We start from the raw sequence: 53,654 nt of genomic DNA, 5'->3' as shown, positions 1-53,654 counted from the left end.
TTAATTGTTTTTATTTAAAAGCAATAGTTACCATCTATAAACAGGAAAATTCAATATTAGCAGCTTGTGTTAGCCTATTATTCATTAAATCATAATTTGATTCATCTTGATTTTCTGATGGAATTGCGGATCTAGGAAAGGTTATTGTAAAAGTAGACCCCTCTCCAACTTTACTTTCAACAGTAATGTCACCATCTAGCTTATTAACTAATAGTTTAACAAGGCATAGTCCTATACCTGTTCCTTCAGAGCCCCTTGTCATACTATTATTAACTTGTCCAAAACGATCAAAGATTAATGATAGCTTTTCATTTGGAATACCTACTCCAGTATCACTAACTTTTATGTAGATATGGTCTTCTTTATGAGATATACTTACGCTAATTGATTTACCATTAGGTGTAAATTTAATAGCATTAGATAAAAGATTTAATAATATACGTTCATATTTTTCATCATCAATTGCTGTTATTATAGAGGAACTTGCTGCTGAAAATTCAATTTTTATATTTTTTTCAGATGCGTATAAGGATATAGATTCTATAATAGATTTGCTCAAATATATTATGTCTAAGTTTCTTTTATAAATATTTAAATATCCGGATTCAGCCTTTGTTATATCTAATAGATTGTTAACCAGTCTTAACTGTTGAAGAGAACTTTGACGTATCTTCTCAATATATTTTCCAGCTGTCTCTGAAAGTTCGCTACCACATATTAACTCTAATGCTTGTATGGCAGATAAAGAGATTGTTAATGGTGTCCTAAATTCATGGGAAATAAAAGAAAAAAATTCCTTTTGAATTTTCAATACTTTTTCAACAGCCTGTTTTTGGTTAACTTCAGCAGTTACATCAATAGCTATTATAAGTACTTCTGAAATATTTCTTTCAAAATCTAGAATGGGATGAAAGATTAGATTAAAGTATAAGAATCTATCATGAAAGAAAACCTTAAAGTTGTTTCTATAAACTACATTTTTGGTTTTTCTCATTGACTCGATGCATTCAAGATTTTCATCATCTTTAAAGTATGGAAATACCTCTAATATACTTTGCTTTGAATTAATTTTTTCAAAAAGTTCTGCATCATTTGATTTTATACTCATTATATACTCTTTAGTTTTTTCATTAAACTCGATAAAGCTTAGTTCAGGGTAGGATAGTCTAACTACAGGAATTGCTAGTGAATTTACTATATTATAAAGTATATCGCGGTGATTTTTTATATCTTGAGCGTAATTGGATATCTTGGAAATATCGCGGCTGCATATTATGCCTATTAAAAAATCACCATTATCATCAAAGATAGGTGTACCGCTAATACCAAGATAGGTTATTTTGTCATCCTTCTTCACATACAAGGTTCTCTGAGTTATTTTTTCACCTAGTAGCACACGAGAAGTGGTCATATCTTCAAAGGGAATTTCATCTCCTTCAATATCATATAGAGTGCAGGATTTTCGTAGGTCATTAATGCTTTTTAAAGGGCCAAAATAGTCTCTTGCAGCCTTATTCAAACCTAAGTAATTGCCATATTTATCAATAATCAAAATAGCATCAGATATATTTTCTATAATATATTCTAATTCTTTGTTTTGGTTTTTTAAGGGTAAAGAAAGGTAGTCTGAGCTGATCATAATAATCCTCCAGTAAGAATAAAAAATTAAAAAAATAAAATGTATAAACATCGGAGTTTTTACAAATTTTAATAATTGTATTAGCATAATATTATCATATAATTCTAGTAATTTCCATAAAATTCTTGTAGTTAATGCTAAATTATGATATTTTTGTATGATAAAATAGAGTTTGTAGATACTACTAAATAAATACATAGCAACTAAAGTAGAGTAATGATTGAGTAATTGATTATTGAGTTTATAAATTATTATTACACTTTCGGTATAATTATGTAATCTTTAATAAATCTTAAAAACTACAAGTCTTGATTTTTATTTCAGTTTGTGGTGAAATATAAACAGGCAAATGTGCTACAATTTGGTTTTACTGTATATGTAAACGAATTAATCAAATAGAAAGGATGATATACATGACAAATAATGTATTAAACAATCTAAATCCTACAGAGGTATTTAAATATTTTGAGGAGCTTTCTCAAATTCCAAGAGGATCAGGAAATGAAAAGGAAGTAAGTGATTATTTAGTAAACTTTGCTAAGGAACGTAATTTAGATGTTATCCAAGATGCTGCTTTAAATGTTATAATAAAAAAGAAGGCAACTGCAGGATATGAAAACAGACCAGCTGTTATTATACAAGGACATATGGATATGGTTTGTGAAAAAAATGTAGATACAGTACATGATTTTACAAAAGATCCAATAAAATTAAGAGTTGTAGAAGATATGGTTTATGCAACAGGAACTACTCTTGGAGCAGACAATGGAATTGCAGTTGCAATGGGACTTGCAATTTTAGATTCTAAAAATATTGAGCATCCAGCTTTAGAGCTACTTGTTACAAGTGCAGAAGAAACTGGAATGGACGGTGCAGCAGCATTAGATCCTAAAAATGTAGATGGAAGAATTCTTATCAACATAGATTCAGAAGAGGAAGGCACTCTTCTTGTAAGTTGTGCTGGAGGACTTACAACTAAGGTAACTGTTCCAGCAGTTTGGGAAGAAGCTGATAAAAACCTAGAGGCTTGTGTAATTAGAATTAGAGGCCTAAAGGGCGGTCACTCTGGTATGGAAATTAATAAAGGAAGAGGAAACTCAAATAAATTAATGGGACGTATCCTTAGAGACTTAACTGATAACTTAGAGTTAAGAATTAGTGAAGTTAACGGTGGTTCAAAACACAATGCAATTCCACGTGAAGCTGATGCAGTTATATTAGTTAAACCAGAAGAAAAATCAATGATCCAAACAAAGGTTGCTCAGTGGGAAAGCACATTAAAGGATGAGCTTAGAACACCAGACCCAGATTTAAGAGTAGAGTTTGAAGCTTTAGCTACTGCACCTACAAAAGTGTTATCAAAAACTAGTGCAGAAAGCCTAGTTAACTACTTATACTTAGTTCCAGACGGAATTAACTCAATGAGCATGGATATAGAAGGTCTAGTAGAAAGCTCTATAAACCTTGGAGTAATAACAACTTCACAAGAGGGAATAGAATTCATAAGTGCTATGAGAAGTTCTGTAAAAAGCTTAAAAATGGAGCTATTTACAAGAGTATCAACTATAGCAAAACTTGTTGGTGCAAAAGTTGCTGCAGAATCTGACTACCCAGAGTGGGCATATAATCCAGATTCAAAGATTAGAAATGTATTTATAGAAGTTTATGAAAAGATGAATGGAAAGAAACCACATATAACAGCTATTCACGCAGGACTTGAGTGTGGATTGTTAGGAGAAAAGTTTAGTGGTTTAGATATGATCTCCTTTGGACCAAATCTTTATGATGTTCATACTCCAGATGAACACATGAGTATATCATCCGTTCAAAGAATGTGGGATTACTTATTAGAAGTTTTAAAGAATGTAAAATAGAATATTTATTCTAGAAGAAGTAAAAATAGGATCAAAGATATTAGTTAGGTATATACTATATTTTAACTAATAATCTTTGGTCCTATTTTTGCATATGCTCTAATCATGCCAAAGTGGAAAACCAGTTAGAAATATGTATGTTTAGGTTTTACTCAATAATTAAGAATTGCAAGCAGCTTCCTTGAGAATAATAGATAATATAAAGTTAACTATTTTAAGGAGGCATTATAAGATGAGAACTATAGAGAATGTTTTAGAAGTTATAAAAGAAATAGATTGTAAAGATGACGAGTTATACAACAAAATAAGATCAGCCTATGAGGGATACGAATACGATGGAAAAACAGAGGTAGTTATCGAAAGAAAGGAAAAGTACGATGAATCAGATCTTAAAGCCTATAGTGCCCACATAGATACAAAAGATGCACCGGAAATTATAGCTGTTATTAGAGAAGGTGCTGATGGATATGTAGCTACAGTGATGAATGCTTATATACACTAAAACAGTAAAATGCCCAGTATAAATTAAATTCTTATACTGGGCATTTTAGTACAGATGAAAAACCTACAGCTTCTTACAACAGATATGTATTTTGAAAATCCCTGTAAATCACGAAAAGGTTCTAAAAAGTTGCTAAATACACTTAATTTGAAAAGTTCGGAATAATAGTATATTATGTATATATAAGGAATTGTTAAAGTTTTATTTATTAACTAGGGGGAACAAAATGATTTTTATTAAGAATGACAATACCAACCCAGCAATTAATCATGCTGTTGAAGAATATGTGCTAGATAAATTTGATGATGATTGCTTTATGCTTTGGAGAAACGAACCTAGTATCTTAGTTGGTAAAAATCAAAATACTTTGTCAGAAATAAACCTTGATTATGTTAGAGAAAAAAATATACCAGTAATTAGAAGAATGTCTGGTGGAGGGACTATTTTTTGTGATTTCGGAATTATACAATTCACTTTTATTTCTTGTAATAGAGCAAATAAGTTTGCAGACTTTGGAAAGTTTACCTCTCCTGTAATTAATGCCTTAAAAAAACTTGAAATTGAAGCAGAGTTATCTGGAAGAAACGATTTAACTATAGAGGGAAGAAAGTTTTCAGGAAATGCTCAGTATAGTAATAAAAATAAGACATTACACCATGGAAGTATATTATTTTCACCGAATATGAATAAATTAGTACAAGCATTGAAGGTAAAACCAATAAAATTTGAGGGGAAGGCAGTTAAGTCTGTTGCCAGTAGAGTTACAAATATAAGTGAACATCTTAAGACGGCTATGACTGTAATAGAATTTAAGAATTTTTTGCTTGATTCTGTTATGAGTGAATATGAGAACTCAAATTTATATGAATTTAGTGATGAAGAATGGGAAAAAATTAGAAAAATATCTAGTGAAAAATATGAAACTTGGGAATGGAACTATGGACATTCCCCTAAGTTTAATTACTTTAATGAAAAGAAGTTTTTAGGAGGAATTGTACAAGCTAATACATATGTATATAAGGGAATTATAAAAGATATTAAGCTTTTTGGTGACTTTTTTAGTGAAGGGGAAGTAAAAGAGTTAGAGGAATGCTTAACTGGTATAAAGTATGTAAAAGAGGATATCTACAAAGTTTTAGATAATATAGATATTGAAAGATACATGAGTAATATAAGTAAAGAAAATTTACTATCTTTAATTATGGGATCAGATGTAGTTTTATAAGTTACATAATGATTTTATCAAACAGAGGGGGAGAGATTAATGGCACAAAGGAAACCAGAGTGGTTGAGGGTAAAAATTAGAGGGGGAGAAAATACAGGAACAGTCCAAGAGATACTAAGAAAGCATTCTTTAAATACAGTTTGCAGGGAGGCAAACTGTCCAAATAGAGCTGAATGTTTTAGTAAGAGAACAGCTACTTTTATGATACTGGGAAGAAATTGTACTCGAAATTGTACATTTTGTAACGTAACAAAGGAAAAACCGGAAGTTATAGATAAAAATGAGCCTTTTAATGTTGCTCAAGCGGTAGATAAGTTAAATTTAAAGCATACAGTAATAACTTCTGTTACTAGAGACGATATTGAAGACGGTGGAGCAGGACATTTTGCAGAGGTTGTGGAACAAATAAAGAAGCTAGGTAAGGATATAACCATTGAAGTGTTGATACCTGATTTTAAAGGTGATGAAGCAGCACTAAAGAAAGTAGTTAGCTCAAAACCAGACATTATAAACCATAATATAGAAACAGCTGCTTCCTTATATAGTAATGTAAGGCCTATGGCGGTTTATCAACGATCACTTGATCTTTTAAATAATGTAAAAAAAATGGACAATTCTATTTTGACTAAGTCTGGTTTTATGGTTGGACTTGGTGAAACAGAGGAAGACGTAATAAACATACTCAAAGATTTAAGAAAGGTGAATTGTGATATTGTAACTATAGGACAATATTTAGCACCTTCATCAAAGCATCATCCTGTGATAGAATATATACATCCAGATATATTTAAAAAATATGAAGAAATAGCTTTAGACATGGGATTTGAGTTTGTTTTTTCAGCTCCCTTAGTTAGAAGTTCCTATAATGCGGAAAGAGTTTTTACTAAAAAACATAATAAAGATTTGAATATAATCTAATATTATAAATTAAGTTTCATAATGAAACTAAAAAAACAATTTTCTCAAAATGGTACTATTTTTGTATCCTTTTGAGAATTTTTTATGTTAAAGCCTTATATAGCTTATAATATTATATGGCATGAGAGTTGCTTATATAAATATGTAGAAAGTTATTATTTTATATAAATGATATATAAGTTTAGGGGGTTTTTACAAATGCATATTCCAGATAACTATTTAAGTCCATCTACCTGTGCTGCTGTAGGAGTGGTAATGTTACCAGTGTGGAGCAGGGCTGTTAAAAAAGTAAAAGAAGAAGTAAGTAGAAAAAAGATGCCTATACTAGGGGTTTGTGCAGCTTTCTCGTTTTTAATAATGATGTTTAATGTACCAGTTCCAGGAGGTACAACAGCTCATGCTACCGGTGCAGTTTTAATTGCCATACTTTTGGGGCCTTACGCAGCAACTATTTCTGTAACCATAGCACTACTAATTCAGGCACTATTCTTTGGTGATGGAGGAATACTAGCTTTTGCTGCAAATTGTTTTAATATAGCCTTTGCAATGCCGTTTACAGGGTATTTTGTTTATAAATTGGTAAAGAAAAAAATGAAAAGCAATAATGGAGAATATATAGCAGCGTTTCTAGGTGGATATGCAGGAATACTTGTGGCAGCTTTTTTTACAGCTCTAATGTTTGGAATACAGCCTATTCTCTTTAAGGATTCAACAGGTGCACCAATATATTGTCCTTATGGTTTAAACGTAGCTATACCAGCTATGATATTACCACATTTACTTATAGGTCTATTGGAAGGTGCTATTACCGCTGGAGTGTACGGTTATCTTAAGAAGATGTCCCCAGGGGTTATATATGAAGACAGAAGTACAAATAATAAGTCTTTATATGGATTATTAATAGGAATGATAGTATTATGTCCTCTAGGACTTTTAGCAACGGGAACTGCTTGGGGAGAGTGGGGAGCTGATGAAATAAAAGAGGTTATAGGATATGCTCCTAAAGGAATTGAAAATGGATTTAGCTTTAATTCAATAATGCCTGACTACAGTGTAAATGGTAGTAATGAAGTAATTGGATATATTGTTTCTGCTATTGCAGGAGTTGCCATTATCCTGATATTGTTCAAGATAATGGGTTCCGCTAGAAAGCGTAAAGTCTCTGCTAATAGTGACGCTAAAGATGTTTCATAGTTAAAAGAAAAACTTTTGACATTCAGCTTAGGCTGGATATCAAAAGTTTTTTTAAATTATATAGACCTAATTTTACTAAGAATTATTGTATATAAATTACAGTTTGAATTTACTAACTAGTGAGTTAAGAGTCTCTATGGTTCTGGACTGAGTCTCAGCCATTAAGGCAACCTGTTGAACGTGCTTTAAGGTTTCACCTACATTTACAGCTATTTCAGAGGAACTTGCAGAGTTTTCTTCAGCAGTGGCAGATACAGTTTGAATTGTATAGTTAACAGTATTTATTGTTGAAGATATTTCATCTACATTGGATGCTAAGTCTTGAGTAAGTTCATTTAATAATTCAGCATCTTTTTCATATTGAATTCCTATATCTACAAAGGCATCATAGTCTTTACTTACAGTATTTTCAATATAGTTTAAAATATCTGAGGCATTTAAAGCTAGGCTAGTAAAGGAGTTTTCAACTTGCAATACTACTTGCTGAATGGTGGCTGCTGATTCGCTAGATTGCTCAGCTAACTTACGTACTTCATCAGCTACAACGGAAAAGCCTCTTCCCTGTTCACCAGCACGAGCAGCCTCAATTGCTGCATTTAGTGCCAGAAGGTTAGTTTGCCCTGCAATATTTGAAATAGCATCTGCCATGCTTTTTATTTCTGAAACCACCTTTCCCTCTTCTATAGACTTTAATATATTTTTTTCTTTTTCTCTATAAAGATTGCCGGATAGCTTAGAGCGTTCAGAAGCTTTACTACGGATATGAACAGCTCTTTCTTTTATTTCTTTTGAATGATTGCTTCCTATGTCAGCTTTTTTAGCAAGTTCTTTTGTAGTAGCTTCAATTTCTTCAGTGAAAGCACTTATTTCTTCAGTAGAAGCACTGGTTTCCTCAGAGGTCTTAGCAATTTCTTTAGTAGAATTGTCTATAATACTCATTCTATTAGAAATTTCCCCTACCGAGTTTATAAACTTTGTATTAGACATGTTAACATCCTTGGAGGCAGTAACGACCTGTTCTATAACATTTCTAGAATTTCTAATAGCAACATTTAAAGCTTTAATAAGAACACCTATTTCATCATGAACTTTAACGGAGGCTTGGCCGGTAAGATCTCCAGCTTCAAGTTGTTTAGCCAGTTTCATCCCTTTATTTAACTCATTAGATATAGAGTTAGATAAACTTATTCCTATAATAATTGATATTAGAAAGGCTAATATAGTTATCCCTATCATAACATTTGATGAAGCTCTAGATGTACTTAGATTTTTATCATTAGTATTACTAGCAATAGTTTTATTTATCTCTATTAATTCTTTAATATTTTTCTCTACTTTGCTTTGTGCCTCATTCATCGTTGGCATATATGCAAGTAACTGATCATAATTATTTTCCTCTGCTAACTTAAGAGATTTATTACGTAAGTTTCTGTAAGTAAGTAAGCCTTGGGTAAATTCGTCCATTTTAGTCTTCTCATGAGAAGATATATCGGTGAATTGATACTTTGTTAACAAATGATCATCTTCTTCTGATAACCTATTTATAATATCTATTCTTTCCTTTACTTTAGAACTATCTTTTTCATATGCAATTAGTAAGAAGTTACTACGAATGGTTAATAGGTTTTTCTCAATAGTAGATAAATAATCAATAACCACTAGATTATTTCTATACATATCTTGTCCACTAAGGGCTAAGCTTTTCATACTATTTGTTGCAATAGTTCCTGAAAGGGCAATTAATAGTGACACTATCATAAATGCAGCAATTAATTTTGTTTTTATCTTTAGGTTTAAAAAAAATCTCATGGCTTTACTCCTCTCTTATGAAATGTTTTAAGTTATAAAATATTACAAAATTTATTATATTATATCATATGTGGATAATTATTCATACAATAACTAGAAAGACTGTCTTGTAATACACATTTATGCATTATAAGGCAGCCTTAGCTTGGTTATAAATCTTCAAATGTAACTTTTAGACTTTCAGAAAAGAGAACTTTTTTTGAATCTATAATTACCTTTCTAGTATCCATTGCTTTAAATCTAAAGGATACTAGAATATCTATATCATCCTTATGTAGTTCAGAAAATCCCAAAGGAAGATCTTCATCATTTAATCCCATTCTAACTGAAGGGAGGTACTGAGTTTTTGTACCATGACCACTTCAACAAGCATTTCCTCCTATTAAAGTCATGTCCAATATTATGGTGCTGCATTTTTTCTTTCTTAAATAATTTTGTGCTTTTTCTGTGATTATAATATCCAAAATAAACACCTCCTATAGTAGATTATAAAGCAAAAATAAAAATAATAAAATAAGCTTATCAAGTATAAAGATAATACTATAAAAGTAATTGAATCTGTGTAAAGCATGAATTAAAATATAAGTATACAGTCAATTCTGAAAAAAATATAAATTCTTTGATTATATTTTAGAAATGGGGATATTATATGAGATTTGAGTTAGTTAGAAACTTAAAGGGGAATGAAATATTAGCCAAAAGTTTATTTGATGGTTATGGTAGGGTTTTGCTTCCTTCAGGGACAAAACTAAATATATCTTACATAAATAGAATAAGGCAAAGTGGTTTTTATTACATCTATATAGAGGACAAGGATTTAGAAGATATAAAGTATGATAGAAATATAGAAAATCTAAAGCAAACTACTCTTAAAAGGCTTCCCAATATGTTTCATAGTATAATTGATGGGAATAGAACTAAAATAGAAGAATCTTTAAGGGTTATAGAGGAATTGACTAGCTATATTATAGAAGAAGGGGATATAAATACAAATTTATATGAAGTAATAAAATATGATAACTATACCTATGTGCATTCTATTGATACAGGAATAATGTCCATATTTTTAGCGAAGATGCTGAATCTGAAAATTTCATCCATAAAGGAAATTGGAATTAGTTCTATATTGCATGATATAGGGAAAATAGTAGTTCCATCAGAAATCATAAATAAAAAGGGAAGGTTTACGAAAGAAGAGTTTGAAGAGGTGAAAAAACATCCTGTCTATGGTTATAGAATTCTAAAAAATGCAGGTATAAAAAACAACAATATTCTAGCAGGCGTAATAGAGCATCATGAAAGAGTTGACGGAACAGGGTACCCCTTTGGAGTAAAGGGAGGGAATATAAATCAACATGCTAAAATAATTAGTTTGTGCGATGTTTTTACAGCAATAAGTGCTGATAGATGCTATAGGAGTAGATTTAAGCCTAATGAAGCTTATGAATATATATTATGTAATGTTAACACTATGTTTGATAGAGATATAGTTACTAAGTTTAAGGAGAATTTTTATATTTATCCTTTAGGTGTATGTGTAAGACTTTCTAATGGTGTGGAAGGATATGTAGTGAGACAAAATAAGTCACTACCAGATAGACCGGTGGTAAGGGTAAATTATAATTCGGCAACAGGAGAGAGAATACCTTACCATGATATAAATTTACTAAGTGCAATAAATGTAACTATAGACTCTATTGTTGGAGAGGGTTAGATGAGTATAAGTTGAATATCATGGGAAAAAGAATGGATAGCCACTAAAATAAAAATATTTTCTGGAATTATAAAGGAAATGTTATAAAAATATGTTTAAAGTATCCTTCAAATATGATATTATTCTTCTGTAAACGATGCGATGTTGGTAAGACTATTTATATTATTTTAAACTTATATGAGAATCATTAATATGAATAGTATGAAAGGAAAAATGAAGGAGGAGTAGAAATGGCTACAGTATTAGTTGTTGATGATGCAGCTTTTATGAGAATGATGCTTAAAAATATGCTTATTAAAAATGGCTTTGAAGTGGTTGCAGAGGCTGAAAATGGGGAAAAAGCAGTGGAGATGTACAAGCAGTACAAACCTGATTTAGTGACAATGGATATTACAATGCCAGATATGGATGGTATAGAAGCTGTTGAACAGATAAAGCTAGTGGATTCAGGTGCAAAAATTGTTATGTGCAGTGCTATGGGACAACAAGCTATGGTATTAAATGCAATTAAGGCAGGGGCGAAGGATTTTATAATAAAACCCTTTGAAGAGGAGAGAGTTGTTGCATCTTTAAAACAGATTTTAGAATAAATTTTTAATAAGGCAGCTTTTATTTGATAGTTTAATGAATTGGTATTAAATTGTTAAATAGAAGCTATTTTTATTTATTATAAAATTCTAGTTGTAGGGGTACTTTGTACACAACTTATGGAAAATGTATGGTAAATATGTAGTGAATTATGTTATGCTATATATAAGGTGTTTTATTTACATTAAATTCATTTTATTCAAATAATATCTACATTTATAAGCATGTTTTAATATATGACTTAAATATAGGGGAGAGGTATATGGTGTCATTACTGAAAAATTATAATCATTTAAAAAATGAATATGAGAATTACCAGAAGCTTGCAGAAGAAACCATTCAAAAACAAAGTATGAAAATTACTGAGTTAGATAAGAAGTTAGACATGTTATCTCTTATAGTAGAAATTAGTGAATATATAAATAAAAGTTTAGGTAATAGCGAAATAGCAGCTATGATAAATGACATAATGATAGGAATTTTAGGAGTTACTTATTCAAGTGTTTATTTAGTGGAAAATAGAAAGCTTAGGTTGAAGGCATCAAACTTGAGTAATACGAAGCACCATCAGATTGTAGAAGTATTTAATTGCAAAAATGTAGCTAATCTTAATACTAGTTTGTTAAACTCTGTTTCAAGTATTAGTACTGATAGTAATGTAAAAATTCACTCTTCTATTACAATGCCTATATATATGAAAGGTGACATTTTAGGACTAATCATCGTAGAGCATAATATCTATAACTATTTAAGTCAGGATCATGTTAGACTATTAACAGCACTTACTAATCAAATTGCCATATGCCTGGAAAATAACAGATTATACAATCAGATTAAACAAAATTCTCAGAAGGATTGCTTAACCGGGTTATTTAATAGAAAATATTTTTTTAGCATAATACAGAAAAAGATAGCTAACAACGAAAAAGATTTTGCAATTGTTATGTTGGATATAGATAACTTTAAAAAGTGTAATGATACATACGGCCATCTTTATGGTGACGTAGTTATAAGAAGAATTAGCCAAATTGTAAAATCAAACATTAGAAAAGAAGACATAGTTGCTAGGTATGGAGGGGAAGAACTAATAATTTATATGTATGATGTTAAGAATGTCATAGATGTTTATAATAGAATGGAACAAGTAAGAGAAGTTATAGAGAGAACGGTGATTCAATATAAGGATGTAAATGATGGAGTAACTGTTTCTGTAGGTATTGCTCTTAAAGAAAAGGAAGAAGATTTAGAGCAAATAATAAGAAAAGCTGATAAAAATTTATACACAGCAAAGCATTTAGGAAAAAATAAGGTTGTTTATTAAAAAATTATAAGTAAAATCAGGTGATAAATATGGGTACAAAATGGACAAATGAGCAAAAAGAAGCTATTTTTACAAAGAATTGCAATCTATTAGTAGCTGCTGGTGCCGGCGCTGGTAAAACAGCAGTGCTTGTAGAAAGAATAATACAGAGAATAACCGATGAAAAAGAAAATATTGATATAGATAATCTGCTAGTTGTGACCTTTACTAATGCTGCAGCTGCAGAAATGCGAGAAAGAATAGGAAATGCAATAGCTAAGGAGCTGGAAATAAGACCTGAGTCAAAAAAACTCCAGAGACAGCTTACTTTATTAAATCAAGCAAACATAATGACTATACATTCTTTCTGTCTTCAGGTTATAAAGAATAATTTTCATATCATAGACTTGGATCCTAGTTTCAGAGTTTCTGATAACACAGAAGCTATACTTTTAAAACAAGAGGCAATAGAGGAACTTTTTGAAGAAATGTATGATAACACTGATAACAAAGAATTCTTAAGGTTGGTAGATTCATACAGTGGAAAAAATGATGTAAAGATTCAAGGCATGGTACTGGAATTATATGAATTTGCTAAAAGTACTCCTTGGCCAGAAAAATGGCTTGTTGAAATGGCAGAAAGTTTTAACGTAAAAGAAAACTTTGATTTTGGAAGCTCAAAGTGGGCTAAGGTAATTATGGATTTTTTAAAGCTAGAATTAGAAGCACATAAAGACAGTATGGAAAAGGCAGTGAATATAGTAGAAAATGCGGAGGGAATAGACTATTATTTAGAGCCTTTTAAAATAGAGCTTAATAATATCTATTCCTTAATTAATTGCAGATCTTGGGAGGAACTACAAGAGGGTTTTGCTTTATTAAGTTTTCAAACAATTCCTGTTAAAAGAAACAAAGATGCAGATAAAGCAGCCAAAGAAAAGTCGAAAAAAACCAGGGATAAGGTTAAGAATAAGTTAATAGAGATAAAGGATGATATTTTCATTGATGCCTATAATATAGGAAAGAATTTAAAAGAACTATATCCTATGATGAAGTGCCTCTGTGAACTTGTAATTGCATTAGATGAAAAATATAGTGTTAAAAAACGGGAAAGAGGAGTAGTAGACTTCAGTGACATAGAACACTTTTGTTTAAAAATACTTACAAGAGACCAGGGAGGAATTACAGAACCCTCTGATGCAGCATTAGAGTATAAACAGCACTTTGAAGAAATTCTTATAGATGAGTATCAGGATAGTAATGAAGTTCAAGAAGTAATTATGAATATGATAGCTAACAAAAATAATATCCCAAATATGTTTATGGTGGGAGATGTTAAGCAGAGTATTTATAGATTTAGGCAAGCAAAACCTGAATTATTTTTGGAGAAGTACAGCAGTTATTCAGAAGAAGAAGGTACTAGGGAAAGAAAGATAAAACTATTTAAGAACTTTAGAAGCAGACCTGAAATAATAGATGGAGTTAATTTTTTATTTAAACAAATAATGTCTGAAGAGGTAGGGGAACTGGAGTACGATGAAGGTGAAGCATTAAAGTCTGGTGCACAATTCCCAGAACTAGCAGGTAGCTGCAGCAATGATCTTAGTCAAGAAGATATTGACGGTATAAATCAAAGAGATTTTTGTGGTGGGGACATTGAGCTTCATATAATTGACAAGAAGAATAGTGAGGCATCTGAGGAGGAGAAAGAAGAGAACAGCGAAAATAGTGAAGATACAGATGAAGAAGAAGTAGATAATATTCAAATAGAAGCAAGATTTGCGGCAAAAAAGATAAATGAACTTATTAATTGCCAGGGGAATAGAGCATTTAAGGTTTATGATAAAAATATTCAAGGTTATAGACCGGTAAGTTATAAAGATATAGTTATACTTATGCGTGCCACATCTAACTGGGCCCCTACCTTTGTGGAGGAGCTTACAAAGGCAGGAATACCGGTGTTTGCAGACACCTCAAGTGGCTATTTTGATGCTGTGGAAATAAGAATCATGGTAGCACTGCTTCAAATAATAGATAATCCTATTCAAGATATTCCGCTAATTGCAGTTCTTCGTTCACCTATAGAATCCTTCTTACCAGAAGAACTAATAGATATTAGAATGGTAAATAGGGAAGTATCTTTTTATGAAGCGATGAAGAGTATAGCTGAGGAAGTAAGTGAAGAAGATAGTATAAGTTCCGAATTAAAAAATAAGGTAACTAATTTTCTAAATAAACTGGACAAATGGAGAAAAAAAGTTCTACATATGTCTATGGATGAGTTTATATGGTATCTTTACACAGAAACAGGATACTATGGATTTGTAGGTGCCATGCCAGGAGGTCCTCAAAGACAAGCGAATTTGAGAGTGCTTTTCGAAAGAGCAAAACAATACGAAAAAACTAGTTACAAGGGACTCTTTAACTTTATTAATTTTATCAATAAGCTTAAAAGCAGCAGCGGAGATATGGGCAGCGCAAAGATACTGGGAGAAAATGAAGATGTAGTTAGAATTATGAGTATACATAAAAGTAAGGGTCTGGAGTTTCCAGTGGTTATACTTGCAGGAGCAGGCAAGCATTTTAACCTAATGGACATAAATAAGAGTATATTGTTTCATGGAGAATTAGGACTTGGCCCAGATTATGTTAATCCAGATAGAAGAATTTCTTACCCAACAATAGTGAAACAGGTATTAAAAAGAAAAATAAAAATAGAAACCTTATCAGAGGAAATGAGAATTCTGTATGTAGCTTTTACAAGGGCTAAGGAAAAGTTAATTATAACTGGAATGGTAAGCAATATTTTAAATGTAGCAGAAAAATGGTATGAAGCTTCAGGATCTGGAGAGAGCAAAGTTTCAAGATATGCGACATCAAACGCTAGAAGTTACCTAGACTGGATAGGACCTTCTATTATAAAGCATTCTGATGGAAGCCTATTAAGAGATATGTTAGACATAGAGAATAAAGCAGGCTCCTTTTCTGATGATAACTCTAAGTGGAGCATTAAAATATGGCATAAAGAGGAATTTAAAATCAAAGTTGAAGAAGAGGATGAAGATGACGATATAGTAAAGGAGTTAGAGGTTGCTAGTTCAATCAATGATTTTAGTGGTCATAAAAGGGAGATTGATAGAAGGCTAGAATGGAATTACAGATTTAGTCATTCCAGCAGCATACCAGCTAAGTTTTCTGTTTCTGAATTAAAAAGAAAGTTTGATTTAGTAGATAAGGAAGAAAGCAGAGATATAGATACCTCTATAATACTGAAGAAACCGAGATTTATTCAAGAAAGCAAACAGCTATCTTCAGCAGAAAAAGGGTCGTTAATGCACCTAGTAATGCAGCATTTAGATATAAAAAGAGTTTCCACCTATGAAGAGATAGAGATGCAGGTAACGGAATTTGTAGATAAGGAGTTTTTGACAAAAGAGGAATCAAAGGTAATTGACATAAATAAAATACTTAGATTTTTTCAATCAGATTTAGGAAAAAGAATGAAATCTGCAAAACAAATACATAGAGAGACTCCTTTCTTTATGGAACTTCCTAGTACAGAAATTTATGAGGATTTGTCTGAGGAAATTTATAACGACGAGAAGATATTAATTCAAGGAGTAATAGATTGTTATTTTGAAGAAGATGATAAATTAGTACTATTAGACTATAAGACAGATTTTGTGGAAGACATAAATCTAATTAAGGAGAAATACTTTACTCAGGTTTATTACTATAGAAGAGCCTTAGAGAAGATGACAGGCAAAACTATTAAAAATGTATATTTATATCTATTCTTTAAAGATCAAGTGGTGGAAATGTAATTTCAGTACTTAAAAATAAGTTTGTATTTTAGGTATACCTGGGAAAGTATCATAAAAAATTTCGCAGTCTAGGTATACCTTCAATTATACATTATTTATTTATACAGGGGGGGATGAAGTATGAAGATTACAGTAACTATACTTTTATCAGCATCTATAGGTGCATTGTTATCTTTTATAGTATGTACATTATATTATGGAAAAACATCTAGAAGGCTTCAGCAATTTAAAAAGGATTTGTCCTTAATTTCAAATGGCCAGTTAGCTGTAAGAGTAAAAAGTCAGGGAACTTTAAAGGAGGTAGCTGACAGTATAAATTCCATAGTAAAGAACAGTAAAAGAATTTTGTGTGAAATATATGAGGTTTCCCAGAAGAATAGAGAATTATCTTCAACTCTTCAGGAAAATACAAAGCAAACAGAAAAGGCTTCGTCGGAAATAGCTCAGTCAATGCTAGCTATTACAGAATCTACCTATAAACAATCTCAGGATGCAGAATCTACAGGAGAAAGCACAAGACAAATGGCTGAGAATGCAGAAAAAATAGCTAAGTATGCAGAGAGTACACAAGATGCTGCAGAAGAAATGATTAGGGTAATTAAAGACAATGAGCAGATATTTAGTAGTATAGTAGACAAAATGAAAAATATAGGGGAAAATAGTACAACATTGGTTTCTAATGTTCAATTACTTCATGATAGGGCTGAAAAAATAAATAGTATAGCTTATGTCGTAACAGATTTAAGTGAAAGGACAAATCTTTTAGCGTTAAATGCAGCTATTGAAGCTGCACGGGCAGGAGAACATGGTAGAGGCTTTACCGTGGTGGCAGAGGAAGTAAGGAAATTGGCAGAACAATCATCTATATCTGCAAAGGAAATTAGAAAGCTGATTGAAGATATAAATGGAAAAATAAATGAAATAACTAAGGAAGCTAGTACACAGGCTTTAGGCATAAAGGAAGATGTGGAGTTTGCAGAGGAATCTAAGCTTTCTTTTGATAAAATAAGTAAGTCCACTAAATCTACCTATGAATCTGTGAACCAAATACACATACTAGCTGAGGAAACGACAGCTATGGCAAATAATGTTGATGAACTTGTAGAGAATGTAGTGCTAACAACACAGGAGTCACTATCTTTTGTGGAAGAAGTTTCAGCTGCTGTAGATGAACAGAATGTATCAGTGCAACAAATTAGTGAGTTGATAGTAAAAACAAATAAAACAGCGGATGATATAGATATAAAACTAAAGGAGTTTATTAATAAGGTAAGTTTAGGTGAAGAAGAGAATAGAATAATAAAAGAAGGCTTTGATAAACTAAAAAAAATATCCGATTTAATTATCTCAAGGTCTTTAGATATAGATAAAGGATCTGAATTATTAAAAAATCAAATGAATATTTATAATGAATTTGAATATATAGGTCTAATAGATAGTAAGGGAATAATGAAATCTGCCAGTCATCCTATATCAGAGGATAACAATGATTTTTCATTTAGGCCTTACTTTAAAGAAGCAATTCAAGGAAAAGAATATAACAGTGAACCGTATATTTCAAATGTTTCTTTTAATTATTGCATAGCTATAGCTGTTCCTTTTAAAGATGCAAAAGATAAAATTGAAGGGGTAATTATGGCTGATGTGTGTATAGAAAATTAAAAAAGATGCCATATTATATTAAGTTAAAATATAATATGGCATATATTATGCATTTAATAATATTAAATATTAGACTATTTGACAATTTTTTAGCACCTTATCACAGTAAATTGTCATTTTAGGATAATAGTGATATAATTTGTAAAGAAACTCAATTAGATATTATCAAATTATAGGGAGGGAATTAAATGTCAAAGGTTATTGAAAAGTTTTTAAAATATGTAAAGATTGATACTGTGTCAGATGAAGAGTCTAATACTGTTCCAAGTACTTCAAAGCAATTGGTATTAGCAGAGGAATTAGTAAAAGAGCTGAAAGAAATGGGAATGAAGGATGTATCTGTGGATGATAACGGATATGTCATGGCTACTCTTCCAGGAAATGTTGATAAGAATGTCCCTGTAATCGGTTTTATAGCGCACATGGATACAAGTCCAGAAATGTGTGGCACTAATGTAAATCCTAAAATCGTTGAAAACTATGACGGAGGAGATATAGTTTTAAACGAAAAAGAAAATATTGTTCTTCGTGTTGAAGAATCTCCAGAGTTAAAAGATTACGTAGGTAAAACTCTAATAACTACTGATGGAACAACATTACTTGGAGCAGACGACAAGGCTGGTATTGCTGAAATAATGTCTGCTATAGAATACTTAATAGCACATCCAGAAATTAAGCATGGTGATATTCGTGTTGGATTTACTCCAGATGAAGAGATTGGCCGTGGAGCAGATCACTTTGACGTAAAGAAATTTAATGCTGATTTAGCATATACTGTTGACGGCGGAGTAATCGGAGAATTAGAGTATGAAAACTTTAATGCTGGAAGTGCTAAAGTTACAATAAAGGGAAGAAACTTCCACCCAGGATATTCTAAAGATAAGATGATAAACTCAATACTTGTAGCAAATGAATTTATAAACATGCTTCCTGCAAATGAAACTCCAGCTACAACTGAAGGTTATGAAGGCTTCTATCACCTATTAGCTATAAATGGCGGTATCGAGAAAACTGAGCTTAATTATATAATCAGAGATTTTGATGCAGAAGGATTTGAAAATAGAAAAGCTTTCATAGAAGAAGCTGTTAAGAAAATAAATGAAAAGTATGGATTTGATTTTGTATCAGTTGAAATAAAAGAGCAATATAGAAACATGAAAGAAAAGGTTGAGCCTGTAAAATATATTGTAGATATAGCTTTCGAAGCTATGGAGTCAGTAGGAATAAAGCCATTAGTTAGACCTATAAGAGGTGGTACTGATGGAGCAAGACTTTCATTCATGGGACTTCCAACACCAAATTTATTTACTGGTGGACATAATTTCCACGGTAGATTTGAGTATATCCCAACTTTTGCTATGGAAAAGGCAGTTGAAGTTATTGTTAAGATAGCAGAAATATACTCAACAAGAGAAAAATAGAAGTATTATACGTAACAAAAGTTTAGAGCACTAAATACCGGTGTGTTTGATAGAGGTATACTGCTTGAAAGCCCTCATTTCGGGAATAAGCTTTCTGCGCAGTACACCTCTGCCTACATACACAGGCTGCCAAATCTAATTTTTAAGGCCCCTTTGTGTTGCAGCATACTTATATGTTGTAATGCTTTTATTTTAAGGAAGCAAAAGCTTTGAGTTAGTATTAGTATGCCTGTATTTTCCTAAGTATTCTTCATAGTTCCAACTCTTGTGAAATTTGGCGGCACTCCTGTATCCGGATTTGAACAGTTTTAGGCTTTGACTTTTGGATAAATAAAAGTCTGTAGGGTTAACGCCAAGAGTAGGAATAAGTACAGTTCTAATTAGATTTTCCTCTTTCAACCACTCTCTATTCTTTTCAGCAGACATAGTACCTGCAATATCAAATAAAAAGGAGATAGGATCTTTCTTTCCCTGTTTAGTGTTACTTATCTCAGTGCTATCGAATTTAAAGCCAATTGTCGGCCAGCGAGGAGTTCCTTTAACATCAAATATGCTTATTGGAAAGTTGCAGCAAACAGCACCATCAACTATATAGCTTAAGCCATCTGCATGTAAGAATTCAACAGGTTTAAAGTAAAAGGGAATGCTTATGCTCATTCTTACAGCTTTTGCTATTGAAAACTTCATAGGATCTATTCCGTAGTCTGGTAAGTTATCTGGAAGTATCAGAGTTTTTCGTTTAGTTATATCTGAAGCTACTATCTTAAGTCTACATTCTCCATTAGTAGTAACATCCTTAAATTTTCTTATACCTTTCTTTTTTAAAAGTTTATGAATCCATTCTTCAACATAGTCTCCAGAGTAAATTCCCTTTTCCACTAAAAAACCAAGGGCTTTTCCTAGTAAAGGAACACGTTGAAGGCCATTTTTATCCAAAAAGTCTCTAAAATCCATTTCCGATAATATTTTATTCATTTCCTTAGCGGTGTAACCTGCAGCTAGAAGGGCTGCGACTACAGCACCAACAGAGGTACCTGCAACTCTTTGCCAGTGATATCCTTGGGTTTCCATGTAATTTAAAGCACCAATAATTCCAATTCCTCTCATACCTCCGCCTTCAAAAACTGCATCAGCTTTCAAAATTAATCACCTTCTTTTATTTTACAGTATATATATATATTATTACTGGTTGTTAAGAAAGGTTATATCAAATCTGAAAAAATATTTATTAAATGGAAAGCATTTTTCATATACAAAAAAAACTCATTATGATATATTAGAGTAACATTTTTATAGGAATAGAAATATACTGTGAGTATAAAATAGTATAGAATTCATTTGATGAAATACCAATTGACAATTACAAGATATGGTGGTAATATTTTACAGTATCGACAAATTTATAAAGAAAGGTAGGGATTATTTATGAATAAAAACAAAGGTTTTCAAATTCCAATGGATGTTATTGAAGAATGTTTAAAAGAGTGTTTGGACAATACTGGTAATGAAAATGGAAAAGAAAAAACAAGTTCTGTTAGCAGTAGGTAACTAGAACCTGTTCATTACAATTTTTTGCATTTCTATATAAGACTAATAAAATGAATACTTCTTTTCTAATTTTCTAAACATCAGCACTAATAATGAGGTGATCAAAAGATATACAACGGCAGCTATTATAAATGGTGTTATAGTAAAATCTCTTGTAACCACTTCTTTAGCAGCCCTGAGCAAATCACCGATACCTATAGCTGCAACTAGTGCCGTATCCTTTATAAGGTTTATGGCTTCATTACAGACAGGAGGAATAACATTCCTTGCTGCCTGGGGAAGTATTATTCTTATCATAGTTTGACGATAGTTCATTCCGAGAGCTTTGGCTGCCTCAAATTGACCTCTATCAACTGATTCAATACCAGCTCTAAAGGTTTCAGCTAAGTATGCTGCATAGTTTACAGTAAAAGCTATGCTAGCGGCAGTTAATGGTGTTAATCTTATGCCTACTACAGGAAGACCAAAGTATGTGAAGAAAAGTTGAAGAAGTAAAGGGGTACCCCTAAAAGCCCATGTATATAAGCTTAAAACTGCCTTCAATGGTTTAATTTTTGAATTTTTCCCTAAGGCTACAAGAATGCCTAGGGGTACTGAACAAACTGCTACTATTATAAATAACTCTAAGGTTATTATGCTCCCTTTTAGTATAAATCCTGTAATATCCATAAGATTAGCCATTAAAACCACTTCCTAACTAGTTATTTTGTAATTATATCTTTTCCAAACCATTTTTGAGATATTTTATCTGCTGTTCCGTCAGCCTTCATAGCATCTAGAGTTTTATCAAGTTCTTCTTTAAAGCTATTATCGCTCTTTCTTATACCTACTCCATAATCTTCTTTTCCGAAATCTTCATCAAGAACCTTGTACAAGCCAGGTTTTTTAGATATGTAGTATCTTCCTACTACTTCGTCAACAATTACTGCATCTACACGGCCTTGATTTAAATCCATTAAAGCCTCTGTATTATTTGAATATTTTCTAGTATCCTTTAATGCACTTGAAGTTTCCTTATCAGCTGTTAAAGCAGTTTCACTGCTGCTTCCTAGTTGAATACCAACTATCTTACCAGATAAATCTTTTTTACCTTTTATAGTAGAATCACTTTTTACAACAATAATTTGTTTGTTTTGAAGATATACATTTGAAAAAGCTATCTGTTCTTTTCTTTTGTCTGTTATAGTTAAACCATTCCAAATTACATCTATGTCCTTATTATTTAAGCTAAGTAGAACACCATCCCATTGAACAGGTTTAAATACAGCCTTTACACCCATTCTCTTTGCAACTTCCTTTGCTAAATCAATATCAAAGCCAACAATTTCTCCTTTATCGTCTTTAAATCCCATTGGTGGAAAGCTGTCATCAAGCCCAACAACAAATTCTCCTTTTTCTTTAATCTCTTTTAAGGAATTATCTTGAGCTTGGCTACCATTAGCTTGTTTACTATTGCCACATCCTGAAAGTATAAGACCTATGGAAAGTACTGCTATAGTTAAAATTGATAATTTTTTTTTCATTTTTGAATCCCCGCCTTTTTAATTATTTAATTACAATACCTATTATACTTTAGCGTATTAAATTTGTAAAGTAATAAAATGAAATTTTATAAGATTTTAATTATAAGTTTAAAAAATTATATTATTATCCGATTTTATGTAGTTATATAGATTAAAATTTTGTGAGTTAGGAGGGGCAATTTGAAGGTACAGGTTTCAGATACTCAATTATTTGAAAAGGAAATAGTTCGCAGTTTTAAAGGATTCTTATGGATAAAACTACGAACTATTTCTTTATTATGAGAAAAATGAAGACAAATTTATAATTTTAATGACCTTGCCGCAGCTTTAATATCTTCTTTTCCTAGCACTGCCGATATAATAGAGATTCCATTTACTCCAGTAGCTAAAACTTCCCTGAAGTTACTTTCATTTATGCCGCCAATAGCTACAGCAGGTATATTGATATTCTGGTAAATATCTTTTAGAGTCTCTATTCCTAGCGGTACATCTATGTCTTTTTTTGTTCCAGTGTAGAATATGGCACCAATACCTAAATAGTCTGCTCCATCTCTTTCTGCTTCTAAAGCTTCCTCTAAAGTTCCTGCGGAAATGCCTATAATCCTATTTTTACCTAATATTTTTCTAGCAATTTTTAGAGGCATATCATCTTGACCAAGATGAACTCCATCTGCATTTATAGCCTGCGCAATGTCTATTCTGTCGTTTATTATAAGTGGAATCTTATAGTGGTCTGTTACTTCTTTTACTTCTAAAGCAACCTTAAAAAATTCTCTTGTGGAAATGTTTTTTTCTCTAACTTGAACCATGGTGACACCGCCAAGTATTGAATCTTCTACTACAGTTTTTAAACTTCTGCCCTTTAGAAAACTTCTATCAGTTATAAGATATAAGCTATAGTCTATTTCCATGTTATTCTACCTTCTTCCATAAGTTTTTCTTCTGTTAACGTATAAATACAGTCAATTAGTTTTACTCTAAAGCTTCCAGGAGCCTTAGCTATTTCATGAGCTTCTTCTCCTGCTAAATTCATCGAAAGAATTGCTGTTACAGTGGATATAAATTTATCTTCAGATACGGCAGCTGTGCCTCCGCAAAGAGCTCCAACCATACATCCAGCACCAGTTACTTTGGTTAACATTTCGGTGCCATTTTCAATAATTGCACTGCGAATACCGTCAGTTATGTAATCCTTTTTTCCAGTAGCTGCAACTACACAATTATATTTTTGTGCTAGTGCAATGCAGGCATCTAAGGCATCGTCACCATTATCTAAGGAATCAACACCGCGAACTTCAGAGGATTTTCCAGCTAAAAATTTTATTTCTCCAATATTACCTTTAATAACATCAACTCTTCCAAGCTCTAAAATTCTATTTATTACAGAAAGTTTTCTTGGAATAGCTGCACAAGCCACAGGATCTAATACAACAGGAACATTATTCATTTTTGCAGATATACTAGAGAGCACCGCTGCTTCTTCCTGTTCCTTAGTCAAAGTTCCAACATTTAAGTATAAAGCAGATGAAATTTTAGTAAAATCAAAAACCTCATCATAGGCTTCACACATAGCAGGTGAAGCTCCATAAGCTAAAAGTACGTTGGCACAATCATTTATTGTTACGTAGTTAGTTATACATTGAACAAGCGGAACCTTGCTTCTAAGTTCAGTGAAGGTATTACATACTTCTTTAATATAAGTGTGTTCAAAGTTATTGCTCATTTTCATTCCCCCAAAATATTTATATTTTATTCATAAGAAATCTTTGCTTTTTTATAAACTTCTATAAAATGACCTACAGGACCAACACCATGTCCTATAGAAAAAGAATTTTCTATAGCCCTAGTTATATATTCTTTGGATAGGGAAACTGCTTCTTCTACAGAGTTCCCTTTAGCTAGGTAAGATGCTATAGCTGAGGACAAGGTACAGCCTGTACCATGAGTGTTTTGAGTTTCTATTCTATGACCTTCAAGGGTTATAAATTTATCTCCAGAAAGAAGTATATCGTTGGCATCATTGCATCTATGGCCACCTTTTATTAATACATTTTTTGCTCCAAGTTCCTTTATTTTTAATGCTGCAGTCTTCATCTCTTCAGCATTTTGTATTTTCATTCCAGTTAGCACTTCTGCCTCAGGAATATTTGGTGTTACCACCTCTGCAATGTATATAAGATTCTTTATGGCTGATTCTGCCTCAGGTTTTAATAAAAAATAACCACTTTTAGATACCATAACTGGATCTAATACAATATTTTTAGCATTGTATTTTTTTAGTAAGTCTTTAATTATTTCTATAGTTTTGCTATTGGATACCATACCAATTTTTACAGCATCTACAGTTATGTCTTCAAAGATAGATTTTATTTGAGCTTCCACAAGCTCCTCTGTAACCTCCATGACATTTTGAACCCCTATTGTATTTTGTGCGGTTATTGCAGTAACTACACTCATTCCGTAAACACCTAGGGAACTCATAGTTTTTAAATCAGCCTGAATACCTGCGCCTCCACAACTATCTGAGCCGGCAATTGTTAATACTTTTTTCATTTTAAACACCTCTGCTTTGCCGTGGGAGAGTTAGCTAATTGGACTAAAATTGCTTTGAACCGGATATAGGTAAAAAGTAGGAAGGGTAAAAGACAGGCTTTTGTATAAATTTAAAATAAAAAAGTGTATTGCGGAAAAGCAATACACTTATAGTAACAAAGTGATATAATACGACTTGCTTCCCTACGCCAGTGTTAACCGGATCAGGTTCAAAGGGTTAGAAAAAACTCTTCTCAGCCTTATGGCACCCCCACAAAAATTTATTTAATTGTTCTACTATTACTTTAACATACTTATCCAAAACTGCAACAGTTAAAATAGCCTGTTATACATAAATAGTTTAGCTTATTTTCAGTACTTCTTAAAAAAGCTGAGTTTCTTATACTAATGAAGCCACTTTTATTATAAAATAGAGGAAAGGTGGTACTTAACTTATTTCAATAATATTAATACAATATTATTAAGAAAAGTAAATAAGGTGTATGGAGGAATGAAAATGAAGATTGGAGTTATTATGGGAGGAGTATCCTCAGAAAGAGAAGTATCTTTAAACTCAGGGAAAGAAATAGTTAAATACTTTAATAAGGATAAATATGAGGTTGTTCCTATAGTTATAGATAAAAAAGATGATGTAATGGAAAAAGCTAAAGATATAGATTTTGCATTTATTGCTCTTCATGGAAAATTTGGTGAAGACGGAACAATACAAGCTGTACTGGAAACAATGGACATTCCATACTCAGGCTGTGGACCACTTACCAGCGGAATATGTATGGATAAGGATATAACTAAAAGAATACTAAGACAGTCAGGAATAAATACTGCTGATTGGTTATGCGTTAGAAGTGTAGATGAGATAGACTATGATTATATAGATAAGATGGGATACCCAGTGTTCGTAAAGCCAAATAGTGGTGGTTCTAGTGTAGCTACAAACTTGATTAAGAAAAAAGAAGATATAGAAAGTGCAGTAAGCTTAGCATTAGATTACGATAAGGAAGTTATGATTGAAAAGTATATAAAAGGCGATGAAATAACTTGCTGTATGTTAGACGGAAAAATGATAGCTATAATAGCTATTAAACCTAAAGCTGAATTCTTTGACTATACAGCAAAATATGCTGATGGAGGCTCAGATGAAATAGTAGTACAATTTGAAGAAGGCTTACAAAAGAAAATTGAAGAAATGGCATTAGAATGCTGGAAGGTTCTAAAATGCAGTGTATACGTAAGAGTAGATATGATAATAAAGGAAGGCGTACCTTATTTACTTGAGTTAAATACTTTACCTGGAATGACAAAGAATAGTCTATTCCCTAAAGGGGCAAAAGCTGTAAATATGTCTTACAGTGATTTATTAGATAAAGTAACAGAATTATCCTTGAAAGAAGTAAGATAGATTTGTAAAGGTGAAACTTAGGTCCGGTGGGGAAGAACCTTCACCGGATTCTGTTTACATCAAAAATGTCAAAGATATAAAAATTATTTGAAAAGATAAAATTTCAATAATTTTTATTGACAGTGTAAACTTACATTGATATAATTAAACACATAAATTAAATAAAGAACTTGAACTTATCAAGAGAGGTGGAGGGACTGGCCCTATGAAGCCCAGCAACCAGTATTGTTGTTTAAACAATAATACAATGGTGCTAATTCCTACAGCGTAAGCTGGAAGATGAGAGGATATCGTTGAGATTTTAAGCTCGAGGTTTTCCTCGGGCTTTAATTTTTGTGTATCTGCTATTTTCCTAGAAGGTATCTTCTGAGGAAATGTAGTACTAAAGGCTTAATTTTAAAATTCAATATTGGGCAACTATCTTAGGCACAACCAAAGTAGATCTTGGATATTACATACAAATTTCACTTTAATAATGTGAAATTTTACAAAGTTGAAGTTTTAATAGTTTACCATTGTAAAATAAAAACGTTACGGAGTATGCTTAGATAATTAGGAAGGAGAAATTAGATGATTGAAATTAAAGATGTAAATAAAAGTTTTTCTAATACAAAAGTTTTAAAAGAGGTAAGTCTAGATATAAAAAGGGGTGAAATTGTAGGAATAGTTGGACATAGTGGTGCTGGAAAGTCAACTCTTTTAAGATGTCTAAACGGGCTTGAAAGCTATGATAGTGGCAGCATAAGAGTTATGAGTAAAGAAATAGAAGAGCTAAGTGAAAGGGAATTAAGGAGCTTTAGAAAGGGGCTTGGTATGATATTTCAAAGCTTTAATCTCTTAAATAGAAAAAATGTATATGAAAATGTAGCTCTTCCACTAGAGGTATGGAACTATAGCAAAGTTGAAATAAATGCAAGAGTTACAAATTTGCTAGAACTTGTAGGCCTTAAGGATAAAATGAACAGCATGCCAAGAGATCTAAGTGGAGGACAAAAGCAAAGAGTAGCTATAGCCAGAGCTCTTGCCCTTCAACCAGAAATTTTATTATGTGATGAGGCAACTTCAGCACTAGATCCAAATACAACAAAATCTATACTTAATTTAATTAAAGAGATAAATGAAAAACTAAACATAACAGTTGTTATTGTTACCCATCAGATGGAGGTAGTAAAACAGATATGCTCAAAAGTAGCCATTATGGATAAGGGGGAAATAAAAAGCTTAGGTGATGCAGAGGAGTTATTTTTAAAGCCAGACAAGCATCTGGAAAAGCTGCTTGGAGAGGAGGAGCTGTTGCCTGAGGAGGGAGTCAACATAAGATTATTCTTTCCGAAAGAACAAAGTCAGCAGGCGATTATAACATCTATGGCAAGAGAACTTAATATAGACTTTTCAATAGTTTGGGGGAAGCTGGAAAAATTCAGGGATAACGTATTAGGAAGTCTTGTTATAAATACTACAGAAGATAACAAGACAAATATTTGCCAGTTTTTAAATTCAAAATCTATAGCTTGGGAGGTGATTGATAATGCTTAGAGAGGTTCTAATGACTGCCTTAGGGCAAACTTTATACATGGTTATGGTTTCTACCATCTTAGCAGTTGCTATAGGATTTATACCTGCAATTATACTTGTTATTACAAGTGAAAAGGGGTTAAAACCAAATAAGGTTGTTTATAAAGGCTTGGATTTTATAATAAATATCCTAAGATCCTTCCCCTTTATAATACTGATGATAGCTATATTCCCATTTACCAAGTTAGTAGTTGGAAAAACCATAGGAACAACAGCAGCTATTGTACCCTTAACTATAGCAGCTGCACCTTTTGCAGCAAGAATAATAGAATCAGCTATGAAAGAAGTAGATCCAGGAGTAATTGAAGCTGCAAGGTCTTTTGGAGCAAGTAATTGGCAGATAATTTTTAAAGTTATTCTTAAAGAGGCCATTCCATCAATAATACTGGGAGTTACTTTGACAGTTATTAGCGTAGTTGGATATTCCGCTATGGCTGGTGCCATCGGTGGTGGTGGACTAGGAGATGTAGCTATTAAATATGGATACTATAGATTCCAAACAGATGTGATGATTTATACCGTTGTTATCCTCATTGTAATTGTGCAGCTTTTCCAGAGCATGGGGGATTTTATCTATAAGAAGCTTAGTAAATAGTTATAAATTATATTTTAATATAATTAATAAAAATTAGGAGGAATTTAATATGAAAAAAGGAAAGATTTTATCGATAGTTTTATCAGGAATACTTGTTTTGGGTTTATCAGGATGCGGAGCAAAACAGACAGCAACGACTGCTTCAAATAGCGATGATAAGAAGGTAATAAAGATAGGGGCAACACCTGTACCCCATAAGGAGATACTAGAGCAAGTAAAACCAATACTTCAAAAGGAAGGATATGACCTTCAAATAGTTGAATTCACAGATTACGTAACACCAAATACATCATTGGATGAAGGAGAATTAGATGCAAACTTCTTTCAGCACGTTCCATATTTAAGTAAATTTAATGAAGAAAAAAAGACCAAGCTAGACTATACAGCTAAAGTGCACATAGAGCCAATGGGTGTGTATTCAAAGAAGATTACAAAACTAGATCAAATTAAAGAGGGAGCAGAAATTGCTATTCCAAACGACCCTACTAATGGAGCAAGAGCTTTAAGGCTATTGGAGAAAGAAGGACTTATAAAGTTAAAGGCCGGAGAACTTATATCCAAACAGGATATTACTGAAAATAAGAAGAATATAAAAGTTACTGAAATGGAAGCACCTCAACTTCCAAGAGTACTGGGAGATGTAGAGGCAGCTGTTATAAACACCAACTATGCTATAGAAGCTGGATTAAATCCATTAAAAGATGCAATAGCTATAGAATCTAAAGATTCACCTTATGCAAATGTACTTGCTGTTAAGCAAGATGACAAAAACAAGCCATATATCCAGGCTTTATCTAAGGCACTTAATTCTCCAGAGGTTAAGAAATTTATTGAAGAAAAATACAAGGGCAGCATAATACCAGCATTTTAAACAAAATAAATGTAAAAGCACTATGGAATTTATCAAGATTTCATAGTGTTTTTATATTGGATTAATTTACAAACAATTGCGAAAATATGAGATATATGTAAAATTTTATAAAGTTATTGACTAAATTAGACGAAAAATGAAATGTATGTAATTTGAATGTAATTTATTTAAGCAAATTGTCCAGTTAATATTTAATATTTGCAGAATTATGGAGGTTATCATGGATATTATTTCAGTTATAGGAAGTGCCCTTGCGGTGCTATTTGTACTTTTTGGTATATTAACAGGAGGGTCTATTCTTACTTTTATAGATATACCATCTATATTTATAGTCTTCGGAGGCACAATTGGTTCTCTTCTACTAAGTAGTAAGAAAGAGAATGTAAAACAGCTTTTTAAGCTATTTTCTTTGGTGTTTAGGGAGAAAAGTACAAACTCTTTAGTGGTTATAGAAATGCTAGCAAGGTGGTCTATGAAGGCAAGGAAAGAAGGACTTATGGGTTTAGAGCAGATAGCGGAAGAAGTAAGTGATCCATTTATAAAAAAGGGATTGATGATGGTGGTAGATGGAATTGAGCCACAGGTTGTAAGAACGGTTCTAGGACTCAAGATGAGGGGAATTAATGAAAGACATAAAAATAATAGAAGTTTATTGGATACTGGAGCAGCTTTAGCTCCTGCCTTTGGAATGATTGGTACTTTAATAGGACTGATTAATATGTTAAAAACTTTATCTGATCCGTCAACTATCGGACCACAGATGGCAGTTGCACTAATTACTACATTTTACGGATCTATGCTTGCCAATATGCTTTTCATGCCTATGTCTAAAAAGTTAAAGGCAAATACTGCAGAGGAATTGTTTCAAAAAGAAATGATTGTAGAAGGACTTATAAGCATTCAATCAGGTGAAAATACTAACGTAATGAGAGAAAAACTTCTTGCATTTTTAGGTGAAGATGAAGTAGAAGTATATGGTAAGCAATACTCAATTCAAAATAATTAGGATAATACAAGGGAGAATAAAGAATGGATGACAAGTTTAAATTTAATGATGATGATGATGGCGGTGGTGGAAATGAATGGCTAGCTACCTATGGAGACTTAGTTACGTTATTGCTATGTTTTTTTATTTTATTGTACTCCATGTCCAGCGTTGATTCACACAAATTTAAAGCTATAAAAGCATCTTTAAGTGATATAGGAGTTGCGGAACAAAAAGAAAGTTTAAACCCTAGTGTTGGGGATTCTATTTCTAAAATAGATACAGCTCAGGCTACTAAAGATATGAACAATATATATAAGCAAGTGAAAAAAGTAGTCGATGAAAAAGGATTAAAAAGTCAGGTAACCATTTCTAATAGGGATGATGGAATACTTTTGCAATTTCAAGATGAGTTTCTATTTGATATTGGAAAAGCAGTTTTAAAGGATAACTCTAGAAGTTTACTTCGTCAGATAGCTAGCATTTTAAGAGAGTATAATAAACAAGTTAAAATTGAAGGTCATACAGATAACATCCCAATAAAAAATAGTGAGTATAAAAGTAACTGGGAGTTATCAACAGCAAGAGCTATAAGTGTTGTGAGATTATTCACAGATGAGTTACCTGAAGGTGAAAGATTAGATGCTAAAAAATTTGAGGTTTCTGGTTATGGGGAACATCACCCAGTTGCTTTAAATGATTCAGAAGAAGGTAGACATAAAAATCGTAGAATAGAGATATTTATAAAAAAGGATAGATCAAAATAATTTGTAAGATAAGTTTTAACATATAAAATAACTATATAAATTCTTAATGTTAGAATTTATGCAGTTATTTTCATTTCATAGAAGAACTCTCTATAGTAAAATATAGTTGAGGTGAAGGTATAGTATGTTTTTAGATATGAAACTAGACAAGGATACACCGGTTTATATTCAAATTAAAGATTATATAAAAGATATGATTTTAAGTGGTATGCTGAGGCAAAATGAAAAGCTCCCTTCTACGAGAGAACTATCCTCAATTTTAAATGTTAGTAGAAATACAGTTGTATATGCTTATGAGTTTCTTCAAGATGAGGGATTTATATATATGAAAAAGGGAACTGGTGCTTTTGTATCAGACATAAATATAAGTTTTGAGGAAGAATGGAATATAGATTGGAACACCAGGATAAATGATTACGGCAAAAATGCAGAAAGCTTAGATATTGTAAAACATGAGGTTGAATGGAAAAAAGGCATGATATCCTTCAAAAGTATAGCACCAGACGAGAGGCTTTTTGATGTGGATGAGTTTAAAAGGGCATTTTTAAATAGAGTTTCCATTGAGGGAGATAAAATATTAAATTATGGATATGCAAAAGGATATAGACCTTTAATTCAGTATTTATTGAAGTATATGAAGAATAAAGGAATACAGATAGATGGAAAGGATTTACTTATAACCAATGGCTTTACAGAGGGATTTGATTTGGTACTATCCTGTCTTACAGAAAAAGGAGATAGCATAATTTGTGAAAATCCAACCCATAATACAGCCATCAAGATTATGAGACTTCATGGGTTAAAGATTAAGGGAATAGATTTGAGTAGGGATGGTATAGATTTAAATAAATTAAAGGAAGAGTTAACAAAGGAAGAATTTAAGTTGTCTTATTTTATTCCATCTTATCATAATCCCACAGCCCTTGTAATGTCGGCAGAAAAGAGAGTAGAACTTTATAGAATACTAAAATCACATAATATACCTATAATTGAAGATGGTTTTAACGAAGAACTGAGATACTCAGGGACTCATGTATCTCCTATAGCAGCTCTCAGTGGAAAGGGAAACAGTGTAGTATATATAGGCAGTTTTTCTAAGATATTATTTCCTGGTATAAGAGTAGGGTGGATTTTAGCTGATAAAAAACTTATAGACTATCTAGAAAGTATAAAGAGAAGCAGAAACATCCACACTTCTTTTTTGGATCAGGCAATTTTCTGTGAATATCTTCAAGGTGGTAATTTTGAAAAGTATATTAAAAAGGCAAGAAAGGTTTATAAGGAAAAATATGAGTTTGCGTTAGAGTGTGCTAAAAAATACATTCCCTGTAAAGAGATAATGGGGGAAGGTGGCCTTCATATTTTTATAAAGTTAGAAGGGGTGGAAGCGAGAAAGGTTTTAGAAAAGTGTTGTGAAAGAGGAGTGATTTTTACTCCAGGAGATATTTTTTATATAGACGGCAGAGGGGATGATACCTTAAGGCTTGGCTTCTCTAGAGTAGATATGGAGGAAATAGAAAAAGGATTTAAGATTATTGGAGAGGTAGTTAAGTTATTAAGAATCTAGAAGGTGCTTTCACTTGCAAAGTTAAAAAATAACTTATAGAAAAAATCATATAAAAGTTATAATAATATATTGACTATTTTAAATTTACGTATTATAATACAGATATCGTAGTAAAATACTAAGAATTGCAATGATAGGAAGAGTAAGTTACAGGAAGTTCTCAGAGAGAAATCCCCTAGGGTGTGAGGGATTTTGGACAGAGGGTAATGGAAGTGCATCCTTGAGCACTGAATCGAAGTTTAGTAGACTTCAGCGGGTACGCCCGTTAAAGCGTTGAGGTATGACTGTACCGAAAGAATGAGTTGTTATGTGTTTCGTAGATGTATTTGCACATAATAAACAGAGTGGAACCGCGGAAGTATACTTCTGCCTCTGTAATAGAGGCAGGGGTTTTTTGTTTTATAAAGAAAAACTTGAATTAGATGGGGTTAAACTATACTATATCATTCAAATGTGTATATGTTGTGATTTGTATAATCTTACATAGAATTATAGTGTTGTTGCTTCAACGCTGTACAATTGCGAAACTTTAAGAAATTAATATGTTAAAGTGAAAAAGTTGAAAATGTCTATATTCCAGATTAAAGGGTAGTAAAATATAGATTCCACTAGATATATGCACTATATGTAAATATAAACATGACAAGGGGCTAGAACCTTGTACAGAAGAAAAAAGAGGTGATTAAATTTATGAGTATAAATTGGCAATTTATTGTTGATAATTTACCTTTATATCAAAAAGCTGCTGTACTTACTTTAAGGCTTGCATTTTGGGGAATACTAGCTTCCATAATACTTGGTCTTATATGCAGCGTAGTACAGTATTACAAAATAAAAGGCTTACAGACACTAGTACAAGCTTATATTGAACTTTCTCGTAATACTCCACTTTTGATACAGTTATTCTTTTTATACTATGGATTTACTAAGTTAGGTATAAAAATAAGTGAAAATACTTGTGCTATAATCGGCCTATCCTTTTTAGGAGGAAGTTATATGTCCGAAGCCTTTAGAAGTGGTATTGAAGCTGTTGGCAAAATTCAAATCGAGTCTGGTCTAAGTCTTGGACTTTCTAAGTTTCAACTGGCTAGATATGTAATACTGCCTCAGGCATTTTCAGTAAGCATACCATCTTTAAGTGCTAATTGCATTTTTTTACTAAAAGAAACTTCCATTTTAGGTGCAATATCAATTTTAGATTTAATGAATGTAACAAAAGACTTAATAGGAATGTATTATCAAACCTTTGAATCTTTACTAATGCTAGTAGTTTCCTATTTGATTATAATTTTACCTTTATCACTCCTTCTTACTTGGATAGAAAGGAAGGTGCGTTATGCAGAATTTGGGCATTAAGGTGATTTTTGATGGAATGAATATTCAACGTTTATTATTTGATGGTTTATTGGTCACTATTGGAATTGCCTTTATATCAATTTTTATAGGATCTTTACTTGGTATAGTATTCGGCATTATTAGAACATCAAAATCAAAAGTTGTAGGTGTTATAAGTCGTATATATCTTGAATTATTTAGAATAATACCAGTTCTTGTTTGGCTGTTTATTGTGTACTTTGGAGCTACTACTGCATTGAACATACAGTTAAGTGGTGAAGCCGCCTCTATCATAGTATTTAGTCTTTGGGGGGCAGCAGAGATGGGGGACATTGTAAGAGGTGCCCTAGAATCTTTACCGAAACACCAGATCGAGTCAGGAAAGGCTATTGGACTTAACTTTTGGGGACTTTACAGGTATATTCTTATACCACAGGCTATAAGAAGAATGCTTCCAGGTGCCATAAATCTAGCTACAAGAATGGTTAAGACTACATCATTAGTAGTTTTGATAGGAGTTATAGATGTTGTAAAGATAGGCCAGCAGATTATAGAGCTTTCTCGCTTAGAAGTACCTGCAGCATCTTTCTGGGTTTACGGAGTTATATTCATACTATACTTTATAATTTGTTATCCTTTATCAAGGCTATCAAAGACATTAGAAGCTAAATGGAACAGTTAAGGAGGCAGTGTAATTTATATGAAAAATAATGAGGTATTACTTGAAATAAAGAATTTACATAAAGAATATGCACAAAAGGAGATATTAAGAGGTATTGATCTTAATATACATAAAGGCGAAGTTGTAGTTGTTTTAGGACCATCAGGTTGTGGCAAAAGCACTCTGCTTAGATGTCTTAACGGCCTTGAAAGTATTCAAGGAGGCAGTATTGAATTTTCCGGGAAAAGTCTTACGGATAAAAATGTTAATTGGCAAGAAGTTCGTCAAAAAATTGGAATGGTATTTCAAAGCTATGACCTTTTTCCTCATATGACTGTTATTCAAAACATACTTTTAGGGCCAATGAAAGTTCAGAAAAGGCCTATGGATGAGATAATGACACAAGCAGAAAAACTGTTAGAAAGAGTTGGTTTACTTGACCGTAAGAATTCTTATCCAAGGGAACTTTCTGGTGGGCAAAAGCAAAGAATAGCAATAGTAAGAGCCCTATGTATGAATCCTGAAATAATGCTCTTTGATGAAGTAACAGCATCTCTTGATCCAGAGATGGTAAGAGAAGTTTTAGAGGTTATGCTAGACCTTGCAAAACAAGGAATGACAATGATAATTGTAACTCATGAGATGAGTTTTGCACAGGCTGTTGCTGACAAAATAGTCTTTATTGATGGAGGCAAGATATGTGAAATATCTGAACCGCAAGAGTTTTTTACTAATCCAAAAACAGAGCGTGCTAAACAATTTTTAAATGTATTTCAATATTAAATTTTACAAAGGAAAGGAAGATTATAATGAAAAATGTAAAAAAAATCTTAACAACATTATTAGCGGCTACATTTATAGTAGGAGGTTTAGTAGGCTGTAGTGCTTCAAAGACAGCTTCAACGGAAAACAAAAAGGAAACAACAGGTAGTTCTATTGAGGAAATAAAGAAAAGAGGTACTATTAAAATTGGTGTATTTAGCGACAAGCCGCCTTTTGGTTATGTAGATTCAAATGGTAAAAGTCAGGGATTTGACGTTCATATTGCTAGAAGATTTGCAAAGGATCTTTTAGGAGACGAGTCAAAGGTTGAATTTGTACTAGTTGATGCAGCAAGCAGGGTTGCATACCTACAATCTAAAAAAGTAGATATAATTATGGCAAACTTTACTGTTACAGATGAGAGAAAGCAAAAGGTTGATTTTGCAAATCCTTATATGAAGGTTTCTCTTGGAGTAGTATCACCAGATAGCGCTAAAATTACATCTGTTGATCAATTAAAGGGGAAAAAGATAATTGTTGCAAAAGGAACAACTGCTGAAACTTATCTTACAAAAAATATGCCAGAGGTAGAATTAGTTAAATATGATCAATACTCAGAAATATTTGAAGCTTTAAAGGACAAACGTGGCGATGCTATAGCTAATGATAATACGGAAGTACTTGCATGGGCACAAAAGAACCCTGGATTTAGTGTTGGAGTACCAAAATTCGGAGGAGAAGATACAATAGCACCTGCTGTTGCTAAGGGAAACAAAGAACTTCTTGAGTGGATTAATAAGGAACTTGAAACTCTAGGTAAAGAGAATTTTGTACACAAAGCTTATGATGAAACATTAAAAAACACATATGGAGAAGCTAGTAAAGAGGACATTGTAATTGAAGGTGGAAAATTGCAATAGTTAATTTACAAATTTATTGACAAAGCCAATTATTAGGTATACAATAATTTAAAATTAATAGTTTTAATGTTATACCTAATACTCTTATCAAGAGTGGTGGAGGGACTGGCCCTATGAAACCCGACAACCGGCATTTAAATTTGAATGTATCGGTGTCAATTCCTGCAGGATATAGTATCCTGGCAGATAAGAAAAATGGTTATTTTAAGGTTAGATATATTCTGTCTTAAAATCAAAGGCTGTTTTTCTTGTTTTAAAGAAAAGCAGCCTTTAGTTTTTATGTTTATGTAAGTATCAACTTATATATTTAAACTAAATGTTTGTATAGGGGGGAGGATATGGTGTTATAACCTGTTTTACGTATATAACTGTAGTTATTAGACTTTATTAAAGTAAAACTTTAGTAATGCAAAACTATAAATTAACAAATTAAAGAAGGAGAAAGAGCATGATACAAATAACAGATAAAATTTTAAAAAGTATAGATGAATTTAAAGAAAGTGCTGAACTATGCGATAGAGATGAGTTAGATGTCTCTGAATACAGAAAACGAATTGTTGCAATGGGGGTTTACAAGCAAAGAGTTAAAGGTACCTATATGGTAAGGTTGAGAGCTACTGGAGGAGTTATAGAACTAAATCAGCTGAAGTCCATAAGTGAGGCATCTAAAAGATATGGATATAGAAGAATGCATTTTACAACTAGACAAGACATACAATTTCAAGCACTGCCGATAGACAGCATATATAGCATTATGAAGGAAGTGATAAAGGTTGGTATAACTACAAAGGGGGCCTGTGGGGATACAGTGAGAAATGTAGGATGTTCTCCACTGTCTGGGGTATCTATAGATGAGGTCTTTGATGTAACGCCTTATGTAAAGGGAGTTATAAACCACCTTATGAAAGATCCAACTGCCCTGCAGCTTCCAAGAAAGTACAAGATAGCTTTCTCAAATACTCCAGAAGACACTGGAAATGCTACAATGGCTGATTTAGGCTTTATAGCAAAGATAAATAATGGTGTAAAGGGTTTTGAAGTATATGGAGGAGGTGGCTTTGGGGGAAGACCTAGAATGTCATTAAAACTTGCAGACTTCATAGAAGATAAGGATGTTTTATACTATGCACAGGCTATGAAAGAAGTCTTTGAGAAAGAAGGAGATAGGACAAATAGGCATCAAGCTAGGATAAGATACATTGTGCATAGATTAGGGGAAGAAAACTTCCTTCAGTTATTTAACTCACAGCTTCAAAAGGTTAAAGAGGAGATAGATTTAGATTTTAAAATAGATGAAAAGGACATAAGAATTGACCAAGAGCCTATACAGACAGTTGAAGAAGTAAGAAGAACTATGGAAAGTAATCAGCAATATAAAAACATATTATTTGCACAGAAGCAGCTTGGGTACTATTCAGTATATATTCATCCACAGGGTGGCAATATAGCAGCAGAAGATTTAGACAGAATCCTTCAATTCTTAGATACTTTAGTATACAGAGTATCTATAAGACTAACAACAACACAAGGCTTTGTTATAAGAGACTTAAAAGAGAAGGATGCAATGGAGCTAATAAACTTGACTTTAAATATCTCATCAGGACACAACATAGATAACTCGGTTTCCTGTATAGGACATGCTACTTGTTCCTTAGGTCTTTGTCTTTCACAAAATCTCCTTGAGGCTATAAGAGACATATTTAGTGGGGTAGATGAAAGAATAAAAAGTGCACTTCCAAAGTTATTTATATCAGGATGTCCTAATTCCTGTGGTCAACATCAGCAGGGAATGATTGGACTTAGTGGGAGAGGAAAGCGTACTGAAGATGGACTTGTTCCAGCCTATGCAGTGTCCTTTGGAGGAAAGCTTGGAGCAGGCATTGCAAAGATAGGTGAAGTTTATGGAGACATTCCAGCTAAGAAGATACCAGCATTTCTTTTAGAATTAGCAGCACTAAAAGCAGATTTAAGCTTTGAGGATTTTGAAGAGTTTTTAGAGAATAAGTCACAGGAAATAAAAGAATTAATAGACAAGCACTCAAGTTTGGAGAGTTTTAATGAAAATCCTGATTTGTATTATGACTTTGGTGCAGATGAAAAGTTTGGTGTTAAAAAATAAGTGTTGCAAATAGTTGTATAAATGTTTAGGAGGGGGAAAGTTTGAGTCTAAGAATTGAGGCTGTAAGTAAGAAATATAAAAGAGCTAATAAGGAGTTTGAAATACTAAGAAATATAGATTTAACTGTAAATGATGGAGAATTTGTGTGTATTTTAGGACCATCAGGATGTGGAAAGTCAACACTTCTAAATATAATAGCTGGTTTTGAAAAAGTTACAGAAGGAAAAGTACTTCTTGATGGAAAAGAGGTAAACTCTCCAGGGCCAGATAGAGCAGTTGTATTTCAAGAACATGCACTTTTTCCTTGGCTAAAGGTTATAGATAACGTGGAATTTGGAATGAAGGTTGCAGGAATTCCTAAAAGTGAAAGAAGAGAAAGAGCATTAAAGTATTTAGAAATGATGCATCTTACAAAATTTAAAGATTCTTTTGTCCATGAACTTTCTGGAGGGATGAAGCAAAGAGTATCCATTGCTAGAGCACTTTGTTTAGATTCAAATATACTGCTTATGGATGAACCTTTTTCATCTCTTGATAGTCAAACTAGGGAACTACTTCAGCTAGAGGTTCAAAGAATTTGGTGGAACACAAAAAAAACAGTGGTATTTATAACTCATAGTATTGAGGAAGCTGTACTTTTAGCTGATAGAATTATTCTCATGCCAGCAAGCCTCGATTCAGAAAAGAAAGAGTTTAGAATACAACTGTCAAGACCACGACAAATAGCCAATATGGATGTAACTTATATGGTATCTAAAATCATGAAAGAGTTTAAAAAGGAGGTGGAGAAGGTTGCAAAATCAGAATATGATGAAGGGTGGAATTTGGAAAAAGATTCTATTCTATATGATGATAGTAGTAGTGTGGGAATTGGCCTATAGGTTTATTAACTTTCCTTCTCCACTAAAGGTTTTTCAAAATATTTCAAAGCTAATAGAAAGTGGCACTTTAGGCACAGCAGTTATGATAAGTTTGAGGAGACTTTTATCAGGATATATAATTTCTCTTTTTATAGGATTGCTTATAGGGTTATTCATGTTAAAACTTAAAGCTACAAGAGATAACTTTGCTAAGTTAATAGGGGCTCTTCAGACTATGCCTAATGTATGCTGGGTACCCTTTGCTGTTTTATGGTTTGGATTAAATGAAAAAGCAATTCTTTTTGTAATAATCATAGGTTCAGTTTTTGCTGTATCTATGTCTATAGAAAGTGGTATTAAAAATTTAAATCCTAATTATATTAGAGTAGCAGAAATGACGGGAGCTAAAGGCTATACCTTGTATAAGGAAGTTATTTTCCCAGCAGCTATTCCGGTTATTATATCAGGAATAAAACAAGGATGGGCTTTTGCTTGGAGGGGACTTATTGCTGGAGAAATGATAGCTTCTTCCATGAGCGGACTAGGAGAGATATTAACTCATGGAAAGAAATATAACGATATAAATGAAATTGTAGCCGTTATGGTAGTAATTATCGTAATTGGGCTTTTAATAGATAGAATTGTATTTGAAAATATTGAATCCTCTATAAGACGAAAATTTGGACTGGGAAAAGCTTAGGCATAAACAAATTTAAAGTTGTGCTTACCTGCCAGGATATATTGTGAATAGGTGAAACTTTAGTTTGTTTATCTATGAAAATGTTCTATAAATGATTATGTAAAAAGGAGTGGCCTATGAAAAAAGAAGTAAAAGTAAAACAGCTACAAACGGATATTTTAATTATCGGTGGAGGTACTGCAGGCTGCTACGCTGCCTTGACTATAGCAGAACATTCCAATGCTTCAGTACTAATTCTTGAAAAAGCCAATATTAAAAGAAGTGGCTGTCTAGCAGCTGGAGTCAATGCAATTAATGCTTATATTGTAAAGGGTAGAACACCGGAAGACTATGTAGATTATGCAAAGAAGGATGCAGATAATATTGTAAGAGAAGATCTGCTTCTTACAATGTGCCAGGGCTTAAATAGAGTGACTAAAAAACTTGAGGATTTAGGACTTGTTATTTTAAAAGATGAAAATGGAGAGTACTTAGCCAGAGGAAATCGAAACATAAAAATTAATGGAGAGAATATAAAGCCTATTTTAGCAAGTGCAGTGAAAAAGCTACCTAATGTAACGGTTATGAATCAGGTCAACGTCATTGATTATATTGTAAAAAACAATCAGATACTAGGAGCCTTTGCAGTCGGGGTGGAAGAGAAGACTCTTTATGAAATTAGGGCAAAAAAAGTAATATGTTCTACTGGTGGTGCAGCAGGATTGTATAAGCCTAATAACCCAGGTTTTTCAAGACACAAGATGTGGTATCCGCCTTTCAATACTGGAGCAGGCTATGCTATGGGAATTCGTGCTGGTGCGGAGATGACTACCTTTGAGATGAGATTTATTGCATTAAGGTGTAAAGATACTATAGCTCCTACTGGAACTATTGCACAGGGGGTAGGAGCTAAGCAGGTTAACTCAAAAGGAGAGGTTTATGAGACTAAATATGGTCTTACTACTTCTGAAAGAGTATATGGAACGGTAAGGGAAAACCAGGAGGGTAGAGGACCTTGCTATTTAGGAACAGAAGGCATTAGTACTTCTCAGGACGAAGAATTGAAAAAAGCATACTTAAATATGGCACCAAGTCAGACTCTTAAGTGGGTAGAAGCAGGGAAGAATCCAAGTGAACAGAATGTGGAAATTGAAGGAACAGAGCCATATATAGTAGGAGGTCACACTGCAAGCGGTTATTGGGTTGATACAAAACGACAAACCACAATTAAAGGTCTTTTTGCAGCAGGTGATGTAGCAGGTGGCTGTCCACAAAAGTATGTTACAGGTGCATTGGTGGAAGGTGAAATTGCAGCAAAAGCTGCAGTAGAGGAAATAGAAAAGAATGAAATTAATACTGTTGATTTATCAAAAGCAGAGGAAGATTTACTTATAGCGTTAAAAAAAGAGGAAGTAGAAAAGACATTAAATTTTAAGAATCCTATATTCTCTACGGAAGAACTAGAGGAGGCTATGCAAAAGGTAATGGATGCCTATGCAGGGGGAATTGGCAGCAGTTATCAATTCAATGAAAAACAGCTTATACTAGCGGAGGAAAAAATTGAACAGATTACTGAACTAAGCAATAACCTACATGCAGAGGATATGCACCAGTTGATGTTTATATATGAGCTAAGAGAAAGACTAACTCTTTGCAAATCAGTGATTGCCCATTTAAGAGCGAGAAAAGAAACTAGATGGCACAGTTTTGCGGAAAATCTTGATTATCCAAAGAAAAGTGATGAATGGCTTAAATATGTCAACTCAAGGCTTGTAAATGGAAAGCTTACTACATTTTGCAGAGATTTAGTGGGAAGAGGTGAGACATATGAGCATAAAAATTAATAAAGAAAAATGTGTAGGCTGTAAAAAATGTTTATCTGTCTGCCCTGGAAGTCTTATAAAGCTAGATAGCGATGGAAAGACCTATATAAAATATCCAAAGGACTGTTGGGGATGCTGTTCTTGTGTAAAAGAATGTAACAAATCTGCAATTTACTTATATCTAGGAGCAGATATGGGGGGAAGAGGAAGCCGCCTAACTGCTGTGTCAGAAGGTGACGTTATTCATTGGAATATTGAAAAGACTGATGGAAAGCTTCACTCTATTGATGTAAACCGTAAGGATTCTAATAAATACTAAAAAAGGCCTCAGTTATATTAAATCAGAGAATAGCAGTGAAAAATAAATAGGAATAATAGGAGGATTTAATAATGAGTGAATTATCACACCTTGATAAATTAGAAGCAGAAGCGATATATATTATCCGTGAAGTTGCTGCTGAATGTGAAAAACCAGTAATGTTATATTCAATAGGAAAAGACAGTTCTGTTATGTTACATCTTGCCATGAAGGCATTTTACCCTGAGAAACCACCTTTTCCTTTTCTACACATTGATACCACGTGGAAGTTTAAAGAAATGACGGAGTTTCGTGATAGAAGAGCAAAGGAATTAGGGATAGAAATGCTTGTTCATAGGAATGAAGAGGCTTTAAGGGAAGGAATTAATCCCTTCGATCATGGTTCCGCTTATACAGATATTTTAAAGACACAGGCTTTAAAGCAAGGATTGAAAAAATATGGCTTTACAGCAGCCTTTGGTGGAGGCCGTCGTGATGAAGAAAAGTCTCGTGCAAAAGAAAGAATTTTTTCCTTCCGTAACGAGGCACAGGCCTGGGACCCAAAGAGCCAAAGACCAGAGATGTGGAAACTTTATAATACAAAGATTAATAAAGGTGAAAGTATAAGAGTTTTTCCTATTTCAAACTGGACAGAAAGAGATATCTGGCAATATATTAAAAGAGAAAATATCGATATAGTGTCCTTATATTTTGCTAAAGAACGTCCAGTGGTATACAGAGATGGGAATATCATCATGGTAGATGATGATAGAATGAGGCTGTTACCAGGAGAAAAAATTGAACATAAAAGAGTTCGTTTTAGAACTTTAGGATGCTATCCCCTTACAGGAGGAATGGAATCAGAAGCTACTACCTTAGATGAAATTATTGAGGAAACATTAAGTGCGGTATCCTCTGAGAGAACCACCCGTGTTATTGATACTGAAGAAGTAGGTAGTATGGAAAGAAGAAAGAGAGAGGGGTATTTCTAATATGAAAAGCTTATTGAAATTTATAACCTGCGGTAGTGTGGATGATGGAAAATCAACTCTTATTGGACATATTTTATATGATGCAAAGCTTTTATATGCAGATCAGGAAAAAGCCTTAGAATTAGATAGTAAGGTTGGCAGCCGTGAAGGGGCAATTGATTATTCTTTATTATTAGATGGTCTTATGGCAGAACGTGAACAGGGGATTACAATTGATGTTGCCTATCGTTACTTTACAACAGATAATAGAGGTTTTATTGTAGCTGACACACCAGGTCACGAAGAGTACACAAGAAACATGGCAGTTGGCGCATCCTTTGCAGATCTTGCCATTATACTTGTAGATGCAAAACAAGGGGTACTTGTTCAAACAAGAAGGCACGCAAGAATTTGTTCCTTAATGGGAATTAAACATTTTGTATTTGCTGTAAATAAAATGGATTTGGTAGGATATAACCATGAAAGATTTTTAGAAATTGAAGAAGAAATCAGAACATTGGAGAAGGAGCTTTCTTTGGAAAATGTTCAAATCATTCCAATATCAGCTACAGAAGGTGATAATGTTACCAAGAAATCAGGAAATATGCAGTGGTACACAGGAAAAGCTATCTTACCTTACCTTGAAGACGTAAATATGGAAAGTGATTCTGAGGAGAAAGGCTTTTATATGCCAGTACAGAGGGTATGTAGGCCAAATCATGCCTTTAGAGGTTTTCAGGGGCAAATTGAAGCTGGCACTATTGCGGTAGGAGATGAAGTGGTAACACTTCCTAGTACTGAAAAGGCATTAGTGAAAAGCATTCATATAACAGATAAAGAGGTAGAAAGGGCAGAAAAAGGACAACCTGTTACAATACAGCTTAATAAAGAAGTGGATGTATCTAGAGGCTGTGTACTTACAAAGGATGCAGAGCTTTCAACAAGCAATTTGTTTACCGCAACTATTCTTTGGATGGATGATTCTGAATTAATAGCTGGTAAGGATTATTTTGTAAAACTAGGAACGAAGATGCTGCCAGCTGTTGTTACAGAAGTAAAATATAAGATCGATGTGAATACAGGAGAACATTTGACAGCGGGATTTTTAAAGAAAAACGAAATAGCAGTATGTAATATTTCACTTTCTGAGAAGATTGTAGTAGACAAGTTCAATGTACATAAAACACTAGGAGAACTTATATTAATTGATCGTATTACTAATATGACATCGGCCTGTGGCGTTGTAGAAAGTATTCTAAATCAGAATAACAATAACAGTGATAATGTTGCATTCCAATATAATGGCTTAAAGGCAAGAGGAGATGTTTTTGAAGAGTTTTACTATAATACAGAAAGTTTATCCTTATCAAAATACAAACCAATAGAGCATACCTATACAGTTGGAGATAATATTCCAGTTAAAGGTGAAAGTTATCATTATCCAGATACTATTGATATCTTAGTTCTTCGTGACTGGGTGGCGATTAAGGTTCGAGACAAGAAGATTGTTGATATTCAATCAATTGACGAATATCAGTATACAGGAGTAACTATTGTTAATGGTAGAGGCTTTGATGTTAAGGTAAATTCAAATGAGGAAGTTTTGAAATTTTTAAATGAGTATAAGGAAATGAACGAAGAAGATGAAATAAAATTCTTAAATAAATGGGTTAGCCTAGAGACTTATAGAAGAGTAATATTTCACAGCAATTTCTGGGCAATATAGTTTATTAGTAGGTGGCATAAGGTATCTGTTTGAAGGAATAGATAAAAAAGAATAAAGTATAAACATATAGGTTGAGGTAGGTTTGTCCTCAACCGTTTTTTTAATAAAGAAGTCAACGCACTACTTTAAAAATCAAAACGTTCTATAATTACATTCATAATTCCACCGCATACCATACCTTCTTCTTCTGCAATATAGCCTGTCATATCTATTTCTTCAGTTTGATAGGATATGGTATCTCTTAGCATATAACGAGCAGTATTTATTACTGACCCTTCACTGCAGCCACCGCCAATGCTTCCTAAAATTTCCCCTTGAGAGGTTATAAGCATTTTTGCGCCTTCTTTCCTTGGTACAGAGCCCTTAGCAGAAACAATTGTAATTACTGCCTTTGGTGCATTTTCTTCTTTGCTAAGTCTTGTTAGCACATCTCTGTCAAACTCAGGCCAATTGGTTTTTGAACTTTTCATAACACCTGTACGTCTGTCAACAAGCCTTCTGTATTGAATAACTTGGGATATGATGGAAAAGGCTATTTCTTCAGGAGTAACTGCACCTATTTCAAGACCTATAGGGGCATTAACTTTACTTAATTTTTCCTTAGAGTAATCTTTACTTTGCAATTGCTCCATAACACCTTTAACACGACGCTTTGAACCAATCATTCCTACATAAGAAGTATCGTATTTTAGTACTTGTCTAAGACAATCCATGTCGTGCCTATGACCTCTAGTTACAATAACCGCAAAGGAAGATTCATTTAAATTAATTAAGTCGAAGCACTTTTCAAAGCTTTCACAGATTACCTTTTCAGCATCAGGGAATCTGTGTTTGTTAGCAAAGGATGGTCTGTCATCAATAACTGTAACTGAAAATCCTGCTCTAGCACCAAATTCAGCTAAAGGTTTAGCGATATGCCCACCACCTAAAACTATTAAATTAGGTTCAGGAAAATAAGGTTCAATTAAATATGTTTTTTCTTCACAAGTTTCTAATTGGAGGGTGCCAGTTTCTAGGGCGTAGTTGGCTTTTTCATAAATAGTTTCATCAAAATTATATGCTTTTTTATATTCAAGTAAGCTTTCCTGTGTAAAAAGCATTTTGTTTTGGGAAGAGCCTACATTATAATTATTGCTATCTAGAATTGTAACCATAACTGCCCTCTTCCTGGAATTAATTTTTTCTAATAAATCTTTATATACATTTGTTTCCATGTTTTCATCCCCCTGTAAAAGTATACTAGCTAAATCATACCATATATTTGAAAAAATACTGAAAATTTCAATGGAATACTTAGTTAAGCAATGTGGAATTATAATAAAGAATTAAAAGGGAGGTGCACATATGAATACATCACATGATATAGAAAACATTAGGTTAACAGCTGCTGAAATAGGTGAACTTTGGAGTACATATATGAATAATAGTGCATCAAAATGTTTGTTATCATATTTTATTAATAAAGTTAAAGATCCTAATATAAGTGAACTTGTAGAATTTTCTTTAGATTTATCAGAAACACATCTTAAAGTTATTGAAGATATATTTAAAACTGTCAATCATCCAATTCCTCAGGGGTTTAACGAAAAGGATTTTAACATAAATGGAGAAAAATTATTTTCTGATTCGTTTATGCTTCAGTATATAAAATATTTATCTAGATTTAGCCTTTATAATTATTCAGAGGCACTAACTGTCTCTTCAAGAGAAGATGTTCGTAAATTTTTTACAGATTCTATTCAGTCTGCAGTGGAACTTTCTAATAAAAATGATGATGTTTTATTATCTAAAGGTTTATATATAAGATCACCTTATCTTAATGTACCTGAAGAGGTAAGCTTTGTTAGTAAGAAAAGTTATATTCAAGACTTGTTTGGTGATAAAAGGCCGTTAAATTCACTAGAAATTACTCAAGTATTTATTAATATGCAAACCAATATATTGGGAAAAGCATTTGCTATGGGCTTGAGCCAAACAATTAAAGATAGAAAAATCAAAGATTATATAATAAGAGGAAAGGAAATTGCTGAAAAACACATTGATGTGTTTTCAGATTTATTGAAAGAGTCTGATTTACCTTCTCCTATGACCTTTGATGCAGAAATTACAAAAGCAACTGATCCTATATTTTCTGACAAACTAGTGATGTTTCATTTTATCGGATTAACTGCCTTTGGTGTGGCAAGTTATGGAAATGCCTTATCTAAGTCTATGAGGGCTGATGTTTCTGCCACATTTACTCGGTTGGCAGCGGAAATTGCTAAGTACGCAAAGGATGGTATTGATATAATGATTGATAATGAATGGTTGGAAGAAGTCCCTAATGCAATAGATAGAAAAAAATTAATAGAGGTCTAAATAAAGAGTACAAGAAAGTATTTTGCTTAGTTATTTTCTGAGAAGGATTACTGTACATCTTCCATATTTTTAAAAATTGGAGATGTACAGTTTAATTATTTTAAAATTTTCTCGTAGCAATAAAAAGGAGATTCTTTTCCAAGGAAGCTCATTTCTCCAACAAAGCTATATCCACATTTCTTGAAAAGGGAATTCATTTTTGTATTTAAGGAATTAGTATCTGTTTTTAAATATCTTACTTTATTTTGTAAAGCTAAACTTTCAGCAAAAACCATTAGCGAGGTACCAACTCCATTTTTTCTGTAGACAGGGTTAACAGCCATTCTATGAATAACCATAGCAGGTTCCTTTAAACACCAGTCCAAACCAGTATATTCTGATGGTTCCACTTCATTGATGCATACAAAACCTACAAGCTTGCCATTACTTTCCGCTGCAAATAAGTGATCATTTTTTATATCATTTATAAAGTCCTTTTCCTGAGGGTAGTTTTCATCCCATTGATAATTGTTGTAAGAATGCATTTCTATAATAGTTTCTCTTATAATTTCCATTATGTCTTTTAAATCTTCAATAACTGCTTTTCTTATCATCTTACAGCCTCCCTAAAAATTTTTTATTTCTTTCCAATCATTTTCTATATTCTCTCTCATTTTTTTTACCAGTTGACAGGCTAATTCTTTTTCTTCCTTACTGAAGTTTTGGAAGCAGACCTTAATGTTTCTGTTTTCTTCGTCAATAATAAATGAATATATATCCAGTCCTTTTTCTTTTGGATATAGTCGCCACATTCTTTTATCAATATCATCTCTTTTTTTATCTATATAGTCCGCCTCAATAAGTTTTTGTATGGCTTTGGTTGTAGTGGTTTTATCCACCTTTAGAAGTGTAGATAAATCAATTTGGTTAATTCCAGGGTTTTCACATATTCTAGTTAAAAAAATAAATTGGCCTTTTTGTAAGTTTATTTCTTTAAATTTTATATCGCTTATGGAGTGTATACAGCGGGAAAGCATGCCTACCTCCCTTAAAATATTACTATCAAGACTTTTAATTATAATCACCTCCTAAAACAAGTTGAATTTTCAACTATATTTATAATATCATAAATAGGTTGAAAGTTCAACTATAGTTATGTAAAAATCTGGACTAATTAAGTCTATTATTTTTGCTAAACCATTCATGAAAAGAGATGTGAGATACAGAAGAAAAGTTTATGGTAGTAGTTTGAATAACTAAGTGAATATACTTTACAGTTATGATATTATCTATAATAAGAATTTTACATAGGGAAAGAGGCGGTAAGGATGGATATAAAAAAACTAGCAAAAGAATATGAAGAATACATAATAAATATGAGGAGAGATTTTCATCAAAACCCTGAACCATCTTGGGAAGAATACAGAACTACAGAGGTAATTGAAAGGGAACTAAATTCTCTAGGAATAGAAACTAAAAGGCTTAGAAGAACAGGAGTGGTGGGGATACTTAAAGGTAAAAAGAAGGGTCAAGCGATAGCCTTAAGAGCGGATATAGATGCACTATCCATAAAGGAAAATACAAACTTATCATTTAAATCAAAAAATCAATACATGCATGCCTGCGGACATGATTGTCATGCTGCTATGCTGCTTGGAGCTGCTAAAATTTTATCTAATATAAGAGAAGAGTTAAGAGGGGATGTAAAATTTATATTTCAACCTGCGGAAGAAAGCTGTATAGGAGCTAAGGTAATAATAGAAGAAGATAAGGTTTTAGATGGAGTAGATGGTATATTTGGCATGCATATATGGGGGAACCTCCAAAGTTCAAAATTTAATATAGAAAAGGGGCCAAGGATGGCTTCAGCAGATACTTTTAAAATAATTATAAAAGGAAAGGCTAGTCACGGATCAACGCCTGACTTAGGAATAGATGCAGTTCTAGTTGCATCAGCGGTAGTAATGAATTTACAGAGTATAGTAAGTAGAAATATAAACCCTTTAGAGCCTGTAGTTATAACTGTTGGAACAATAAATGGTGGAGACAGATTTAACATAATAGCTAACGAAGTAGTTATGGAAGGTACAACAAGAGCTTTTTCTAAAGAGGTAAGAAACTCTCTTGAAAAGAAAATGAGAGATGTTATAGAAAGTACCGCCAAAACTTATGGAGCGGAGGGTATCTTAGAATACAACTATTGCCCAGCGCCGGTTATAAATGAAGATCAGTTAACAGATTTAGCAGTTTCTTCTGCTAAAAAGCTCTATGGAGAGGACTCTTTAATTCCAATGGAAAAAATAATGGTAGGAGAAGATTTTACTTTTTATATGAATGAGGTTCCTGGAACCTTTGTATTTTTAGGTGGAGGAAATGAAAAACTAGGAATATACCCAAATCATAGTGATAAATTCATGATAGACGAGAATGCATTACATATGGGAGCTGCTTTATATGCTCAATTTGCAGTGGATTTTTTAAACTTTAAGTAATCATAATTTACCATAAAATTGCTTACATAATTTCCTTGATTGCTAATATAAATATATAGATTATAAGTTAAAATTTGCACTAGAGTAAGGCTGTTTTTCTGAATTAAGAAGAACGGCCTTTATTATTAAGTTTACAAGTATAACCATGTAAGGCTAAGCAAATAACTAATTAAGTATATTTATTTTCAAAATCCTAAAAATAAGTATACTAGCAATATTTAAAAGGATGGTGACAATGTGAAAAAGGGATTAAAAACAGCATTGATTATACTAGGAGTAATTATAGTATTAGTTTTTCCAATGGTAGGAAGTTATAACTCTATGGTAACGCTAGAACAAAGAGTAGAAGCAGCATCTTCTAATGTAGATACTCAACTTCAGAGAAGATCAGACTTAATTCCTAACTTAGTTCAAACGGTTAAAGGGTATGCTGCTCAGGAAGAAAAAATATTCACTGATATTGCAAATGCCAGAGCAAAACTTGCAGGAGCACAAACAGTACCGGATAGGGCAAATGCCGATGCAGAACTTTCATCAGCTCTTAGCAGACTTTTAGTAGTGGTTGAAAGGTATCCAGATCTAAAATCTAATCAAAACTTTAGAGATTTGCAGGTTGCTTTGGAAGGCACAGAGAACAGGATTGCCATTGGAAGACAGGATTATAACAAAGCTGTTACAGAATATAATACTAAAATAAGAAGATTTCCTAACTCTTTAATTTCAGGTGCGTTTGGATTTGAAGGAAAACCTTACTATAAAGCAAGTGAAGGAGCTCAAGAAGTTCCGAAGGTAGATTTCACTAAATGATATTAATTAACATTTATAAGTCTGGTAAATAGGTTAAATGGGGATTATGAATAGATTTAAAAAACATAATAGACTTATAAATAGCTTATGTTTAAATAAGCTATTTATAAATATTATAATTTTAACCTTATTATTAATCTTTCCCTTAACCTGCGTAGTTAAAGGTGCTTCAAACATACCTGAATGGACTAGTTTAAAATATGTAAATGATTATGCAGCAGTTATAGATGAGAATACAAAGAATTATATTGTATCTATTGGTAGAGAATTGGAGGAAAAAACCGGTGCACAAATGACAGTAGTAGTAATAAACTCTCTAGAGGGAAGCGACATAGAATCCTATGCTAATAAACTATTTAGGTCTTGGGGAATTGGTCAGAAGGATAAAGACAACGGACTTCTAATACTCCTATCAATGCAGGACAGAAAATGGAGAATAGAGTTGGGAAGAGGATTAGAAGGCTTTATTACAGATATATATTCTGCAAGGGTTATGGATAATGTTGCCAAGCCATTATTCAGAGAAGGAAAGTACGGAGAAGGTTTAAAAAATGTATATTCTACTTTTGCAGCAGATATAGCTAAAGAAAACAACATAACCTTAGAAAATAAAATACAACTACCAGAATCACAAAATGTAAATCAGGTTAGAAGTGGAAATCCTAGTTTCATTTATATCATTTTAGGGCTTGTTTTTCTAGACGTTGTTTTCAATAGGGCTAGGATAATAAGATTCTTACTCTACGGAATGTTTTGGAACTCCTTTTGGGGCGGTGGCCCTAGAGGAGGAGGTGGTGGTTTTGGTGGAGGCTCTGGTGGTTTCGGAGGCGGTTCTGGAGGTGGCGGCTTCGGTGGCGGAACTTCAGGAGGAGGAGGCTCTTCCGGGGATTGGTAGTGAACTTAAGCATCTTATTGCGTAACAAAAGTTTGGAGCACTGAACACCGGTGTGTTAAGTTGAGATATACTGCTTGAAAGCCCTCATTTCGAGAAGAAGGTCTAATGCTGGCTCAACTTTGAAAATGAACTCAAACTCAATGCTTTCTACGAAAGCTGAGTTTTCGTTAACATTTTCAAAATCGCAAGCATAAGACCTTCTAACCCTCATTCGAAGCTTTCTACGCAGTATACCTCTACCTACACACCTGTTTTTAGTGCTTCAAAAGTTTTTATCACAAATAAGAGTTTATGTGGGGGCATAACTAGTAAGATAAAGTATAGGTACTATAATGAAATACATTAATGAGCAAGCTTGAGAAATAAAAATGCGTAGCATGAATAAATATAGCTTATTTATTAAAACCAAATAAAAGCTATTGAAAGTATTACAGTATAAGGGTTATAGCCTTATATTATAAGAATATAATATCTCTAGGAATGATAATAAGTTAATATAATAAAATCGTTTATACAGTGGAGAATTTTCAAAAGGATCTACTAAAAGCCTTACGGCATAAGGACTTACCAGTCCTTTATATAATCACATATATCTAATATTTATGCTACAATAAAAAGCAACTTAGAATAAAAATTAAAACTTTGTAGCCTATGTGTGGACTAACAGAGTGCTACATATCTGCCTACAGACACAGGCCACTAAGTCTAATTTCTAAGCTCTTCTTTTTGTCACATCACACTTATATTTAGTCGATTACAGGCAAGGACTTGTTAAAGGCATCAGTCCACTGTTCTACAGAATTGCCGCTTGTCCATTGATTCATAATCATGGTTTCATTTTCATTCAGCTGAATTTCTAAGGCAGCTTTTCCTATAGTACCTTTAGAGTAAGCATATAAGGTAAGCTTATTGTCGGTAAAAACACCTAATATATCTTTATCTGGTGAAGAGATAGCATCTTTAGCGTCAGGAATTATTTCCTTTATCAAGTTAAAATCAGTACATAGATCGTTGTAGGAAACTATACTCTGAGGAAGCTGGAGAGTGGTATTATATAGTGTATAGTTACTATTTTTAGATGCGTACTTAAAGGTCTTTGCTATTTGGGGAATCCATTTTCCATCAACTCTACTTATAGTCCAGCTATCTCCAGTAGTGGTATTAATGTTGTGAGTATCGGCAGATTCTCCTAAGGTTATCTTTGTTTTACTAATCTTATTAATAGTAGAGAGAGCATTCTCTTTAAACACGTCTACCATGGTTAACTTGTCTTCTGTATTTCTATAGTGTGTCAACTTTTCAAGTTCAACCACTGCACAATCTTCTCTAGCATAGGATTTTTCTTTAGTAGGATGGTATTTAGTATAAGTGCTTATAGAAACATGATTTCTATCTACGAAGTTTAGTTTGCAATTATATGTATTATATTTATACTCGAAGGTCTCAGGGGTGTAGCTGTCTCCTACAGCATGAGCTACTGGATACTCAATCCAATCTCCTGTATTTGTAAAGCTGTAGCGAAGAGGTTCTATCTGCCAGAAGTTATCTCTATGAGGTACAAGTATATAATTTAATTCTTTTAAAACTTTCAAGTTATTATCTTTGTCCGGTGCAATCCAGAGGGTTCTATAGGTAGTAGTTTTATCTAGGTCGTTTCTAAATCCTATTAGCAGTCCAGAATTAAATTGAACAGATAAGTCTTCTTTTACAGTATGTACATTTTCAAAGATATATCTACTTGACAGAGGAGTGTAAGTAGAAAAAAGAGCAAGAACTATCATTAAAAGTACAAGATAATTATACTTTTGATGTTTAAAAAAATTCATTAGAAATTACCTCCATAATTTAAAGTTACTATTATATAAATATGCTGATAGAATCAGTCTTAATATAGAATGTTTTACTATTTAATTATA

At 32.7% G+C, this 53,654-nt stretch carries 48 protein-coding genes, 3 riboswitches and 1 other annotated feature; of the genes, 34 read left to right on the top strand and 14 right to left on the bottom strand.

All coding sequences use genetic code 11. The features are described from left to right. Window positions 1–34 precede the first annotated feature (34 nt). Window positions 35–1,639 carry a sensor histidine kinase gene (locus P8V03_RS12205; RefSeq protein ID WP_318798313.1) on the bottom strand — a complete coding sequence of 535 codons (1,605 nt, stop codon included), beginning with the start codon at window positions 1,637–1,639 and terminating at the stop codon, window positions 35–37. A 413-nt stretch (window positions 1,640–2,052) separates the two neighbouring features. On the opposite strand from P8V03_RS12205, the gene P8V03_RS12200 reads away from it, so the two are divergent. The 5 genes from P8V03_RS12200 to cbiM all read left to right on the top strand — a co-directional run bounded on the left by P8V03_RS12200 (window position 2,053) and on the right by cbiM (window position 7,352). Continuing rightward, window positions 2,053–3,513 (top strand): aminoacyl-histidine dipeptidase, encoded by a 1,461-nt coding sequence (locus P8V03_RS12200; protein WP_318798312.1) that lies wholly within the window; start codon window positions 2,053–2,055, stop codon window positions 3,511–3,513. A gap of 232 nt (window positions 3,514–3,745) precedes the next feature. Then, the gene (locus tag P8V03_RS12195; RefSeq protein WP_318798311.1) at window positions 3,746–4,015 is read left to right on the top strand and encodes a hypothetical protein; all 270 of its coding nucleotides are present in this window, start codon (window positions 3,746–3,748) and stop codon (window positions 4,013–4,015) included. A 226-nt stretch (window positions 4,016–4,241) separates the two neighbouring features. Beyond that, the gene (lplA, locus tag P8V03_RS12190) at window positions 4,242–5,240 is read left to right on the top strand and encodes a lipoate--protein ligase (RefSeq protein WP_318798310.1); all 999 of its coding nucleotides are present in this window, start codon (window positions 4,242–4,244) and stop codon (window positions 5,238–5,240) included. 39 nt (window positions 5,241–5,279) lie between these two features. After that, window positions 5,280–6,158 (top strand): lipoyl synthase, encoded by an 879-nt coding sequence (gene lipA, locus P8V03_RS12185; RefSeq protein WP_318798309.1) that lies wholly within the window; start codon window positions 5,280–5,282, stop codon window positions 6,156–6,158. Between the two features lie 198 nt (window positions 6,159–6,356). Then, window positions 6,357–7,352 (top strand): cobalt transporter CbiM, encoded by a 996-nt coding sequence (cbiM, locus tag P8V03_RS12180; protein WP_318798308.1) that lies wholly within the window; start codon window positions 6,357–6,359, stop codon window positions 7,350–7,352. A gap of 96 nt (window positions 7,353–7,448) precedes the next feature. Here cbiM and P8V03_RS12175 read toward each other — a convergent pair whose 3' ends face one another. Then, on the bottom strand, window positions 7,449–9,161 hold the full coding sequence (locus tag P8V03_RS12175; RefSeq protein WP_318798307.1) for a methyl-accepting chemotaxis protein: 1,713 nt from the start codon (window positions 9,159–9,161) through the stop codon (window positions 7,449–7,451). Between the two features lie 149 nt (window positions 9,162–9,310). Further along, on the bottom strand, window positions 9,311–9,454 hold the full coding sequence (locus P8V03_RS12170; RefSeq protein WP_318798306.1) for a hypothetical protein: 144 nt from the start codon (window positions 9,452–9,454) through the stop codon (window positions 9,311–9,313). A gap of 356 nt (window positions 9,455–9,810) precedes the next feature. Here P8V03_RS12170 and P8V03_RS12165 point away from each other — a divergent pair, with 356 nt between their 5' ends. The 6 genes from P8V03_RS12165 (at window position 9,811) to pepT (ending at window position 19,670) form a co-directional block, all read left to right on the top strand. Beyond that, window positions 9,811–10,875, top strand: coding sequence for an HD-GYP domain-containing protein (locus P8V03_RS12165; protein WP_318798305.1), 1,065 nt, complete (start codon window positions 9,811–9,813; stop codon window positions 10,873–10,875). Window positions 10,876–11,105: 230 nt separating this feature from the next. Then, entirely contained in the window at window positions 11,106–11,465 is a 360-nt protein-coding gene (locus P8V03_RS12160; protein WP_318798304.1) for a response regulator, read from the top strand. Between the two features lie 260 nt (window positions 11,466–11,725). Beyond that, window positions 11,726–12,784, top strand: a complete 1,059-nt coding sequence (locus tag P8V03_RS12155) for a sensor domain-containing diguanylate cyclase (protein ID WP_318798303.1) — start codon at window positions 11,726–11,728, stop codon at window positions 12,782–12,784. Between the two features lie 29 nt (window positions 12,785–12,813). Further along, entirely contained in the window at window positions 12,814–16,587 is a 3,774-nt protein-coding gene (addA, locus tag P8V03_RS12150; protein ID WP_318798302.1) for a helicase-exonuclease AddAB subunit AddA, read from the top strand. A gap of 120 nt (window positions 16,588–16,707) precedes the next feature. After that, the gene (locus P8V03_RS12145) at window positions 16,708–18,249 is read left to right on the top strand and encodes a methyl-accepting chemotaxis protein (protein WP_318798301.1); all 1,542 of its coding nucleotides are present in this window, start codon (window positions 16,708–16,710) and stop codon (window positions 18,247–18,249) included. 188 nt (window positions 18,250–18,437) lie between these two features. Continuing rightward, window positions 18,438–19,670: a peptidase T gene (pepT, locus tag P8V03_RS12140; protein ID WP_318798300.1), complete on the top strand. Its 1,233-nt coding sequence runs from the start codon at window positions 18,438–18,440 to the stop codon at window positions 19,668–19,670. A 192-nt stretch (window positions 19,671–19,862) separates the two neighbouring features. Here pepT and P8V03_RS12135 read toward each other — a convergent pair whose 3' ends face one another. After that, a complete protein-coding gene (locus tag P8V03_RS12135; protein WP_318798299.1) occupies window positions 19,863–20,810 on the bottom strand; it encodes a patatin-like phospholipase family protein in 948 nt (315 codons plus the stop codon). 285 nt (window positions 20,811–21,095) lie between these two features. On the opposite strand from P8V03_RS12135, the gene P8V03_RS12130 reads away from it, so the two are divergent. Further along, complete coding sequence (locus tag P8V03_RS12130; protein ID WP_261671397.1) at window positions 21,096–21,218, top strand: hypothetical protein; 123 nt, start codon at window positions 21,096–21,098, stop codon at window positions 21,216–21,218. A 42-nt stretch (window positions 21,219–21,260) separates the two neighbouring features. Here the strand turns inward: P8V03_RS12130 and P8V03_RS12125 are convergent, their stop codons facing one another. From P8V03_RS12125 to thiD, 5 genes are all read right to left on the bottom strand, one after another. Next, entirely contained in the window at window positions 21,261–21,899 is a 639-nt protein-coding gene (locus tag P8V03_RS12125; RefSeq protein WP_318798298.1) for an amino acid ABC transporter permease, read from the bottom strand. Between the two features lie 20 nt (window positions 21,900–21,919). Continuing rightward, window positions 21,920–22,741: an amino acid ABC transporter substrate-binding protein gene (locus tag P8V03_RS12120; protein ID WP_318798297.1), complete on the bottom strand. Its 822-nt coding sequence runs from the start codon at window positions 22,739–22,741 to the stop codon at window positions 21,920–21,922. Window positions 22,742–23,040: 299 nt separating this feature from the next. Then, on the bottom strand, window positions 23,041–23,652 hold the full coding sequence (thiE, locus tag P8V03_RS12115) for a thiamine phosphate synthase (RefSeq protein WP_318798296.1): 612 nt from the start codon (window positions 23,650–23,652) through the stop codon (window positions 23,041–23,043). Further along, window positions 23,643–24,464: a hydroxyethylthiazole kinase gene (gene thiM / locus P8V03_RS12110; RefSeq protein ID WP_318798295.1), complete on the bottom strand. Its 822-nt coding sequence runs from the start codon at window positions 24,462–24,464 to the stop codon at window positions 23,643–23,645. The genes thiE and thiM overlap by 10 nt, the downstream gene beginning before the upstream one ends. 26 nt (window positions 24,465–24,490) lie before the next feature. Further along, a complete protein-coding gene (thiD, locus tag P8V03_RS12105; protein WP_318798294.1) occupies window positions 24,491–25,294 on the bottom strand; it encodes a bifunctional hydroxymethylpyrimidine kinase/phosphomethylpyrimidine kinase in 804 nt (267 codons plus the stop codon). A gap of 162 nt (window positions 25,295–25,456) precedes the next feature. Beyond that, window positions 25,457–25,556: riboswitch (TPP riboswitch) on the bottom strand. A gap of 234 nt (window positions 25,557–25,790) precedes the next feature. Here thiD and P8V03_RS12100 point away from each other — a divergent pair. From P8V03_RS12100 to P8V03_RS12015, 18 genes are all read left to right on the top strand, one after another. After that, complete coding sequence (locus tag P8V03_RS12100; RefSeq protein WP_261671390.1) at window positions 25,791–26,693, top strand: D-alanine--D-alanine ligase; 903 nt, start codon at window positions 25,791–25,793, stop codon at window positions 26,691–26,693. A 173-nt stretch (window positions 26,694–26,866) separates the two neighbouring features. Then, window positions 26,867–26,979, top strand: a riboswitch (SAM riboswitch). Between the two features lie 284 nt (window positions 26,980–27,263). Beyond that, window positions 27,264–28,229, top strand: coding sequence for a methionine ABC transporter ATP-binding protein (locus tag P8V03_RS12095; protein WP_318798293.1), 966 nt, complete (start codon window positions 27,264–27,266; stop codon window positions 28,227–28,229). Next, complete coding sequence (locus P8V03_RS12090; RefSeq protein ID WP_261671376.1) at window positions 28,222–28,863, top strand: methionine ABC transporter permease; 642 nt, start codon at window positions 28,222–28,224, stop codon at window positions 28,861–28,863. Before P8V03_RS12095 ends, P8V03_RS12090 begins: the two co-directional genes overlap by 8 nt. Before the next feature lie 49 nt (window positions 28,864–28,912). After that, window positions 28,913–29,734: a MetQ/NlpA family ABC transporter substrate-binding protein gene (locus tag P8V03_RS12085; RefSeq protein ID WP_318798292.1), complete on the top strand. Its 822-nt coding sequence runs from the start codon at window positions 28,913–28,915 to the stop codon at window positions 29,732–29,734. Between the two features lie 220 nt (window positions 29,735–29,954). Continuing rightward, entirely contained in the window at window positions 29,955–30,740 is a 786-nt protein-coding gene (locus P8V03_RS12080; RefSeq protein ID WP_318798291.1) for a motility protein A, read from the top strand. Window positions 30,741–30,763: 23 nt separating this feature from the next. After that, a complete protein-coding gene (locus P8V03_RS12075) occupies window positions 30,764–31,486 on the top strand; it encodes an OmpA/MotB family protein (RefSeq protein ID WP_318798290.1) in 723 nt (240 codons plus the stop codon). Between the two features lie 124 nt (window positions 31,487–31,610). After that, complete coding sequence (gene pdxR, locus P8V03_RS12070) at window positions 31,611–33,053, top strand: MocR-like pyridoxine biosynthesis transcription factor PdxR (RefSeq protein WP_318798289.1); 1,443 nt, start codon at window positions 31,611–31,613, stop codon at window positions 33,051–33,053. Window positions 33,054–33,174: 121 nt separating this feature from the next. Continuing rightward, window positions 33,175–33,430, top strand: a binding site (T-box leader). Window positions 33,431–33,743: 313 nt separating this feature from the next. Continuing rightward, window positions 33,744–34,409 carry an amino acid ABC transporter permease gene (locus tag P8V03_RS12065; RefSeq protein WP_318798288.1) on the top strand — a complete coding sequence of 222 codons (666 nt, stop codon included), beginning with the start codon at window positions 33,744–33,746 and terminating at the stop codon, window positions 34,407–34,409. Continuing rightward, window positions 34,390–35,070: an amino acid ABC transporter permease gene (locus P8V03_RS12060; RefSeq protein WP_261671372.1), complete on the top strand. Its 681-nt coding sequence runs from the start codon at window positions 34,390–34,392 to the stop codon at window positions 35,068–35,070. Before P8V03_RS12065 ends, P8V03_RS12060 begins: the two co-directional genes overlap by 20 nt. Before the next feature lie 18 nt (window positions 35,071–35,088). Beyond that, window positions 35,089–35,832, top strand: coding sequence for an amino acid ABC transporter ATP-binding protein (locus tag P8V03_RS12055; RefSeq protein ID WP_346432507.1), 744 nt, complete (start codon window positions 35,089–35,091; stop codon window positions 35,830–35,832). A gap of 26 nt (window positions 35,833–35,858) precedes the next feature. Then, complete coding sequence (locus P8V03_RS12050) at window positions 35,859–36,731, top strand: cysteine ABC transporter substrate-binding protein (RefSeq protein ID WP_318798287.1); 873 nt, start codon at window positions 35,859–35,861, stop codon at window positions 36,729–36,731. Window positions 36,732–36,812: 81 nt separating this feature from the next. Then, a riboswitch (SAM riboswitch) is annotated at window positions 36,813–36,924 on the top strand. A gap of 255 nt (window positions 36,925–37,179) precedes the next feature. Further along, window positions 37,180–38,850 (top strand): nitrite/sulfite reductase, encoded by a 1,671-nt coding sequence (locus P8V03_RS12045; RefSeq protein ID WP_318798286.1) that lies wholly within the window; start codon window positions 37,180–37,182, stop codon window positions 38,848–38,850. 41 nt (window positions 38,851–38,891) lie between these two features. Further along, window positions 38,892–39,731: an ABC transporter ATP-binding protein gene (locus P8V03_RS12040; RefSeq protein WP_261671368.1), complete on the top strand. Its 840-nt coding sequence runs from the start codon at window positions 38,892–38,894 to the stop codon at window positions 39,729–39,731. Then, window positions 39,643–40,410: an ABC transporter permease gene (locus tag P8V03_RS12035; RefSeq protein WP_318798285.1), complete on the top strand. Its 768-nt coding sequence runs from the start codon at window positions 39,643–39,645 to the stop codon at window positions 40,408–40,410. The genes P8V03_RS12040 and P8V03_RS12035 overlap by 89 nt, the downstream gene beginning before the upstream one ends. A gap of 116 nt (window positions 40,411–40,526) precedes the next feature. Beyond that, window positions 40,527–42,233 carry an adenylyl-sulfate reductase subunit alpha gene (locus P8V03_RS12030; protein WP_318798284.1) on the top strand — a complete coding sequence of 569 codons (1,707 nt, stop codon included), beginning with the start codon at window positions 40,527–40,529 and terminating at the stop codon, window positions 42,231–42,233. Next, window positions 42,217–42,531: a 4Fe-4S dicluster domain-containing protein gene (locus P8V03_RS12025; protein ID WP_318798283.1), complete on the top strand. Its 315-nt coding sequence runs from the start codon at window positions 42,217–42,219 to the stop codon at window positions 42,529–42,531. The genes P8V03_RS12030 and P8V03_RS12025 overlap by 17 nt, the downstream gene beginning before the upstream one ends. A gap of 71 nt (window positions 42,532–42,602) precedes the next feature. After that, the gene (gene cysD, locus P8V03_RS12020; RefSeq protein ID WP_318798282.1) at window positions 42,603–43,502 is read left to right on the top strand and encodes a sulfate adenylyltransferase subunit CysD; all 900 of its coding nucleotides are present in this window, start codon (window positions 42,603–42,605) and stop codon (window positions 43,500–43,502) included. A 1-nt stretch (window position 43,503) separates the two neighbouring features. Further along, entirely contained in the window at window positions 43,504–45,207 is a 1,704-nt protein-coding gene (locus P8V03_RS12015; RefSeq protein WP_318798281.1) for a sulfate adenylyltransferase subunit 1, read from the top strand. 125 nt (window positions 45,208–45,332) lie between these two features. On the opposite strand, the gene P8V03_RS12010 is transcribed toward P8V03_RS12015, so the two are convergent. Then, on the bottom strand, window positions 45,333–46,421 hold the full coding sequence (locus tag P8V03_RS12010) for an XdhC family protein (RefSeq protein ID WP_318798280.1): 1,089 nt from the start codon (window positions 46,419–46,421) through the stop codon (window positions 45,333–45,335). Between the two features lie 130 nt (window positions 46,422–46,551). Between P8V03_RS12010 and P8V03_RS12005 the strand changes: the two genes are divergently transcribed. Further along, on the top strand, window positions 46,552–47,565 hold the full coding sequence (locus P8V03_RS12005; RefSeq protein ID WP_318798279.1) for a DUF3231 family protein: 1,014 nt from the start codon (window positions 46,552–46,554) through the stop codon (window positions 47,563–47,565). 95 nt (window positions 47,566–47,660) lie between these two features. Here P8V03_RS12005 and P8V03_RS12000 read toward each other — a convergent pair whose 3' ends face one another. Then, complete coding sequence (locus P8V03_RS12000; RefSeq protein ID WP_261671359.1) at window positions 47,661–48,158, bottom strand: GNAT family N-acetyltransferase; 498 nt, start codon at window positions 48,156–48,158, stop codon at window positions 47,661–47,663. A 12-nt stretch (window positions 48,159–48,170) separates the two neighbouring features. Further along, window positions 48,171–48,581 carry a MarR family winged helix-turn-helix transcriptional regulator gene (locus P8V03_RS11995; protein WP_261671487.1) on the bottom strand — a complete coding sequence of 137 codons (411 nt, stop codon included), beginning with the start codon at window positions 48,579–48,581 and terminating at the stop codon, window positions 48,171–48,173. A gap of 291 nt (window positions 48,582–48,872) precedes the next feature. On the opposite strand from P8V03_RS11995, the gene P8V03_RS11990 reads away from it, so the two are divergent. From P8V03_RS11990 to P8V03_RS11980, 3 genes are all read left to right on the top strand, one after another. After that, on the top strand, window positions 48,873–50,036 hold the full coding sequence (locus P8V03_RS11990; RefSeq protein WP_318798278.1) for an amidohydrolase: 1,164 nt from the start codon (window positions 48,873–48,875) through the stop codon (window positions 50,034–50,036). A 237-nt stretch (window positions 50,037–50,273) separates the two neighbouring features. Further along, a complete protein-coding gene (locus P8V03_RS11985) occupies window positions 50,274–50,843 on the top strand; it encodes a LemA family protein (protein ID WP_261671357.1) in 570 nt (189 codons plus the stop codon). A 46-nt stretch (window positions 50,844–50,889) separates the two neighbouring features. Beyond that, entirely contained in the window at window positions 50,890–51,738 is an 849-nt protein-coding gene (locus P8V03_RS11980; RefSeq protein WP_261671356.1) for a TPM domain-containing protein, read from the top strand. Between the two features lie 55 nt (window positions 51,739–51,793). Here P8V03_RS11980 and P8V03_RS11975 read toward each other — a convergent pair whose 3' ends face one another. Further along, a complete protein-coding gene (locus P8V03_RS11975) occupies window positions 51,794–51,949 on the bottom strand; it encodes a hypothetical protein (protein ID WP_261671355.1) in 156 nt (51 codons plus the stop codon). A gap of 535 nt (window positions 51,950–52,484) precedes the next feature. Next, window positions 52,485–53,564, bottom strand: coding sequence for a hypothetical protein (locus P8V03_RS11970; RefSeq protein ID WP_261671354.1), 1,080 nt, complete (start codon window positions 53,562–53,564; stop codon window positions 52,485–52,487). Window positions 53,565–53,654: the final 90 nt, after the last annotated feature.

Origin of the sequence: Clostridium tanneri (assembly GCF_033659955.1) — a bacterium.
Classification (GTDB): Bacteria; Bacillota; Clostridia; order Clostridiales; family Clostridiaceae; genus Clostridium_AM; species Clostridium_AM tanneri.
Note: the sequence above shows the minus strand (reverse complement) of the source record. Positions and strands in the feature narration are given on the sequence as shown.

Excerpts from the sequence above, each read along its gene's own strand:
- P8V03_RS12205 (WP_318798313.1), bottom strand. The coding sequence starts at position 1,639 with ATGATCAGCTCAGACTACCTTTCTTTACCCTTAAAAAACCAAAACAAA.
- P8V03_RS12200 (WP_318798312.1), top strand. The coding sequence starts at position 2,053 with ATGACAAATAATGTATTAAACAATCTAAATCCTACAGAGGTATTTAAA.
- P8V03_RS12195 (WP_318798311.1), top strand. The coding sequence starts at position 3,746 with ATGAGAACTATAGAGAATGTTTTAGAAGTTATAAAAGAAATAGATTGT.
- lplA (WP_318798310.1), top strand. The coding sequence starts at position 4,242 with ATGATTTTTATTAAGAATGACAATACCAACCCAGCAATTAATCATGCT.
- lipA (WP_318798309.1), top strand. The coding sequence starts at position 5,280 with ATGGCACAAAGGAAACCAGAGTGGTTGAGGGTAAAAATTAGAGGGGGA.
- cbiM (WP_318798308.1), top strand. The coding sequence starts at position 6,357 with ATGCATATTCCAGATAACTATTTAAGTCCATCTACCTGTGCTGCTGTA.
- P8V03_RS12175 (WP_318798307.1), bottom strand. The coding sequence starts at position 9,161 with ATGAGATTTTTTTTAAACCTAAAGATAAAAACAAAATTAATTGCTGCA.
- P8V03_RS12165 (WP_318798305.1), top strand. The coding sequence starts at position 9,811 with ATGAGATTTGAGTTAGTTAGAAACTTAAAGGGGAATGAAATATTAGCC.
- P8V03_RS12160 (WP_318798304.1), top strand. The coding sequence starts at position 11,106 with ATGGCTACAGTATTAGTTGTTGATGATGCAGCTTTTATGAGAATGATG.
- P8V03_RS12155 (WP_318798303.1), top strand. The coding sequence starts at position 11,726 with ATGGTGTCATTACTGAAAAATTATAATCATTTAAAAAATGAATATGAG.
- addA (WP_318798302.1), top strand. The coding sequence starts at position 12,814 with ATGGGTACAAAATGGACAAATGAGCAAAAAGAAGCTATTTTTACAAAG.
- P8V03_RS12145 (WP_318798301.1), top strand. The coding sequence starts at position 16,708 with ATGAAGATTACAGTAACTATACTTTTATCAGCATCTATAGGTGCATTG.
- pepT (WP_318798300.1), top strand. The coding sequence starts at position 18,438 with ATGTCAAAGGTTATTGAAAAGTTTTTAAAATATGTAAAGATTGATACT.
- P8V03_RS12130 (WP_261671397.1), top strand. The coding sequence starts at position 21,096 with ATGAATAAAAACAAAGGTTTTCAAATTCCAATGGATGTTATTGAAGAA.
- P8V03_RS12125 (WP_318798298.1), bottom strand. The coding sequence starts at position 21,899 with ATGGCTAATCTTATGGATATTACAGGATTTATACTAAAAGGGAGCATA.
- P8V03_RS12120 (WP_318798297.1), bottom strand. The coding sequence starts at position 22,741 with ATGAAAAAAAAATTATCAATTTTAACTATAGCAGTACTTTCCATAGGT.
- thiE (WP_318798296.1), bottom strand. The coding sequence starts at position 23,652 with ATGGAAATAGACTATAGCTTATATCTTATAACTGATAGAAGTTTTCTA.
- thiM (WP_318798295.1), bottom strand. The coding sequence starts at position 24,464 with ATGAGCAATAACTTTGAACACACTTATATTAAAGAAGTATGTAATACC.
- thiD (WP_318798294.1), bottom strand. The coding sequence starts at position 25,294 with ATGAAAAAAGTATTAACAATTGCCGGCTCAGATAGTTGTGGAGGCGCA.
- P8V03_RS12100 (WP_261671390.1), top strand. The coding sequence starts at position 25,791 with ATGAAGATTGGAGTTATTATGGGAGGAGTATCCTCAGAAAGAGAAGTA.
- P8V03_RS12095 (WP_318798293.1), top strand. The coding sequence starts at position 27,264 with ATGATTGAAATTAAAGATGTAAATAAAAGTTTTTCTAATACAAAAGTT.
- P8V03_RS12090 (WP_261671376.1), top strand. The coding sequence starts at position 28,222 with ATGCTTAGAGAGGTTCTAATGACTGCCTTAGGGCAAACTTTATACATG.
- P8V03_RS12085 (WP_318798292.1), top strand. The coding sequence starts at position 28,913 with ATGAAAAAAGGAAAGATTTTATCGATAGTTTTATCAGGAATACTTGTT.
- P8V03_RS12080 (WP_318798291.1), top strand. The coding sequence starts at position 29,955 with ATGGATATTATTTCAGTTATAGGAAGTGCCCTTGCGGTGCTATTTGTA.
- P8V03_RS12075 (WP_318798290.1), top strand. The coding sequence starts at position 30,764 with ATGGATGACAAGTTTAAATTTAATGATGATGATGATGGCGGTGGTGGA.
- pdxR (WP_318798289.1), top strand. The coding sequence starts at position 31,611 with ATGTTTTTAGATATGAAACTAGACAAGGATACACCGGTTTATATTCAA.
- P8V03_RS12065 (WP_318798288.1), top strand. The coding sequence starts at position 33,744 with ATGAGTATAAATTGGCAATTTATTGTTGATAATTTACCTTTATATCAA.
- P8V03_RS12060 (WP_261671372.1), top strand. The coding sequence starts at position 34,390 with ATGCAGAATTTGGGCATTAAGGTGATTTTTGATGGAATGAATATTCAA.
- P8V03_RS12055 (WP_346432507.1), top strand. The coding sequence starts at position 35,089 with ATGAAAAATAATGAGGTATTACTTGAAATAAAGAATTTACATAAAGAA.
- P8V03_RS12050 (WP_318798287.1), top strand. The coding sequence starts at position 35,859 with ATGAAAAATGTAAAAAAAATCTTAACAACATTATTAGCGGCTACATTT.
- P8V03_RS12045 (WP_318798286.1), top strand. The coding sequence starts at position 37,180 with ATGATACAAATAACAGATAAAATTTTAAAAAGTATAGATGAATTTAAA.
- P8V03_RS12030 (WP_318798284.1), top strand. The coding sequence starts at position 40,527 with ATGAAAAAAGAAGTAAAAGTAAAACAGCTACAAACGGATATTTTAATT.
- P8V03_RS12025 (WP_318798283.1), top strand. The coding sequence starts at position 42,217 with ATGAGCATAAAAATTAATAAAGAAAAATGTGTAGGCTGTAAAAAATGT.
- cysD (WP_318798282.1), top strand. The coding sequence starts at position 42,603 with ATGAGTGAATTATCACACCTTGATAAATTAGAAGCAGAAGCGATATAT.
- P8V03_RS12015 (WP_318798281.1), top strand. The coding sequence starts at position 43,504 with ATGAAAAGCTTATTGAAATTTATAACCTGCGGTAGTGTGGATGATGGA.
- P8V03_RS12010 (WP_318798280.1), bottom strand. The coding sequence starts at position 46,421 with ATGGAAACAAATGTATATAAAGATTTATTAGAAAAAATTAATTCCAGG.
- P8V03_RS12005 (WP_318798279.1), top strand. The coding sequence starts at position 46,552 with ATGAATACATCACATGATATAGAAAACATTAGGTTAACAGCTGCTGAA.
- P8V03_RS12000 (WP_261671359.1), bottom strand. The coding sequence starts at position 48,158 with ATGATAAGAAAAGCAGTTATTGAAGATTTAAAAGACATAATGGAAATT.
- P8V03_RS11995 (WP_261671487.1), bottom strand. The coding sequence starts at position 48,581 with ATGCTTTCCCGCTGTATACACTCCATAAGCGATATAAAATTTAAAGAA.
- P8V03_RS11990 (WP_318798278.1), top strand. The coding sequence starts at position 48,873 with ATGGATATAAAAAAACTAGCAAAAGAATATGAAGAATACATAATAAAT.
- P8V03_RS11980 (WP_261671356.1), top strand. The coding sequence starts at position 50,890 with ATGAATAGATTTAAAAAACATAATAGACTTATAAATAGCTTATGTTTA.
- P8V03_RS11975 (WP_261671355.1), bottom strand. The coding sequence starts at position 51,949 with ATGAGGGTTAGAAGGTCTTATGCTTGCGATTTTGAAAATGTTAACGAA.
- P8V03_RS11970 (WP_261671354.1), bottom strand. The coding sequence starts at position 53,564 with ATGAATTTTTTTAAACATCAAAAGTATAATTATCTTGTACTTTTAATG.